Source organism: Campylobacter concisus (assembly GCF_002913045.1).
Classification (GTDB): domain Bacteria; phylum Campylobacterota; class Campylobacteria; order Campylobacterales; family Campylobacteraceae; genus Campylobacter_A; species Campylobacter_A concisus_AP.
Genome location: NZ_PPAF01000026.1, coordinates 1 through 57,671 on the forward strand (window position 1 = coordinate 1; position 57,671 = coordinate 57,671).

A 57,671-nucleotide genomic window follows, 5' to 3' on the forward strand; every position below is an offset into this window, starting at 1 on the left:
GTATTATATTTTGCATGATTAATTATATCGACAATCAAAAAACTATTTTTTTGATAAAAGCTCAGAATTCGCTTTTTACAAACTATTGACATTTGGAATTTATATATTTAATTAATATATTTTTTTCTTAAAAGATAAAATTTCTCATATAAAGTTATATCTTATAAAGATAGTATATAATCACGTAAAAATTTAAATAATACAAAAAATAATAATAAGGAGCAATCTTGGCTAAAGAAGCTGGAGTAGTAAAATTTATTAGTGGCAAGGCGGTCGCTATCGATCAAAATGGAAATGAGAGAGAGCTAAAAGTAGGTGACATCCTTTATATGGGAGAGAGCATCAAGACAAGTGATGCCGCTGATAAAATAACAATCGTTTCAAATAATGGAAAAGAGATTACAATTGTAGGCAATGATACACTTGCTTTAAATCAAAGTACTATAGGCGCGGAAGGTTTGGCAGATGTTAGTGATTTGCAAAATACTATTTTAAATGGTGGAGATCTAACAAAATTTGAAGAGACTGCTGCTGGTGGAAATACTGCTGCTGGTGGTGGAGATGGCGTTAGCCTAAGTGACGCTAAATTTGCTGAGGGTGGTCACTACTCAAACATTAATGCAACATATAGAAATTTAAGTGATACAAACAGAGCTTTTGCATCATACGATAGCCCAATAAGCGGATACAATGGTGGAGATGATACTATAATCCCAAGCAATCCTCTTGTAACTTTTATAAGCGATCTTAATAACGATGGTACTTTAAGCAGGGTTGAGCATGCACGTGATACAAATTTAAATACATCAAAAGTTCTTATTACAATTCCAAATGATGGCACAGTAAGGGCTGGAGATATACTAAATATCACTATAACTAAGCCAGATGGTAATACTGAAAATAAAACAATTCCTATCACTCCAACTATCATAAGCAATGGTTATCAGTTTGATGCACCAATACAGACTGGTAAAATTTCAAAAGTTGATGCAACTATTACAAATTTCCAAGGAAATGTTAGTGGCAGAAGTGAAGATAGCGTAACTTCAAGTGGCTTTAGTGCTCCAGAGGTTAAATTTACAGAGGATAACGGCCCTGATAATAATCTATTAACATATACTGAAAATGCTAAAGATGGCAAATTAAATGAAACTCCAGTCCTTATAACTGTAAAAGATGTGATTGTTGGAGATGTGCTTCACGTGACTTTAACAAAGCCTGATGGCACAACTGAGGTTAAAAATGTATCTATTGATCAAAACATAATAGATAATGGATATAAGATAGGTAATATGCCAGTTGAGCACGGTAAGCCTTCAAAAGTAGAAGCTTACGTAGCAGATAGTACAAACACGATGAGAAGTGCAACTGCAAGCGACTCTACTACTCTTGATGTAAAACCGACTTTGACATTTACAGAAGATCAAGACAACAATGGCTATTTATATGATCCAGAAAATAGTCAAGACAATAACTTTAGAAGCACGACAGTAGAAATAACTTTACCAAAAGATGTAGTTATTGGCGATAAAATCGTTATAACTTATACTGATCCACTAACTAAGCAAGATACAACAAAAGAAATTTCTCTTACACAAGAGATGATTGATAATCAAAAAGTAAATACATCTCTTCCGATATTTCCAGATGTAAGAACATCAGCTAGTGTTCATGTGGTAGATAAAAACAATGTTCGAAAAAGTGAAGAGTCAGATCAAGATAGTGTAATGCCTATTGGCAGAAATTTAGAAATGACATTACCAGAAGAAAAGACTCTTCATGAAATTTCAAGACAAGAAAGTACTGATGACAATGAAGTAAATAAAACCACAGCAAGGATTACTCTGCCAAATAAAATTGATAATGGCGATAAGCTTACGCTAACTATTACTGGACCTGATCCTGATGATCCTGTAAATAATCCTTCTAAAACTTATACAAGAGAATTTACTATACATATGGATAGCAAAGGTGCTGTGACTAGTGTAACAGAAAACGGAACTTCTAATGTTTTAACACCTATAAAAGCAGGTGATAATCAATATATCATCAATGTTTCTGGTATCCAACTAAAGCATGGAGAAGATACGACTATTAAGGCCAAAGTTACAAATTTAAATCCAAATAGACATACATCCATAAATGAGTCAGAAGTATCGGCTAGTTTAGAATATGTAAAAAAACCTGAAGTTATCTTTGGAGAGGCTAATGGCACTAGGAGTATGAGCAGAGAGCAAGCTATGAGTGATCATGATCTTAATAGCACAACAGTCACTATAAAGCTTCCTAAAAATGCAGTAAGTGGAGACAAGCTAACTGTAACTATAAAAGAGCCAAATGAAGCTACTGCTAGAGAAATAAAATACATTATTGGAAAAGATAATAATGGTAAGTTTTATGTAAAAGATAGTGGCGGCAATAAAATAGATACAGAAACAGATGGTAGAAGCTTTAAAATTTCTGGCATTAAAACAGCGACTGGTCTAGAAACTAAAGTAACAGCTGAGATAAAAGATAAAGATGGTATTCAGCATGCAGAAGATACAAGCACAGTTACTATCTCAAATATAAACGATATGGCAGTATATTTCAAAGAGGACGCTGACCGTAACGTATCTTTAACGAGGGCAGAGAGTAAAGATGCAGATGGCGACCTACATAAAACGACAGTAGTAGTAAAAGTGCCAAATAACGTTATAGTTGGTGATATGGTAACTATAAAAATAGATAATGGCACTTCACCTAAAACTTATAAGGTTACAGGTAGAGACCCAAGCGGTAAAATCATGCTAGAAGATACTTCTACTCATATCTCTATAACCGCAAGTGATAAAAATGAGATAGAAATTCCTGGCGTAGAGATCATTGCTGGCAAGACCATCAATGTAACCGCAGAGACCACCGATGCAAGTGGCGGCAAGAAGGCCGAAGCTCAAAATCATAATACTCTTGAAAAGCTTCATGAAGATATGGAGATAACTTTTGAAAAAGATACCGATAATGATGGCATTTTGGGCAGCACAGAGGCAACTGGAGCGACTACTATAGCAACTATCAAGCTTCCTTCAAATTTTGTTTTAGGTGATAAATTAATAGTAGAGTCACATAACGAAGACACACCAAATAATAAAACAACTAAGACATATGAGATAGTAAAAGATAATAACGGCAAATTGATAGCCAAAAATGGCAGTGAAGAGCTTGATATTACCGATGATGCTGATGGCAATAAGGTGGTCAAATATACACTTGGCTTAACAGAAGATCATAAAACTATCATTAATGCCAAGGTTACTGATAATACTGGTGCTGATAAGGTTGAGACAAATAGCGATATTACGCTTGATGCTCAAGGTAGCGGCTCTGGAACAGGCTTTAGGCTATTTATTGATGAGGATAAAGATAGAAACGGAGTTCTAAGTAGAGATGAAGCTATGAAGGATGGAAAATTAAATACCACTTCGGCAACACTTCAAATCCCAACCACTGTAAATAGCGGTGATATTATAAAAGTCAAGGTAAATGGTGGAGCAGAACAAGAATATACTGTTGTTTCAAATGATGGTACAAACGTTACTATAAAAGATGCGGGTGGCAGCATTGTTGCACTTGAGCCAGGAAATAAACTAAAAATTTCTGATGTTCATATAGATAAAGATCATCCAGCAGTGGTTGAATCTACTATAAATGGAGCAACAAAAATAGCTAAAGCTACATTAGAATCAGTAGATACTAAAAATTTAAAGATTGAATTTGTTGAAGATAATGCAAGTAGAGACAATGTAATAGATAGAGATGAAGCTATTTTGGACAATGATATAAAAAAGACAATTATAAGTGTTCAGGTGCCGCATAATGTCACAAATGGCGATAAGGTAGCAGTAACAATAAAAGAACCCCAAGCTAATGGCACAACAGGGTCTAGAACCATAACTTATACAGTGTCAAAAACTGCTAATGGTAAAATTTCATTAACAGATGATAGTGATACTACTCATACTCCACATGAACTAGAAAATAACACTATAAAAATTCCTGGCGTTGCTATGCTTCCGGGTCGTGAAACTAGTGCAGTAGCTACTATAACAAATGGTGCTGAGACTACAACCAGTAGCGAAGCAAAAGCTAAACTTGCACCTTTAAGTGAAGCGGGATTAAGTGTAAGCATAGTTGCTGATAAAAATGATAATGGCATTATCTCAAGAGATGAGTCAGGTAGTAAAATTTCAAAGGTTCATGTTTCTATCCCAGGAAGCGTTATAGCAGGCGATAAGATAGATGTTAAGATAACAAATCCTGACAGCTCTAAAGTAATTAAACATTATGAAGTTGATAGCAAAGATGTCAATGGCAATATAACATTAAAGGACGTGACAGATCCTGCTCATACATTTACTTATCCTAAACAAGTAAACACAAATCATCCTCTTGAACTTGATGCTACTATCGCAGTTGGTAAAGAAACAAAAGCTGAAGTTACTCTAACTGATACATTTGGTGAGAGCAAAACAGTAAGCGATACGGCACATGCTGAGATCGATGCTATAAGAGGCATCATGTTTAATAAAGATATAAAAACCTCAGAAAGTGGCGAAAAATCTACTACGGTCAAAGTTTATCTTAATGAAGATGCTAGAGAAGGGGATACGGTAGAGTTTAAATACACTAATCCAGACAATCATACACCAACCAAGACTGCAACACATACTCTATCAGCTGCAGATATAGCAAAAGGCACATTTGATCAAGAGCTTGATATCAATGCAAGATCAGCCTATGATCTAAATGTTAAAGCCTCACTTAAAACTTCAGATGGCTTAGAGTCTAAATCTTATGAGCCTTATAAACCACTTCATATAGGCGTTGAAAACTATACGGTTAAATTTGACGCAAGCAAAGATATGAAAGGTGGCGAAGGCAACGATACTTTGGTCTTTGATGGCGACAAAGTTAACTTTAACAATATTCGTAATCTTGATTCAAAAGTAGAAAGCTTTGAAAATATTGAGCTTAAAGGCAAAACAGAAATCAAAGAATTGAATGCACAAAATATCCTTGATATCACTGATAATCATGATACGGTACTTAAGATAAAAGGTGGTGATGTTGATGCTAATGGTAATAAAATCACAAAAGTTGATCTAGGCGGCAAATGGAATCCAGAACATTCAAATGATACTAATGGATTTAAAGGCTACTCAAGCATAGATCAAATAAATGGAAAAACTATCCATATCCAAATAGACGACAAAATCCACACCGATCTTTAATCCCCAAAATGAGTGCGTAAATTCGCACTCATTTCAAACTCAACTCACATTATTTTTTAAGTCTTGTTTTACTAATATTTGCTCCTTAAAGGAGAAAATATGAAAAATTTAATAGCCGTTATTATAGTTATCGCTGCACTTGCTTTTGGTGCTTTTAAGTATATAAATTCATTTGTTGCACTTGATGAAAATGTAAATGCAAAGTGGTCGCAGGTGTTAAATCAATATAAAAGAAGGGCTGAGCTTGTGCCAAATTTAGTTGAAACTGTAAAAGGCTACGCAGCTCATGAGCAAAAAATTTTTGAAGATGTGGCAAATGCTAGAAGCAAGAGCATGCAAGTAAGCGTTGATGCAAGTGGTCTTAGCGATGAAGCTAAGATGAAAGAATTTATGACAGCACAAAGCTCATTTGGCTTGGCACTTGGCAGGCTTATGGCAGTTAGTGAGAACTATCCAGAGCTAAAAGCAAATCAAAATTTCTTATCTCTTCAGAGTCAGCTTGAAGGTACGCAAAACCGCATAAGCGTAGCAATGCATGATTATATCGAAGCTGTAAAAGAGTATAACGTAGCCCTTAGAAGCTTTCCAAATAAATTTATAGCAAGTACTTTTTATCCAGAGCTAAAGCCAAAACAAAATCTTGAAATAAGTAACGAAGAGAAGATAAACCCAAAAGTTTCATTTGAGAAATGATGAAGAAAATTTTTGCTCTTTTATTTTTTATATTTTGCTTTTGTTTTGCCATAAATTTTAATGAGCAGATAAATGACGAGGCTCAAATTTTCTCTAAAAATGAGAAAGCTGAGCTTTTAAGCTTGGTGCAAAATTACGAGCAAAATAGCACGACGCAAATTGCTATCGTGACGCTTAAATCACTAGAAAATAAAAGCATAGAAGAGATCTCTCTTGAGATAGCTAGAGGCTACAAGCTGGGACAAAAACAAAGCAGTAATGGAGTGCTTTTAATAATCGCTCCAAACGAGAGGAAAGTACGTATAGAGGTTGGTTATGGACTCGAAGGTATGCTAACTGACGCTATATCAAGCCAGATCATAAATGATGTGATAGTGCCTAAATTTAAGCAAGGCGATATGGGTGGTGGCGTGATAGAGGGCACAAAAGCTATCATAAAAGTAGCTAGTGGTGAAGAATTTGAAAGCGAGAGTGATGAAGAAGAGATACCATTTGGAATAGTTGCCTTTTTTGCTGGCATGATCTCGTGTTTTATCTCTGGCTTTTTAGGTAAATTTTTTATACGAGTTGGCTTTAGTGCGTGTTTTGCAGGGCTGATATCTACGGTATTTGAGCAATTTTTTGGCGTGAAAAATTACTTCATTGTCTTTGCCATTGTGTTTATAATATTTTTTATTATTTTAAAAAATGCCTTTAAAAAAAATACTCAAGGCAAAAATACACACAGTGGCTTTAGGCGTGATAGATCAGACTCAAATAGCAGTGGCAGCGGCCATTCAAGCAGTTCAAGAGGCGGTGGCTTTAGTGGCGGCGGAGGCGGTTTTGGCGGAGGCGGGGCAAGTGGCAGCTGGTAAAATTTCATCGAAGATTAGCTTGTAAAGCTCAAACCCTTTAAAATATATAAAAATTTAGGAGCAAAGATGCTAGCTGTCGAGCTGCTTAAAAGCCATTTTGCTAAATTTGATCTGGTGGCGGTGCTTATTAAATTTTTAGAGCAAAGTCATTTTGATAAAGAAAAATTTGATCTGCTCAAACAAAATAACTTTAAAATTTTAGATAAAAATATAAAACAAGAGATAGTTGGGACTGCTGGTTTTAAAGAGTTTTTTGACGAGAAATTTCAGAGCTTTTTATGCGAGCTTATGCAAAGTAAAGTTTTAATTGTTTCTGGCAAAGAGTATAAATTTAGCGAGCTTGAAATTTATACTTGTTTTGACGCAAATACCTACAAAAGGCAGTGCGAGGTAGGAGAGATTTACTTTCACAACTTTGGTTTTGACATATCTTTTAAAAGCGAGCCATCGCTTTATGGTGGTGTTTTAGTAAGAAGCCTAAAGCTCTTAAACGGGCAAAATTTTATCTTTGGGCCAAGAAAATGTGCCTTACATATCTTAAATAGCAACATTAGTAATTTAAACTTTGATCTAAAAGAGGCTGATTTTAGAAAAGATGAGATTACTTTTACGTCACGTATTAGATCATTTGGCGATGAAAACCAGCAAAAAAATGATTGCCTTAGAGCATTTACTGCTGAGTTTGAAAAAGCCTTAGAGTTTGATGAAAATTATAAAAAGAGATTAAATGCCTATAAAAAGGGGTGAAATTTATCTTTTTATCAGCTTTTGCGGTGAGAAATTTAGCCCAAAAATGCTAGATAAAAAAGATCGCAGAAGGCTAAAAAAATATCCAAATTTAATAAAACAAAACTCATTTAAAATATCTCGCTACTTAAAATTTAAAGCAAAGATGCGAGGTAAAATCTGTCTTTCGCATAAAGAAAATATTGCTGTTTTGGCCATTTCAAAAGAAAAGATCGGAGTCAAAGATTTAAAAAAGAAATTTTAGCTCTAAAATCAATGAAGGATTTTAAGAAATTTATGCTTGATAAAAATACGAGCGTGGCTTACGTGAGCGGCTTTGTAAAAGGGGCGGCAAGTGATGAGGTATTAGAGCACTACAACGCTTTTAGCCTAAATTTTGCTGACTCGCTAAATGAGAGCCTAACTCAGGCAAAAGAGCTTGCACTAAAGCTAAAAATAGCAGCGCTTGTGGTCGCGTTTTTACTGCTGTGGTTTTACTTTAGTGCGCTTGTTTCGGCACTTGTGATGGGCGTCATCATCTTTGGCGTGCTTCTTACTCTCTTTATCTTTGCCATTTTTGGCGTAAATTTAAGCATCTTTGGCGTCTTTGGGCTCATACTTGCAAGTGCTGTGGGGATTGATTATATGATATTTGCACTAAATGATAGCCTTAGCGAAAAGGAGCGAATTTATGGGATATTGTGCGCATTTGTTACGAGTTTTATTTCGTTTTTTACTCTCTCTTTTAGCCAGACCGCGGCTCTTAGCGTCTTTGGACTAAGTGTTAGCCTTTGCGTGCTGATATATGGGCTATGTGCTAGCGTTTTATCTTGTAAAAATATAAAAATTTAGCTTTGTTTTCATGCCCCAAGCGTTTTGGCTAGCTCGGGGCTTTGGTTTTATTTTATAACGGCTAGTTTGCCTGTGCCTGCATTTTTATTTACCTCGTTTTGGACGTTTGAGGCTTGGATAAGTTCAAATTTATATGGAGGCTCAAATGGCGGCTTGGTTAGCTTTTCGCAAACGCTGCCTTTTTTGAAAGGTCTATGTTGCCGCTTTCAAAAATGGTGCCTTTGTTACACTTGTAGCTTATTTTGACGCCATTTGTAAAGTAGTTGTTTTGAGCGTATATTAGCGAGCCAAAGCGTACGCCAATGGCGTATTTTTGGTCATAGAAGCCATCTTTTGAGTCATAAAAGTTGTTATAGACGTGCACCTTTGCATTGCGCGCCATAGGTAAGCGTTGCGCGCAGTTGTCAAAAACGTTATGAGCGACCGTTATAGTCCTTGTTTCGCTGCTGCCGTCAGAGTCTATTGAGCCAATTAACATCGTTTTGTCATGGTTTTCAAAGATGTTGTGCGAGATCGTGATAGCTGCACTATCTCTCGCACAGTTCCGTCGTAAGTCTGCCATTTGGTAAGCTCTCCGCCTGCTAAATGCACATGGATAGGCTCGACCGTGTCCTTAAAATGGCAGTGATCTACCCAGATGTTTTTGCTTGACTCTATGCTGACGCCGTCATATTGCGCATTAAAGCCGTCATTTTTTTGTATATCTGGAAATGGATCAAAAGCATCTTCGATCTTCATATTGCGGATCGCGATATTTTGGACATTTTTTAACAAAAGCGAGCCGCCTTTTATGCCTGAGTTTTCGCCTAAGCCGATTATTGTGGTGTTGCTAGCTACCTGCACTACGATGAGCTTTTTCCACTCGTTGGCTAAATTTTTGCGAAGCGCTGCTAACTTTGGATCTTGCGAACCGTCTAAATTTGCACGGCATGAGGTGCCGTAAGCCTGCATAAATTTGGCATAAGAGCTAAACTCGCCACCGCTAATCTCGCTTACAAATTTATCCAACCCCTCGCTCTTGCTATTTTGCGGGATATTACCTTCGCTAAGGTCTATGAGGCCATCCACATAGATTACGTAACCACCCATTTGAGCGTATTTTACGAGCTCTTGCCTATCTTTTACGACGACTTCTTTGCTCTCTTTGCCGGCGTATCCGCCAAAATTTTGCTCTGCTCCAACGCTAGCGTAACCAAAGGGCGAGTCGCTTGCTTTTATCTCGCCCGCTTGTGTCTCAGCACCAAATGCAAATAACGAAGAAACAGCTAGAAACAATATCTTTTTAAACATCTTTAGCCTCCCAAATTTGGCTTTTTATTTTTGATCTTCTGTTAGAAAATCGCTGCCTAATTTTATTTTGGCTCATTAAATTTAGCGTAAGACTTTTATAAATTTTTAGTAAAGTCAAATTTATGCGAAAAATATCTCGCTTTTTAACCGAAGCAAACATAGATAGGCACTTAGCACGCTTTGCTCTCTTACGTAGTTGCGCTCCCCTTTTAAAAGCAGTCTCTCAACCTCGATGTTGCCGTTTCTATCGCCAGCTGCGACATATACCGTGCCAACTGGTTTGCTAGCTGTGCCACCACCTGGTCCTGCTATACCGCTAATCGCAAGTGCAAAGTCCGCATTTGTCGTGCTTAGCGTGCCTTTTACCATCGCTTTTACGCAAGGCTCGCTCACAGCTCCGTAAGTATCTAAAATTTCATCCTCAACGCCCAGCCACTCGTGCTTTATGTGATTTGCGTAGGTTACTAACGAGCCATCAAAGCTAGCTGAGATGCCGCCATATCTTGCAAATTTAGCCGCCGCAAGCCCAGCCGTGCAAGACTCAGCAAATGAAATTTTAAGCCCCTTTTGCATGAGCTTTTTTGCTACAAATTTGATCACATCTTTTTGCGGGATAAATTTTTGCGAAAATAGCGTTTTTACCCCTTGTAAAAAACTCTCGATCTGACCAAATTTATTGCTTTTTGCCCTTACTAGTATCAAATTTGGCAGGATCTGTGCAAGAGTGATATCGACCTCGTAAGTTTTAGCAAGTGGCAGCATAAGGATCTTCGCGCTATCTGCGTCGATGTCTATTAGATGAAAGTAGCTAAAATCAGGCTCATAGTCGGTGAGAAACTCGCCTAGCTCTTCATTTGGATTAGCTTTTATGAGATTTATCTGGGCGTTATTTAGGCTGGCTAGAAAGCTATTTTTAGAGTAGTCTAAGCTATCTTTAAGCGCAAGTGTCGTGCTATCTTTTAGCTCGAGCGAGCCCCCAGTTAGCGTTGCTACGATCTTTGCGGCAATAGCAAAATTTTCATCCGAGCCAAAAATGCTTACAAAGTCGTAATCTTTTGATAAATTTTCGATGATAAAAGGTAGCTCTTTGCTATTTTTTGGAGCAAAACTGACCACTCCAAGCTCGCCAAAATGATCCTCGTAGCTTTGAAAAATGTAGTTTAGAAATTCTCTATTTATCTCAAGATCTTCGCCTATTATCAAGATACTTTGTCTCATTTTTAAGCTCCTTTTTTGCCTCATTATACTATTTTTCAGTGTGATTTAACCAGCATAGGTGTAAAATTAGCAAATTTTAAAATCAAGGTAAAAAATGGACTACAAAGAGACACTTTTACTCCCAGAGACAAATTTCCCGATGCGCGGAAATCTCCCACAAAATGAACCACAAAGACTAAAATCATGGTACGAAGAGCGCAAGGTTTACGAAAAAATGAAGAAAAACCGCCAAAAAGCGGTTAAAAACTTCAACATCCACGACGGTCCTCCATATGCAAACGGCCACCTTCACATCGGTCACGCGTTAAATAAAATTTTAAAAGACATCATCACAAAAACGCACTATTTTTATGGCGAAAATGTCCGCTATGTGCCAGGCTGGGACTGTCATGGCTTACCTATCGAGCAACAAGTAGAAGTCAAGCTTGGCGATAAGAAAAAAGAGCTTAGCAAGGTCGAGATCAGAGAGCTTTGCAGACAGCACGCAAGAGAATTTATAGATATCCAGCGCGATGAGTTTAAAACTCTTGGCATCATCGGTGACTTTGAAAATCCATACATGACGATGAAATTTGAGTTTGAGGCTGACATCTACAAAGCACTTTGCGAGATCGCTAAAAAGGGCCTTTTGATAGAAAGAAGCAAGCCAGTTTATTGGAGCTGGGCGGCTAGATCGGCGCTAGCTGAAGCTGAGGTCGAGTACGAGGAGAAAGAGGACTACTCTATTTACGTAGCATTTGAGCTTGATAGCGACGCGCTAGAAAAGCTTGGCGTAAAAGAGGCAAGTGCTGTCATCTGGACGACCACACCTTGGACACTTCCAGCAAATCAAGCCATAAGCCTAAAACCAGATGAAATTTATGTGTTAACGGCTGAAAATTTGATCTTTGCAAAGCCACTACTTGAAAGCGTTGTGCAGAGTGGTCTAAGCAAAGGTGAGATCAAAAAAGAGTTTAAATCAAGCCTGCTTGAAAATACTCACGCAATAAATCCGCTAAACGGCAGAAAGTCACGATTTTTACTAGGCGATCACGTCATGATGGACGGGGGTACTGGACTTGTTCATACAGCTCCAGGACACGGCGAGGACGACTATTACGTCTGTTTGAAATATGGCTTTAGTGAAATTTTGATGCCAGTTGATGATAGTGGCTGCTACGATGAGAGCCTAAAGCATCACGGACTATTTAGAAGCGACGTGGTAGACGAGTTTGTCGGTATGCACATCTTTAAAGCAAATGAGAAAATTTTAGAGCTACTTGGCAAAAATTTACTTAGCGTCTCTAAATTTAGACACTCTTATCCATTCTGCTGGAGAACGCATAAGCCTGTTATTTATAGAGCCACAAAGCAGTGGTTCATCGCTATGGACGAGGCAAAACTAGGTGGAAAAACGCTTAGACAAACAGCACGTGAGGAGCTTGAAAAGGTTAAATTTTATCCAAGTGTGGGCATAAAAAGAATAGGCTCAATGATAGAAAATCGCCCAGACTGGTGCATCTCTCGTCAGCGTGACTGGGGCGTGCCGATCGCGTTTTTCAGAGATAAAGCGACAAAAGAAGTTATATTTGATAGTGAAATTTTAGATCACATCGTGGCTATCTTTAAAGAAAAAGGCGCTGATGCGTGGTGGGCGCTAAGCATAGACGAGCTTTTACCAACGGGCTCAAAATACAAGGCCGAAAATTTAGAAAAAGTGATGGATATCCTTGATGTTTGGTTTGATAGCGGCTCGACGTGGCATGCGGTCTTGCAAAGCGACAACTACGACGCTGGCAAATACCCTGCAAGCATGTATCTTGAGGGCTCAGATCAGCACCGCGGCTGGTTTCAAAGCTCGCTTCTAGTAAGCACAGCTATAAATTCTCACGCACCTTACGAGAGCATCCTAACTCACGGCTTTACAGTCGATGCTAAGGGCGAGAAGATGAGCAAGAGTAAGGGCAACGTCATCGCTCCACAAGACGTGGCTAAGACTCACGGCGTAGAAATTTTACGCCTTTGGGTTGGCATGAGTGATTACTCAAGCGATTTAAAAATAAGCGAAGATATATTAAAGCAAATCAGCGAGCAATACCGCAAAATCCGCAATACGATCCGCTTTTTACTAGCAAACGTAAATGATCTTGAGAGCCTAAATACAGAGTTTAACATCCTTGATAAGTGGATCTTAGCGCGTACTAAAAAGGTCTTTGACGAGGCGAGCGCTTGCTTTAGAAATTACGACTTTTCAAAGGGCTTTAACATCCTTTTAAATTTCCTATCAGCCGATCTTAGCGGTGTATATCTTGACGTTTGCAAAGATAGGCTCTACTGCGACGCAAAAGACGCTCCAAGAAGAAGATCAGCTCAAAGCGCGATGGCTATCATCACAAAGGCACTTTTGCCACTCATCGCTCCAACGCTTACTTACACCGTTGATGAGGTGATGGACTACGCTCCAAAGATCATCAAAGGCGACGCAAAAGACGCGTTTGATCTAGTCTATGAACCAATCATTTTTGACCTTAGCTTTGAAGATGAGCTGCTTTTTGCTAGCAGAGAGAAATTTAACGAGATCGTGGACGTTCTTAAAAAGGACAAAAAAATAAAATCAACCCTAGAGCTAAGCCTAGAGACAACTAGCCACAACATCACAAGCTACGACGAGCGCGAAGTGGCCGATCTTTACATGGTAAGCTCGGTTAGAGCTTACGATGATAGCGAGCCACTAGCTGAGTTTGAGCTTGAGGGTGATAAATTTAAGATCATAGCAAGCAACCTTCATAAATGCCCAAGATGCTGGAAATTTAACGCTAGCAAAGAAGATGCGCTATGTCCAAGATGCGAAGAGGTCATAAGTGCTAAGTGAGCCAGTAAGCGCAACTATCATAGTCGCAACGATCGCTATGGTGGTCGTTATTAGCTTGTTTGGCATATTTTTGGTTAATAAATTTAAAGGATAAAAATAGTGGTAACTTTAAAAGAAGCTTTAAAATTTTCAGCTGAAGAGATAAAAAATTTAAGAGCCGAGCTTGAGGAAAAAATCATAAAAGAAAAAGAGCTTGGCGCTTATGTCGAGCAGCTAGTAAATTTAGAGATCGCAAAACTAGGCGAGGGCGTACCTATCGCTATAAAAGACAACATCCAAGTAAAAGGCTGGAATGTAACAAGCGCTTCAAAAATTTTGCAAGGCTACGTCGCACCTTATAATGCAACTGTCGTTGAGAAGCTACTTAGCAAAAATTTAGCTCCATTTGGTCGCACAAATATGGACGAATTTGCGATGGGAAGTACGACTGAAAGCTCATTTTACGGCAAGACTCTAAACCCACTAAATCACGCTCACGTCCCAGGCGGCAGTAGTGGTGGCTCGGCAGCAGCAGTCGCAGCTGGCCTTGCAGTCGCAGCACTTGGTAGCGATACTGGTGGCTCGATCCGCCAACCAGCGGCATTTTGTGGATGCGTAGGTTTTAAGCCAACTTACGGCAGAGTGAGCAGATATGGTCTTGGCGCCTACTCAAGCAGCCTTGATCAAATTGGCCCTATCGCTCAAAACGTAGAAGACGCAGCCATTTTATATGATGCTATCGCTGGACATGACCCAAAAGATAGCACGAGCGCAGATGTGCCATTTGTGAGCATTAGCGACAAGATAGATGGCAATAAAAAGCTAAAAATTTGCGTCATCAAAAACTATGTCGAAAACGCAAGCGAGCAGACAAAAGCAGCTTTAAATTTAGCTGTAGAAAAACTAAAATCACACGGCCATAGCGTAACTTACACAAATTTTGAAGATTCGAAATACGACGTCGCAACCTACTACATCATAGCAACTGCAGAAGCAAGCGCAAATTTAAGCCGCTACGATGGCGTAAGATACGGTAGACGCGCAGATGCTAAAAATTTAAAAGAGCTATATATAAACTCACGCTCAGAAGGCTTTGGTGAAGAGGTAAAAAGAAGAATCTTGCTTGGTACGTTTGTATTAAGTAGCGGATATTACGATGCTTACTACATCAAAGCACAAAAAGCAAGAGCGCATATAAAAGCTCAATACGAGAGAATTTTAGAAGAAAATGACCTGATATTTATGCCAGTAGCTCCAAGTACGGCTTATAAATTTGGAGCTCACAGTGATCCACTTCAAGCTTATCTAAGCGATATTTACACTATCAGCGTAAATTTAGCAGGCCTTCCAGCTATCTCTGTGCCAGTTGGCAAAGATGATCTAAATCTAAATATAAGCGCTCAGCTAATCGCTAAAGCATGGGATGAACAGACCTTGATAAATGGTGCCAAGAGCCTAGAAAATTTAATAAAAGGATAAAAATATGAAGATAGTAAAGAGAGCTTTAACATTTGAGGATGTGCTTCTTGTGCCGCAATACTCTGAAATTTTGCCAAAGCAAGTTGATGTAAAAACCAGGATCAGCAAAAATGTCACGCTAAATATCCCGATCGTCTCTGCTGCGATGGATACGGTGACTGAGCATAGAACTGCTATCATGATGGCAAGGCTCGGTGGTATCGGTGTCATCCACAAAAATATGGACGTAGAAAGCCAAACAAAAGAGGTCAAACGCGTCAAAAAAAGTGAAAGTGGTGTCATCATCGATCCTATCTTTATAAATCCAGAAGCGACTGTGGCCGAAGCTCTAGGTCTTATGGCTGATCTTCATATTTCAGGCGTTCCAGTTATAGATAAGGACCGCAAACTAATAGGAATTTTAACAAACCGCGATTTGAGATTTGAGACAAATATGAGCGTTTTGGTAAAAGACCGCATGACAAAAGCACCGCTCATAACTGCACCAAAAGGTTGCACGCTTGATGATGCGGAAAAAATTTTCTCTCAAAATAGAGTTGAGAAGCTGCCTATCGTCGATAAAGATGGCAGACTTGACGGACTTATCACCATAAAAGATCTAAAAAAACGCAAAGAGTATCCAAACGCAAACAAAGATAGCTACGGCAGACTTCGCGTAGCAGCGGCTATTGGTGTGGGTCAGATAGAGCGCGCTAAAGCGCTAGTTGATGCTGGCGTAGACGTCATCGTCATTGACTCAGCTCACGGTCACTCAAAGGGTATCATTGATACTTTAAAAGAGGTAAAGGCAAATTTTAAAGTCGATGTCGTAGCTGGCAATATCGCAAACCCAGCAGCTGTAAAAGACCTAGCAGAAGCAGGAGCTGATGGCATAAAAGTGGGTATCGGACCTGGATCAATATGTACCACAAGGATCGTTGCGGGCGTTGGCGTGCCACAAATTTCTGCCATTGATGACTGCGCAAGCGAAGCAGCGAAATATGGCATCCCAGTTATCGCAGACGGTGGTTTAAAATACTCAGGCGACGTGGCAAAAGCCCTTGCAGCAGGGGCAGCTTGCGTTATGGCTGGTAGCTTACTTGCAGGTTGCGAAGAGAGCCCAGGCGAGCTTATAACATTCCAAGGTCGCCAGTATAAAGTATATCGCGGCATGGGATCGATCGGTGCTATGACAAAGGGCAGCTCGGACCGCTACTTCCAAGAGGGCACCGCTCAAGACAAGCTTGTGCCTGAAGGTATCGAAGGCCGTGTGCCATTTGCTGGCAGCATAAAAGATGTGATCCATCAGCTAATAGGTGGCCTAAGAAGCGCTATGGGCTATGTCGGTGCAAAAGATATCCCAACTCTTCAAGAAAGAGCTGAATTTGTCGAGATAACAAGCGCTGGATTAAAAGAGAGCCACGTCCACGACGTAGTTATCACTCACGAGGCACCAAACTACAAAGTTAATTAGTGTTAGACCTGCAAACTAGAACTATTAAATTTAACGAGCCACTCTATCTTGAGAGTGGCCGTATGCTATCAAATTTCAAGCTTATTTATGAGACTTACGGCACGCTAAACGCTGATAAAAGCAACGTTATCGTGATCTGTCACGCCCTAACTGGCTCACACCACGCTGCTGGCACATACGCAGGCGATGAGAAAGCTGGCTGGTGGGACGGGCTAATAGGCAGCAAAAAGGCGGTCGATACGGATAAATTTTACGTTATTTGCGTAAATATCTTAGGCTCGTGCTTTGGCTCGACCTCGCCACTAAGCGTTGATCGAAGTAGCGGCAAAGAGTATAGGCTAAATTTCCCAGTCCTTGCCATAAGTGACGTGGTAAAGGCGCAGATGAGGCTATTTAGCGAGCTTGGCATCACAAGGGCAAGAGCCGTGATAGGCGGCAGTCTTGGCGGTATGCAGGCACTTTGCTACGCTATCGAGTTTCCAGAATTTGCGCAGGATATCGTCATGCTTGCAAGTACCTATCAGACCAAGCCATGGGCGATAGCTTTTAACAAAATCGCCATCGAAGCCATTTTAAACGATGAAAATTTCAAAAATGGCGAATACGATGCGGAATTTATAAGAAAAAATGGTCTAAAAGGTATGGCTTACGGCAGGATGGCAGGGCATATCAGCTTTTTAAGTCCTGATAGCATGGATGAGAAATTTGGACGAAACTACGTAGAAACTGACGGTCTTTACGAGCTTTCTGGGCGCTTTCAGGTGGATCGCTACATGGAGTACAACGGCTACAACTTCCCAAAGAGGTTTGATCCGCTAAGCTACCTATATATCGTAAAGATGATGAATATCTTTGACTGTACAAGACACTATGACAACCTAAAAGACGCCCTTGCGCCGATAAAAGCAAACTTGCATCTAATCGCTTTCAAAGGCGATCTACTCTTTCCGCCATGCTGTATGAGAGAGATTTATGACACACTTTGTGAGATGGGGCGAGGAGAGAATACAAATTTCGTAGAGATAGATAGTAACTACGGCCATGACGCATTTTTGGTCGAGATAGAAAAATTTGATGGATATATAAAAAATATATTAAAAGGATAGAAAATGGAGCAAAAAGAGCAAAGCTTTGAAGAAAAATTAGCCCTAGCAGATAAAATTTTAAATGATCTAAATAAAGATGATGTGAGCTTAGAAAATAGCATAAAGCTGCATGAGCAGGGCAAAAAGCTCTTAAATGAAGCAAGAGAAATTTTAGAAAATGCAAAACTTAGCATAAAGCAGGTGGACGATGAGTAGAATTTGCGCCCTTCAGCTACCAACTCAGCCGCTAAGCGAGGCAAGGCTTGATTATTATCTAAAAATTTGTGCGGACGAAAACGCAAGACTTGTTGTGCTTGGTGAGTATGTGCTAAATAGCTTTTTTAAAGAGCTTATTAGCATGCCAAAAAGCCTTATAAAAGAGCAAAGCGAGCGCAAAAAAGAGGCTCTTTTTGCAATGGCAAAAAAGTACGATCTAAATATTGTTGCACCCATTGTAAATCTAAAAGGCAAGGAAATTTTTAAGAGTCTAGCTAAATTTACCCCAACACAAGTCAAGCTATATGATCAGCAAATCCTCATGCCTTACGCTCACTGGAATGAGGCTAAATTCTTTAATAACGCAAGTGATGAGCTAAATTTACCTATCTTTACATATGATAAATTTAAAGTAGGCGTTATGTTTGGCTATGAGGCGCACTTTGACATTTGCTGGGCCTATATGAGCGCTAAAAAGGTTGATATCGTACTCGTGCCAACGGCTTGCACATTTTTCTCTCAGGCGCGCTGGGAGGAGCTTTTAAAGGTTAGGGCCTTTACAAACAACGTCTACGTGCTCCGCGTAAACCGCGTAGGGAGCCATAAAAGTGATGATACGCAGTGGAGCTTTTACGGCGATTCGATGCTTATTAATCCGTTTGGCGAGGTCAAAAATAGACTTGGTAAAAATGAAGAGATGATGATAGATGAGCTTAGCAAAAAGGAGCTTAGCGAGGCTAGAAGCACTTGGGGCTTTATGCATATAGAGGCGAAATTTAAAAGATGAAGTGCTGCGCCTAGGTAGAAAGAGCAAATTTAGCAAAAGTTATCACGATCACGAGAATGAGCACTTTTAAAAGAATTTTGGAGTGAAATTTGAAACGAAATGACGTTGAGAGATATATAAAAGAGAAATTTGACGTTTTAGACGAGCAAATTTTCCCAAAATATCCAAATTTTAGCGCCTTTCGCCATAAGAAAAATGAGAAGTGGTTTGCACTACTTATGCGGTTAAGCGCCAGCAAACTTGGGCTTGAAAGTGATGAAATGATAGAAGTTTTAAATCTAAAATGTAGCCCAGATCTAGCGATGGTACTAGTTGACGAGGAACAAATTTTTAAAGCATATCACATGAACAAAAAGCACTGGATAAGTGTAAATTTAAACTCCAAAATCTCACAAAAAACAGTTTTTGACCTAATAGATGAAAGCTTTGTCTTAAGCAAATAAAAGCCATTTTCAGCCTTAAATTTAGTAGTTTTTGTTAAAATCACGAAAAACTTAAGGATAAAATTTGCAAGAGTTAAACAACGAGATCAAAAAAGTCCATTTCATAGGTATCGGCGGCATCGGTATCTCAGCCATCGCTAGATTTTTACACGAAAAAGGCCACAAGATAAGCGGTAGTGATATCAAGGAGAGCAAAACTACGCTTGAGCTAAAAGATGAAGGTATCGAGGTCATCACGCCACACTGCAAAGAGGCGATAAAAGACCAAGACTTTGTGGTCTATTCAGCTGCGATAAAAGAGGATAATATCGAGCTAGTGGAGGCCAGACGAAAGGGCATAAAGTGCTTTTCAAGAAAAGAAATTTTGCCTTATGTGCTTGAGGATAAGTGCGTCTTTGCAGTAGCTGGCGCACACGGCAAGAGCACGACTTCAGCGATGCTAGCAAGCCTTATCGAGGGCTCAGTCATCATCGGCGCCATCTCAAAACAGTTTGGTTCAAATATGCGCTACGCCAAAAGCGATAACGTCGTATTTGAGGCTGATGAGAGCGATTCTAGCTTTCTAAACTCAAACCCATATTTAGCCATCGTCACCAATGCAGAGCCAGAGCACATGGAGCACTACGACTACGATCTAGCTAAATTTTACGCAGCTTACAAGGGCTTTTTGGAGCGTGCAAAGGTTAGAGTGATAAACGCTGAGGACGAGTTTTTGAGCACGCTTAAGCTTGATGCGATCAGGCTTTATCCAAGCAGTGATATCACAGAGCTAACGATGGTGGTAAGAGACTATCAGCCATACACTAGCTTCAACCTTAAAAATTTAGGCAAATTTGAAGCCTTTGGCATGGGCGAGCACATCGCTATAGACGCATCTTTGGCTATCCTTGCTGCGATGCACGAGACGCCGCTTAAAGACATTAGAGAAAATTTACTAAATTTTAAAGGGATCAAAAAGCGTTTTGACATCCTTAGCGCAAACAAAAATTTCGTCCTAATCGACGACTACGCGCATCATCCAACCGAGATAAAAGCGACGCTAAAATCAGTCTTTGAATACGCCAAAATTTTAGGTATAAACAGCGTCACAGCGATATTTCAGCCACACCGCTACACAAGACTTAGCACAAATTTACCTGGCTTTAAAGAGTGCTTTAAAGGCGTTGATGAGCTTGTCATATTGCCAGTTTATGCAGCTGGGGAAAATCCGATCGAAGTTGATATGAAGAGCGAGTTTAGCGAGTATAACCCGATCTTTACCGATAAGGTCGAAAGGGTTGAAGAGGGCATAGAATTTACAGATGAATTTGGCGTAAAAAACCGCCTGAGTGATGGCATCGTAGTTGGCTTTGGAGCGGGCGATATCAGCGTACAGCTAAGGGGCGGATATTAATGGATCTAAGCACTTTCAAGCTTCAAGATGAAAATGAAATTTTAAAAGAGATAAAAGAAAAAGAGCTTAGTGAAGAAGAAATTTCAAGCCTTATAAATTTAGGTAAAAAAGATATCTTGATCGCGCTTGCAAGGTCGCAAAAGCTAAGTAGCACTCAGATAAAAGAGATGCTGCCAAATGCCACGTATATGGCTGTTTGCTTGCTAGTTGAAAAACAAGATATCAGTGAGGTTAAGGCTGAAATTTTAGAAAAGATCGAGCCTCATTCTGAGCTTTACAAAGAACTCATCGCAAAATATAAGGGCGTAAAATGGTAAGAAATTTGATCCTAATCGCTGGCTTGATCGTACTTTTTGGAGCGATCTGGGCGATAAAAGATGAAAAGATCAGCAAAGGCATAAAAGCGCTCGTTAGCACGGTGCTTGTAGCGATCCTTATTTGCGTCTATTTTTACGAAGAGAATTTATCAAAGAACGAGGATGCCATCTCAAAGCTAGTTAGCGATTTTAAGCAGGGTAAAGTGCTAAAATGTGGCGAATATAACGTGAGCGCTGAGAAATTTAACTACGAATTTGGCACAGCGTCATTTTTAGCTAAAAGAGAATTTAGCGACCTCTCAGGCGTGATAGTGCCGATAAAAAGTTGTGAGCAATGACTGAAGAGATATTTTTAAAGCTTGATTTGGGCGAGTATTTAGAGAAATTTAACTCCTTTTTGGCAAGGCAAAAACCGCTATTTTTACAAGGTGACAGCAAAATCCACTTTGAAAACATTAGCGAGCTTTCAAAGTATGATTTTAAGGCGCCTGATGAGATAAAAGAGCTTGATGACGCGCTTATGAGACTTAGCAAGCAAGCAGTGCTTCACATCAGTGAAATTTACGAGTTTGCAAAGATCATTAAATATTTTTCATATCTAAAAAAGCAAAAATTTGAAGGCAGGCTTGGCGAGTGGATCGCTAAGGTTGAAATCCCTGAAGCGATGAGCCATATGGCAAACAGCTTTGATGAAAACGGCGAGTTTAGCGACAGCGTGGATGAGAGATTTCACGCGATAAAGCAGGCTTTTAGCGAGAAAAAACGCCAGATTGATGCTGAACTTAAAAAGCTCATCTACTCAAAGCACATCACGCCCTATCTAGTCGATACCCAGACGCACTACATCAACGCGCAAGAGGCACTTTTGGTGCGTGGCGGCTTTAATCACGCCCTAAAAGGCACCGTGATCGCTAGAAGCTCAGGCGGATACTTCTACGTCGCACCTGCAAGCACCGAGCGCCTAAAAAAGGAGCAAAGCGAGCTGCTTGATAGAAAAGAGGAGATCATTTTTGAGCACTGCAAGAAATTTAGCCTGCAGATGAGCAAGAGCCTGCTCTTTTTGAAATTTATAAATAACGCTTTTGATCAGTTTGACGCATACCAGGCTCGTGTAAATTTGGCTAGATCACGTGACTATGAGTTTGTTTTGCCAAACAGCTCACACGTTATCAAGCTTGAGAAATTTGCCCACCCAGCGCTTAAAAACCCAAAAAGCGTGAGTGTGGATTTTAGTAAAAAGGTGCTTTTAATAACCGGTGTAAATGCTGGCGGTAAATCGATGCTTTTAAAATCTATCATCTCAGCCACGCTGCTTGCAAAGTATCTGCTGCCTATGCGTATCGACGCAAACCGCTCAACGATCGGCTCTTTTAAAGAATTTGACGCGATCATAGAAGATCCGCAAAGTGTGAAAAACGACATCTCGACCTTTGCTGGCAGGATGGTGCACTTTGCAAGGCTTTTTACTAAAAAGTCAATCATTATCGGCATCGACGAGATCGAGCTTGGCACCGATTTTGAAGAGGCTGCGAGCTTGTATGGCGTCATGATAGAGCGCCTCATCACTCAAGATATCAAAATGATCATCACGACCCACCACAAGCGCCTTGCGATGTTGCTAGCTAAAAACCCCGAGGTTGAGCTAGTAGCGGCACTTTACGACGAGGCGGCCCAAAGGCCTAAATTTGAGTTTTTAAAAGGCACGATCGGCAAGTCTTACGCCTTTGAAACGGCGACAAGATACGGCATATCTCAAAATTTAGTGGCGCAGGCAAAGAAAATTTACGGCGAAGATAAGGAGAATTTAAACGAGATCATCACAAAGACGCTAAATTTACAAACCAAGCTTGATGAGGGGATAAAAGAGGTCACGGCAAAAGAGGAGCGGCTGGAGCGCTTGCTTGAGGAGCAAAAAGAGCTAAAAGAGAGAAATGAGATCAAGCTAAATGCGACTATTTCGCGATTAGAAAAAGAGTATTATGAAGCGATAAATGCGGCAAAAGCTGTTATAAATTTCAAGGACATTAAAGACAAGCAAAGAGCGCTAAACGTGGCAAATGAGAAAAAAGCTGCCATCGTTAAGCCTAAGAAAACTGAACGCGAGAGCCTAAAAGTAGGCGATAGAGTGAAGTATGAAAATATCAAAGGCACGGTTTTAAGCATCTCTAAAAACGATGCGATGATCGAGTCAAATGGCATAAATTTACGCGTGCCGCTCGAGCTTTTAAGAAAAAATGGCAACGAGGTAATCTTACCTAAAAAAGGTGGCGTGAGTTTAAGTGTCGATAAGCCAAAAATGGCCTCGCTCTCGATTGATCTGCACGGCATGAGAGCTGATGAGGCGATAGCAAAACTGGATAAATTTATCTCGGATAGTCTTGTTATGGGATTTGATGAGGTTAGCGTATTTCACGGCATTGGCACTGGCAAGCTCGCCTTTGCAGTTAAAAATTTCTTAAAAGAGCATCCAAGCGTTAAAGAATTTTTTGACGCACCGGCAAATCAAGGCGGATACGGTGCTAAAATAGTCAGACTTTAACTTTTTTCCAAAAGTTAAAATTTATTTTAAGGTTGATATAATCAGTGCAATTACACAAAACAAGGGAAGTAACTTTTGAGTAACAAGGACGAGCAAACGGGTAAAAATCTAAACATCACTAAAACGATTATAGGTTTAGTGTTTGTTTTGGGAAGTATTTTTTTAGTCGAAAACCTGGCAGTTTTTTATTTTAAATTTAATAATGCTTCTGCTGAAAATGGCTTTAATCTTCGAAAGAAAGTTGATTATTTGACATATCAATATGTTGATTATTTCAAAAATGTCAGCAAATATGATGTCGCAAATTTCCAATCTTACATTAACGATAGTGCTATGGGCGATGTTCTTTTATTAAAGGATGATAATAAAAATGGATACAAGGTCGTAGCGTCTTCAGATAAAAGAATAATAAATCAAGAATTTAACGACAAAAGCTGTGGAAATATTTTTGTTCATAATTTCCAAAAAGATTATTTTTGGGCAAAAATTTTGCCAGAAAATGCTGCTCAAGTTTGTATGTTTGTGCCGGTTGGAGAGTATATATTGGGCTTTAAAGGAAAGGTCGATCAACGTATTACTGGTACGCATGATGAGTACTTTTTTGAGTGGCTTTTAAACAATATGGCTTTAACATTCATCTTAAGCCTTGTTGGCGCAATAGTTGCTTTGTCTACTTGTATATGGTACGCGGTTAAATATATAAAAGAAAAAAATAACTATAATGAATTAAAAACAGATGCTAAAAAGCAGATAGAAGAGCTTGGAGAAAAGCTTTATATCGATCCAATGACTGGACTTTTAAATAAAACAGCATTGGTGCGTGATATTAATAGCTATGAAAATCCTAAAGTAGTGCTTATAGATATTGACGATTTTGGCAAGATGAATGACTTTTACGGTAAATTTGCATGTGATCAGATTTTGGTCAAGATGGCTGATTTGATCAGTGAATTTGCCAAAGATGAGAATATGAAGGCTTACTGTATAGAAGCAGATAGGTTTGCTCTGGTAGAAGATAGCGATAGCTTTATCGATAGATATGAAGATATGGTTGAAGATTTGATAGAAATTTTTAAAGGCCGTATGCTAAGTATAGTCGATGAAGATGGTAGAGAGATAGAAGGTATCGAGATACATAGTACAATAGGCTTTGCTCTTGATAGTGACCAAACACTAAGAAAAGCAACAATAGCATTAAAAACAGCAAAAGAGCAAGATAAAGACTATGTTTGTTATTTTAAAGGGCTAAATCAAAAAGAGGAATACGCAACTCAAATAGAACGCTCTAAACTGATACAATACGCCACTATAAATAACAATATTGTTCCTTATTTTCAGCCGATAGTTAATGATCAAAAGGTACCTGTAAAATACGAATGCTTGATAAGACTTTTAGATAGAGGCGATGTTATATCACCAAATGTCTTTTTGGATATCTCAAAGCGCATTAAGCGTTATGCTGATCTTGAGAAACAACTCATTAAAAAGTGTTTTAAGCAGCTTGTAGAGGATAAGAATTTAGTACTTTCTATAAATTTAAGCAGTAGAGATATGATCGATGGTGATGTTAGCTCACTTGTTTTAAATTTATTAAATAAACACAATATTGCTGGTAGAGTGGTGTTTGAGATCGTTGAAGATGAAGAGCTTAAAAATTTAGAGAGAGTTTCAAATTTTATTGAGCGTGTAAAAAGCATGGGCGCAAAGATCGCTATCGATGATTTTGGCTCAGGATATTCAAATTTTTCTTACATCATAAAGATCAAGCCTGACTACGTGAAGATCGATGGCTCTATTATAAAAGATATAGACATAAATAAAGATTCACACTCTATCGCGAGTGCGATTGTAGCATTTGCAAAAGACCTTGGTATAAAAACTATTGCTGAATATGTACATTCAAAAGAGATATTTGAAATCTGTAAAGAGATCGGCGTAGATGAGTTCCAGGGCTTTTATTTTGGTGCACCAGAGCGTGCTGGCTCATAAGGTACTTAGTGGTAATTAGCTTTTTAAAAGAGCTTTTAAGCTTTCGCTCTATCACGCCTAATGATGCTGGAAGCTTAGAATTTATCGCTAAATTTTTGCCTGATTTTGAGGCGAAATTTATAGAAAAAAATGGTACCAAAAATCTCATACTTTCTAAAATTTATGGAGACGGCGAGCATCTAGCTTTTGCAGGGCATGTTGATGTCGTGCCTCCAGGTGAGGGCTGGGATAGCGGGCCATTTACTCCACTAGAAAAAGATCGCTATATCTACGCAAGAGGCGCACAGGATATGAAAAGTGGCGTGGCTGCTTTTGTTTACGCTGCTAAAGATGCGAAATTTGATGGCAAGCTAAGCCTCATCTTAACAAGCGACGAAGAGGGCGATGGCACATATGGCACGCCTTTAGCACTTGAATATTTACGCGAAATAAATGATTTGCCAAAATTTTGCGTAGTGGCTGAGCCAACTTGCGATAAAGAATTTGGCGATAGCATAAAAGTTGGCAGACGTGGCTCAATAAATGGCAAGATCGTGATAAAGGGCGTTCAAGGGCACGTGGCATATCCTGAAAAGTGTGTAAATCCGGTAAATTTGATAGCTCCACTTTTAAATAAAATAGCTGATCACGATATGGACGCTGGGAGCGAGTTTTTTAGTCCAAGCAAGATCGTGGTAACTGATATCAGAGGCGGCATGCAAGTTTGCAACGTCACGCCAAGCGAGCTTAGCATAATGTTTAATGTGAGAAACTCAAATTTAACTGACATAAATGATGTTGAGAGCTATCTTAGAGAGGTCTTAAAAGCGCTTGATTACGAGCTTAGCATAAAACAAAGCTCAAAGAGATTTTTAACAAATAAAGATAGTAAAATCGTAAAAAATTTAATGGCCTCTGTCGCAAAAATTACCGGTGTCACACCGGTTCTAAATACAAAGGGTGGCACGAGCGATGCAAGGCACTTTGCTGAATTTGGTGTAGATGCGATAGAATTTGGTGTCATAAACGACCGCATACACGCCAAAAACGAGCGAGTTAGTGTTGATGAGGTAAATAAACTTTATGAAATTTTTAAAGATTTGATAGAAAAATTTTAATCCATAAATTTCATTATCCTTAAACCAAAAAGCTATTAAGTGCCTAAAAAATATTTTCAAAAGCTATTTTGATTGATATTTTTGTCAAAGAATTTTAAAAATAAGAAATTTTCTTTATTTGGCAATATTGCTATTATCTGTTACAATTCATAAAATAGCCGGGTTTTGGCCATTTCAAGTAAAACCTAATGGAATGCCCTTTTTAACGAGCATAAGGCAGAAGTTATAAATACGTTTGTGGATGAGAAATATATCCAGCACAATCCTGGCTTTAAAGATGGTATGGATATCATTTCTAATTTGTAAAAAAGTAAAATTTCAAATAAATAAAAAAATGCAAGTAAAACGAAAAATATACAAATCTTTTCAATACGAGAAAATGAGACATAGCTTGCGAGCTAGATTGTTCTTTTTGCTCGTAGCAATCGTGATTTTGGCAATCGAAATTTTTATCGCAGTTTTTGTCAAAGGTGGCTTCGTGCGCCATTATTTGGGTGATGTGCTAGTTACGGTGATGCTTTACGCATTTGGACGAGCCGTGTTTAAAATTGCACCAAAAATTTTAGCATTTGAAATATTTGCTTTCTCGCTATTTATAGAAATTCTACAATACTTTAAAGTGCTTGAAATTTTAGATATTCATAATTTAATAATACGCATAGTCTTTGGCGGAACATTTGACGTTAGCGACATCGTATGTTACGCATTGGGCTGCTTACTGGCTTATTTGATTGATGTCATTTGCTTTCTGCAAAAGTATAAAAGTCCAAAGATATAGTGATAAACTACAACTTTATTTTTTTAAGTATAAAGAAGGAGCTAATCATCTTAAAAGCTCCAGCAAAATTTATCTATTTATTTTAGCTCACCCCAGTTTTTAGCGATATTTAGCGATGTTTTAAGTGGCACATTTAGCGTGTAAATTTCCTCCATTGTCTTTTGTGTTGCTCTGCCAAATTCCTGCGCAAACTTATCCTTTACTTCAAAGATCAGCTCATCGTGGATTTGAAGCAACATTTTTGCATTTTCATCTAAATTTGCTCTAACTTTTACCATCGCCATCTTGACAAGATCTGCCGCAGAGCCTTGAAAGACCGTATTTACCGCTTCACGTTCAAACATCGCTATTTGCATAGGTGTAGCACTTTTAAAGTCAAAGTAGCGCCTTCTGCCAAGTAGCGTCTGCACAAATCCGTCGTTTTTAGCTGAAATTTTTATCCCCTCTAAAAACTCTTTGATTGTCTCAAACGCCTTAAAATAGCGCTCTATATACTCTTTCGCCTCGGCTCTTGTGATATTTACTTGATTTGCTAGCTTGCTTGAGCCCATGCCGTAAATGAGGCCAAAATTTATACTTTTTGCCACGGCTCTATTTTGCCCATCGCTACTACCAAATATGCTAATAGCCGTCCTTGCGTGGATATCCTCGTCATTTTTAAACGCCTCAAGAAGCGCAGGATCACGGCTAAAGTGAGCTAGCAGTCTAAGCTCGATCTGGCTGTAGTCAAGCCCCACAAAACTATACCCATTGCGTGCCTCAAAGCACTCTCTGACGTCCTTTGCGAGGCTGCCACGAGCTGGAATGTTTTGTAAATTTGGATTTTTACTTGAAAGCCTACCAGTACTCGTGCCAGTTTGCAAAAAGCTTGTGTAAATTCGTGAGCCCTCATCCTTTTTTGCAAGCGCTAAAAGTGGCTCGCAGTAAGTGCTTTGTAGTTTATATAGCTCGCGGTAAGCTAAAATTTTCTCAATCACTGGGTGGGCGTCTATGAGCTCAGCGAGCACGCTTTCATCGGTGCTATATCCTGTTTTTGTCTTCTTTTTGGTTGGAAGCTTCAAGTGCTCAAAAAGTATGACACCAAGCTGTTTTACTGAGTTTATGTTGAAATTTTCGCCGCTTAGCTCGTAAATTTCACTTGTTAGTGCCTTTAGTTTGGTGTCGTTTTCAAGGATGAGCTTTTGCATTTTGGCTTCATTTATCTTGATGCCGTTTTGCTCCATGTCAAAGAGCGTGAGGATAAAAGGAAACTCGTGCGTATCGGCAAGGGCTAGTAAATTTTTATCAAGCGTGTTTAAAAAAGTTTTATAAAATTTAAGCGTTATCCAAGCATCCTCGCTCGCGTATTTGGCGGCATTTTCTAGCGGTACATCGCCAAAAGTTTGCCCCTTTTTGACCATATCTTCAAATTTTATCGTGTCGTAGTCATAAAGTCTCTTTGCCAGTGCGTCCATGCCGACACTCGAGTTTGGATCGCTAAGCCAAGCAAGGATCATCGTGTCTTTAAAATTTGCTGGAGGATTTAGACCTAGGTTATTTTTAACTATCTCAAAGTCGTACTTCAAATTTTGTCCGATCACGCAACCTTTGTAAATTTGACCTATCGCCCAAGTGGCAAATTTTAGGCTGATTTGCTGTGGCACACCGAGGTAGTTGTGAGCTATCGGCACGTAGTAGGCGTCCTCGTCGTTAAAGCAAAAGCTAAAGCCAACGATCTTTGCGCTCCTGCTATCAACGCCTGTGGTCTCGGTGTCAAAGGCGACGATAGTTTCAGGCGTGATGTCAGTAAGTAGCTTTTCAATATTTGCTTTATCAAGTAGTAAATTTGCTCTAAAGCCAAGCTTAAATTCAGCATTTTCCTCTTTTTGCAAGCTCTTAAGAAGCCTATTTAGATCATACTCTTTTAAAATTTCTGAGATATTTATCAAAGGATTTTGCTCTGGAAATTTCGAGTGCTCAAGATCAAATGAGCTAACTGCATCGTCAAATAGCGTGGCTAGCTTTTTGCTCAAAAATGCTTCGTCTTTTGCAGCAGCAAGCATATTTTTAGTGCGCTCATTTCTAAGAAGGGCTAAATTTTCATAAATTCCATCTAAGCTCCCATACTCAGCCAAAAGCTTCTTGGCCCCAACTGCGCCGATGCCTTTGACACCTGGGATGTTGTCCGAGCTATCGCCTGCGATCGCTAAGAAATCCCTTACTTGAGCCGGATAAACTCCATACTTTTCAAAGCAGCTTGCACTATCATGATCGATCTTGCTTTGTGGGCTGTAGATGCTCACTTTACCGTCTTCTATGAGCTGGTAGAGGTCTTTATCATGGGTGACTATTCGCACAAATATATCTTTGTCTTTACAAAATTTAACCGCACTTGCGATGATGTCATCGGCCTCATAGCCCTCGCGGCTAAGGCTGTAAAGCCCCATTTTTTCTATCATATCTATGCAAACTGGAAGCTGTTCTTTTAGCTGAGCTGGAGGCTCGCTCCTGTTTGCTTTGTAATCACCTAAAATTTCGTGACGTAAGGTCTTGCCTTTGCTATCAAGTGCGAAGATGAGATAGTCACTTTGGTATTCATCTTTAAGGCTTGCTATAAAATTTGCAAAGCCACTTATCATACCGCTTGGCTTACCCTCACGGTTTTTAAGTCCGCTCATGGCGTAGTAGAGCCTAAAAAAGAAACCAAAAGTGTCAATAATCGTAAGTGTTTTCATTTTTATCCTTTGTGTAATTTTATGAAATTTAGGCAAAAAATAGGCTGATTTATAAAAATTTTTGATATTATGGCGGACATTACAAATAAAAAATCACAAAAATAAAAAGCTTAAGGTCATGAAAAAAATAGTTTTTTTACGTATCAATCCAAATGCAGTCGGTGGTGCCGAACGCTATTTAAGAAGGCTTACAAAAGCCCTAAAAGACGTAGGTATAGACACATCTATACGCTCATATTTAGGAGAGGCTAGGATCTCGTCATGGAAAAAGGCTTTGAGATTTAACGCACAGGTAAAACGCCAGAAACAAAGCGATGAGGTATATTTTAGCTTGGAGCGAGTGAGTTGCGCAGATATTTATAGAGCAGGGGACGGAGTGCATAAAATTTATCGTGCCACAAAGCCATTTTGGTGGGTTAATCCTCTAAATTTTGTCTATCCATATCTAGAAAAACGCTGCTTTAAAAATTCTAAAAAGATAATCGCAAACTCAAACTACATAAGAGAGCAAATAATTTCAGCTTACGGTATCGATGAGTCGAAGATTGTCACCATTTACAACGGTATAAATTTGCCACAAAAAGTGGAAAAGGGAGAAGCAAAACTTAGCGTATGCGAAGAATTTGGACTTGATTACAATTTACCAATTGTGCTTTTTGTCGGAAATGGCTTTAAAAGAAAAGGCGCAAAGGACTTTTTGCTTCTTGTCTCAAAACTAAAAACGTCAGTAAATGCGCTAATAGTAGGCAAAGATAAAAATTTAAATTCATATAAGAAGCTAGCAAAAAAGCTAAAGATAAAGGCATTTTTTACAGGTGAGCAAAAAATGACTGCAAAATTTTATGAAGCAAGCGATATTTTTATATTTCCAACACACTATGAGCCATTTTCAAATGTCGTTCTAGAGGCGCTTAGCTTTAAAAATATTGTCTTTACAACGGCTCAAAATGGAGCAGCTGAAATTTTAGAAAATCGTTTTGTTATGCGTGAACCAAATGATGAAAGTATACTGGAGCTAGTGGAGCAGGTGCTTAATGATAATGACATGATGAGAGAGCTGCAAGAGAAGTCATTTTTACTTTCACAAAAATTTAGTATAGAAGAAAATGCAAGCAAAACTCTTGAAATCATAAACGAAGTGCTAAATTTGGAGCAAAAGTGAGAGTGTTTATAGAGCTTCCAACTTGGCTTGGTGATGCCGTGATGGCGAGCGGGGCGATAGAAAATTTAAGTAAAAATGCTAAAAATATTGTATTTTTTGGCTCTTACGTGGCCTGTGAGCTTTATAAATCACATCCAAAGTGCGAAAAAGTAGTCATTGACGATAGTAAAAAGCAAAACTCAAGATATTTAAGTCTTATAAAAACGGCCAGCAAGCTTGGAAAATTTGATATCGCTATTAGCTTTAGAAGCTCATTTGCTAGTAAATTTTTGCTATTTTTTCTAAAAGCAACACAAAAATTTTGCTTTAAAAAGAGTAGCGAGAGTTTGCATCAGGTGCAAAAATATCTAAATTTCATAAAGCAAAGCCTGAATTTAAAAGAAATTTCAAACGAACTAAAAATTTATTATGAAGCCAAAAAAAGTGAGCAAAAGCTCCTCGTGCTAAATCCAGGTGCTAGCTACGGAAGTGCCAAAAGGTGGTATCCGCACTATTTTGCAGAGGTTGCGCTGCACTTTAAAGATGAATTTTATGTAAAGATCACTGGCTCAAAAGCTGAGCTTGAGATATGCAATGAAATCGAGCAAATACTCTTACAAAATGGTATGAAATGTGAAAATTTGGCCGGAAAAACAAGCATAAAAGAGCTTTGCGAGGTCATAGGTTCTATAAAAAATGGCATTTTTTTGACAAACGATAGTGGTCCTATGCATATCGCAGCTGCCTATAAAGTGCCACTTGTGGCTCTTTTTGGACCGACTAAATTTAAAGAGACTAGCCCATGGCAAGATGAGAGTGCAAAGATAGTGCATTTAGATTTAGATTGTATGCCATGCATGAAGCGAGTATGTCCTATAAAAACACATGCCTGTATGAAGGAGCTTACGCCAAAAATGGTTATTGCTGAAATAGAACTATTAAGAAAAAAATTAAATTTTTGAAATTCTAAAAATATTAAATATATACATACAAAATTAAAAATTTTAGTTTTTATTTGATTACATTTTTACCAAACATTTGACATTGGTTATCAATATAGTTATAATCACGCAAAAATTTTTACTAAGTAAGAAGGTATTATGGAGCTAATTAAACATCACATTGATCACGTAATTATTGCAATTTTAGGCATTATGAGTTTTTTTGTACTTTGGTATACGATTGAGCGTATTATTTTTTATTCACGCATTGATATAAAAGGCTACAAAAGTATCGAATCGCTTGAAGAAGCACTAACCAAAAATTTAACCACACTTTACATTATCTACTCAAATGCACCATATATAGGACTTCTTGGTACAGTTGCTGGAATTATGATCACATTTTATGATATGGGTATGGCAGGCGGAATCGATACTAAAAGCATAATGGTCGGTCTCTCTCTTGCGCTAAAAGCAACTGCTTTTGGACTACTTGTGGCGATACCGACTTTGATGATTTACAATGGTTTTGTCAGAAAAGTAGATGTAATGCTAAATAGATACAAGGCTGAAAATGCGTCTAAATAAAAAAGATGGGTTAAATATTGTCCCATTTATTGATATTATGCTTGTTTTACTCGCCATCGTGCTTAGTATTTCGACTTTTATTGCTCAAGGCAAGATAGCTATTGATCTTCCAAGTGCAAACAGTGCCGAGCAAAGTAAAGAAGACGATAAAAAGGTAAGCGTAGTAATTGATAAGGATAATAAATTTTTTATAGATGATGTAGAAATTTCTGAGAACGAACTCAAAGATAAGCTAAATGCGGTTGATATAAAGACATTGATCGAACTAAAAAGCGATAAAAATTCGAAATTTGATAGCTTTGTCAAAGTAATTGATATATTAAAAGAGAAGGGCCACGAAAATTTTGCAATCCAAACAATCTCTGAATAAAATTTCAAATTACAGCGGCTTAGCTGTTTCGCTTGTAGTGCATGGAGCAGCAGTATATTTTTTGCTTTCACATAATTTTGATGAGATAAAAATAGGTGAGCAAAAACCGATAAAAATAGCTCTTAATTCATTTACTCCAGTGCCACAAGTCTCAGCACCTCAAATAGCGGAGCAAATGCTTATACCAGAGCCAACTCCACCAGCTCCACCGCCACCACCAGAGCCACCAAAACCTGAACCTAAAAAGGTGGAGAAACCAAAGCGTGAAATAAAAAAGGTAGAGCCTAAAAAAGAGAAAAAAATAGAGCCCAAGCCTGAACCGGTAATTGCTCAGCCAGTGCAGCCTATTGTACCGCCAGCTAGTGTAAATACAAATTTACCAGCCAATAACAAGTCTATCGCTGCAGCTCCAGTTCAAAATGTAACACCTGAGCTAAATTTATCAAATTCGCAAGGTGATGAAGATTTTACGAAGGTTATAATCGCAGTTAAGAGGCATAAAAGTTACCCAAATAATGCTAGACGTATGAAACATCAAGGAGTTGTAGAAGTTAGGTTTTTACTTAAGCAAGACGGCAGCATAGATGAACTTAAAGTTAGTAAAAGCTCTGGTTTTGAGTCGCTTGATAATGGTGCTTTAGAAAATATTCAAAGAGCAAGTTCTGAGTTTCCAAAGCCTAAACAAGATCGTTATCTGCGCTTTCCTATTTCATATACATTAAAATAAATTACAAGCTTATTTAAGCTTGTAATTTATTATCTGTTTTTTAGAATTTCTTTTATATTTCAAGTCAAAATAGAAAAACATAGCTTATTTTATTTAAAAAAGTGTGTATTTTAAACTTGCTTTAAATATTAAACATGTATAATCTGACTTTCTTTAACGAGTGGTTGGATAGCTCAGTCGGTAGAGCAGCAGACTGAAAATCTGCGTGTCGGCAGTTCGATTCTGCCTCTAACCACCATTACCTTTCTTTAAACATCAATCCTTTTTCTCTTAGTTCTATTAAATTTCACATTTACAAGGCTTTTATGCTATTTTTCTAGGTTATTTATAAAATTTAAATAAATTTTTACTATTAATAAATTTAAAAATATAACAATGCTATTTTTATCTTATATATTCTAAGTCAAATAAAATTTTTAAGATCAAATAAAAATTTCGTAAAAGACAATCTTGTAAAAATTTATCCCAAATAAGCTTTTTTAATCAAAATGTTATATTTGTATCAAATCATCCTTAAAATATAAGTTTAATCTAAATCCATAAGAGATATAATCTTGATTAAATTTATATTAACTTAGGAGGTTTCATGGATTTTCTCATGAATTTAAGTGAAGGCATGCAGTTTGCTATCCAGCTTCTCATCGTCCTTATCTGTTTGTTCTACGGAGCTAAAAAAGGCGGTATCGCACTTGGCATGCTAGGTGGTATCGGTCTTATAGTTCTTGTTTTTGGATTTAACATTGAGCCTGGTAAGCCAGCAATTGATGTTATGCTAACTATCCTTGCTGTTGTTGTAGCAAGTGCTACGCTTCAAGCCAGTGGTGGCCTTGATGTTATGCTTCAAATAGCAGAAACCATACTTAGAAAAAATCCAAAATATGTAAGTATTTTGGCTCCTTTTGTAACATGTACGCTTACTATTTTATGCGGCACTGGACACGTTGTTTATACCGTGCTTCCTATCGTTTATGATATCGCTATCAAAAATGGCATCCGCCCAGAGCGACCAATGGCCGCAAGCTCTATTGCTTCACAAATGGGTATCATCGCTAGCCCAGTTTCAGTTGCTGTTGTAACCCTTACAAGCTTTCTTATTAATGCTAAAACTCACCTAGCTGGCTTTGATGGGTATTTAGATCTTTTAAAGATTACGATTCCATCAACATTTTGCGGTGTTTTAGCGGTAGGAATTTTTAGCTGGTTTAGAGGCAAAGATCTTGATAAAGACGAAGTCTTTCAAGCAAAGCTTCAAGATCCTGAGTTTAAAAAATATGTTTATGGCGATAGTGCGACACTTTTAGGCAAAAAGCTTCCTGGCTATCAATGGGCTGCAATGTGGATATTCTTAGGCTCTATCCTTGTAGTTGCGCTTCTTGGATATTTTAAAGATCTTCGTCCAAGCTGGACTACTTACAAAGATGCAACAGTCGTTCAAGTAATAGCCAACCTCCCAACTGAGCAAAAAGTCTTAAAAACCTTAAAAATAAAAGACGCTAGCATCCAAACAGAGGCGGCTGAGTTAAAAGTAGCAAACGATAAGCTAAATGCTAATCAAAAAGCTCAATCAGTCAAAATCATCGGCAAAGACACAAATCAAACTCTTACTCGCACAGCTGATGGTGCAGTAACATATATAAATGAAAAAGGTGCTAAAGAAGAATTCCAAGGTGCTTACATTAATATAAGCAACAAACAAGCATCTTCAAAGAGCCTAAGTATGGTTCATGTCATCCAAATTTTCATGCTTTTAACTGGCGCTATCATTTTAATCTTTACACCAACAGATGCTAGCAAGATCGGTAAAAACGAGATATTTAGATCAGGTATGATTGCTCTTGTTGCAGTATTTGGTATCTCTTGGATGGCTGAGACTATGTTTGCAGTACACACTCCGATGATGAAAGAGGCGCTAGGAAGCATCGTAAAAGAGCACCCTTGGACTTATGCGGTTATGCTTTTGATTATCTCAAAATTTGTAAATTCTCAAGCTGCAGCTTTGGTTGCATTTGTGCCACTAGCTTTAAATATCGATGTTAATCCTGCTATCATTCTAGCCTTTGCGCCAGCTTGCTACGGATACTACATCCTACCAACATATCCAAGCGACCTTGCGGCTATTCAGTTTGATAGAAGCGGTACGACACATATTGGTAAATTTGTTATCAATCACAGCTTTATCATTCCGGGTCTTATTGGCGTTATATCCTCTTGTATATTTGGCTATATTTTTGCAACTGCTTTTGGATATCTATAATAGATAAATTCTCTTGCTGCTAGTAACTTCTAGCAGCAAGAGTAGAATTTATCAAAGCTTATCTTTAAATTTTTGTTTATTGCTCATATAAACGAAGCTTAGCACCTCGGCTACGGCTCTAAAAAGATGTGCTGGTATCGTATCATCGACTTCACAAATTTTATAAAGCTCTCTTGCGAGTGGCGGGTTTTCATAAATTTGCACACCATTTTCAACGGCTATTTTTTTGATTTGCAGTGCTAAAAAATCAACACCTTTTGCAAGTATTATCGGCGCCTCGTCGCGACTTTTATCATATCTTATCGCCACGGCGTAGTGAGTAGGGTTTGTGATGACTACGTCAGCTTGTGGAATATTTTGCATCATTCGACGCTTGGCCGCTCGCATTTGTGCTTGACGAATTCTGCCCTTAACTTGTGGATCTCCTTCCATTTGCTTATACTCATCTTTTATCTCTTGCTTGCTCATACGAAGATCTTTAAAGTATTGAAAACGCACGATAAGAAGGTCGATAAGTCCGATCACGAAAAGTATAAAAAGCATGACACTAACAAGAATGATGAGCTTTTCTTTTAGCCAAGCAAGCTGATCAAACATAGAAAAAAAGAGCGTGTGCGGTAGCTCCTTTATAAACTGCAAGAAAAAATAAAATCCAACACCAAAGACGATGCTAACTTTTAGCACGATTTTAATACTGTCTATCACTTTTTTCATCGAGAATAAATTTTTTAGCCCTTTTAGCGGATTTATCTTGCCAAAATTTGGCATTATGGGTTTTGTGGTAAAGATAAATCCAAACTGCATTACATTTGCGATGACACCAGCGATCGCCACACAGATACAAACTGGAAGTATCATAAGAAGCGACCTTGCAAAGGTATTTACGACGATCATTTTTACAGTTGGCAAGGTAAGTGGCTGACCGATAAATTTTGAGTAATAGATATAAAGTGAGATGATCTGTTCTTTCATAAAATTTAGCATTGCAAGTAGTACGCCAATAGCGATGACAAGGGTCACGAACCCAGCCAGGTCCTGACTTTTGGGAACGTTGCCGTCTTTTTTGGCATCTTCTATCTTTTTGGGGGTCGCTTCTTCGGTTTTTTCCTGATCTTCGCCTGCCATCTTTATCCCATACTTGCTTAAATTTGGGGCGATTATAGCCAAAATGCGGTTAAAATAATCCGCTAAAGCCACCTTTCGCACGTGGAAAATTAGGCGTTTTTGGCTAAAATTAGCAAAAATAAGGGGCGAACAAAATGTCATTTTTAGAAGGCTTATTTAACATTTTCAAAACCAAAAAACTACCAAAAAGCGATGAAGAGCTACTTTTAGACGAGTATGCAAGCATTTACGACCAAATAAAAGAGAAAAATTTAAACGAATACGACTTTTTATGTGAGCTCATACGATTACTCTCTTTTTTAAGAGCTAGATGCTACGACATTTACCTTGAAAAGTGCCTAGCTGATGGCGATGCCGAGAGGCTAAATGATCTCATTTTTCAATACGCTAAGCTAAATTTACTCCCAGGATGCAGCGGTGGATATGACCAGTGCGAGAGGCTCATACCGGCATTTTTTGCTATCGCTTGCGGTGACACGCAGAGTATGGCAAGGATCTTTCCAAAAGGCCTACCACCTAGCAAAAACGGCTATAAATTTCTATATGTTACGCACGATTTGCTCACGGCGATGCTTTGGCAAGATGAAAATTTACTCACCCCTGCTCTTGAAAAAGCACGCGCTTTTGCAGAGTCCAAAAAGCCAGCAAACGAAAGAGAGGCGGTTAAATTTGTGCTTGCCTTGCATGAAAAAGATGTGGCCGCTATGAGTGAGCATTTGCAGAAATTTTGCTCTACATTTGGCAGGACAGATGCGCCTAAATTTGAAAAAAGGCTTTATATTTTCGCACACGGACTTCACGCTTTGGTGCACTACTTTTTGCCACTTGAGCTCTTTAAAGAGATAAAGCTACCAAAAAATGAAAATTTCAGTAAATTTTACGCTAAAAGGCTCTTTCAAAATGAAATTCCCAAGCCAAAACTTTATTTTACTTTTCTACCTGAGTTTGAACTGATAAATGTGATCTTAAGTGCGCCAGTAGCTAAAACTCTGATATATCAGCCTTATTTGCCAAATGATAAGACATTTTTTATGGATCACGATGCGATGATTAAAAATTTAGCCGACGAGATCATAAAATCAGGGGCATTAAAGTAGAATTTATAAACTTTTAGCTAATATTTACACCTTACAACCAACAAAGCTCCATAAATCTTTTGCAAAAAAAAGTGCTTTTTGGTCTTACCAAATTTTAGAAAGGTAGAGTATGTCAAAATACGCTATATTTAAGCATGGTGGCAAGCAATATCGTGTTAGCGAGGGCGAGTACCTTAAGCTAGATCACTTTAGTGCTGAAGCTAAATCAACCGTTGAGATTACAGAAGTTTTGGCTGTAAATGACGGCGAAGTAAAGGTAGGTGCGCCATTTGTGAAGGGTGCAAAAGTTGTTCTTGAGGTCGTTAATGAAGGCAAAGACAAAAAAGTAGTTATCTACAAAAAACGCAGACGTAAAGACTCAAAACTAAAACGCGGCTTTAGAAGACAATTTACACGTGTAAAAGTCGTAAGTATCGCAGCTTAAGGAGATAAGATATGGCACACAAAAAAGGTCAAGGTTCAACCCAAAATAACCGTGATAGTATCGGACGCCGATTAGGTGTTAAAAAATTTGGTGGTGAGTTCGTTCGTGCTGGAAATATAATCATCCGCCAAAGAGGAACAGCGACTCACGCTGGAAATAACGTAGGTCTTGGCAAAGATCACACTATTTTCGCATTAGTCGATGGCTTTGTAAAATTTGAAAGACTTGATAAAAACAGAAAAAAAGTATCTGTTTATCCAGCTGCATAACCCCAGGGGCAATCGCCCCTTTTTCTTTTAAATCCACTCAAAAATTTAATTTATCTTTTCTAATTCTTTGATTATTTTTCTAGCTCTATTTTTCCAAGTATTTTCGCTCATATTCTCATAAGCATTTTTTGAAATTTTATTTAGCTCATCATTACTTAACGTCTTTATATAGTTAAATTTTTCTTCTAGACTTTTTTTATCTCCTGCTTCGTACAAAAAACCATTTTTGCCATCTTTTACTATCTCGGCAACTGGTGGAAAATTTGGAGCTAAGACAACGTTTGAGTTTGCCATATACTCAAAAAGCTTTAGCGGAGTGCTATAAAGAGAATAAGCACTTTTTACACTAGGTATTATCAAAATTGTATTGTTTTTAATGAGACTTTTTACAACTTCTTTTTGAGGTAACATCCCTTTAAAACATACCAGACATTCGATCTTTCTTTCTTTAAGAGTATTTTTTAAATTTATAAAACTATTTCCACTATTCTTACCATACAGCTCGAGTTTTATCCTGGTTTTTAAAGCAAAATCCAGCATCAGATCAAGACCTTTCCATAACAAGAATGAGCCATAATAGTTTATACTTGAAAAATCAAAATCTTTTTTCTTAAAAATATAATCTTGTTTGCAACCATTATAGACAACTGCCGAATTTGTTATTTGTAAGTCAAAAAATTTTCTAAGTTCATTTAATGTGCTGATATTGTGCGAAAAGATAAAATCAGCATCTTTTAGTATCTCTTTTTCCATATTATAAAGTGCTTTGTTACCCAAGGTAAAACACTCATGCACTTCAAATACAACCTTTTGATTGGATATTTTATTTTCTAGTAGAAATTTAGCTATCTTTAAATGCCTTGTGTAAAATATCGCATCTTTATTTGAGTCGTTATTTATTATTTTTTTTAGAAAAAAATTAAAAATTTTATTACTTTTTAAAAATAGAATCCTTTTTCTTACAAACAATATGTCATTAGCTTTTAACTTTAAAGAAAATTTCTCATTTACCTCATTTAAATTTAAAGGAGACTGCGGTACAACCAGTTTAGCATCGCACATATTACTAAGCTCAAAAAATGTATTTAGAATTGCTATCTCTCTTGCATTGCCTTGCGGAATTTGTTCTGGATATATGTAAAATAGTTTCATAAATCACTCCTTGTCTTTGCATAAAACACTATAAAAAGACCAAGCATTACATAAAGATGAGTAAAGTATATTGTCTCAAATAGTCCCCTAAATATATAAGTGCAAAGTATGCTTCCAAATATTGCTATATAAAATTTATTATTTAACAAATATCTTTTAAAAGATTCGAAAAGCATATAAAACACAAGTGTAACAAAAAGAGCAGTACCTACTACACCATAATGATAATACTGACCAATAAATACTGGTTCGTCATGATGTGGATACTTGACTCCATCAGCACCTACACCAGTTGGACCAAGGTCATCATTGTTAACATTTTTATCATTTAAAAATTTAGTATATTGCTTACCGCCAAAACCTATGCCTATATAAGCCCTATCAGAGCTAAAAAGAAGTGGCAATCTTTTTGTTAAAATATCTCCTCTACCAGAAGTATAAAATCCTTGTGTAACTTTTAACTGCAAAAGCGTGGAGTTATAGTAGACGCAAGCAGAGGCAGCAAGTAAAAATAGGCAAAATATCATAGATTTTTTATTTATAAGATTAATTTTTTCATTTTTAAATATTAGAGCTAATATCACTACTAAACTTAGAACGATTGCAAGCCATGAGCCTCTTGCCCCTGTAAGCAAAATAAAAATTAAGCCAATGATGATATTAAAAATAGTAATAAAAAATTTATAAAAATTACTTTTTATATAAAATAGTGATATCAAAGAAAAAATGAATAAATTATCAAAGAAACTTGAATAAAATCTATCGATAGGTTGAATCAATTGATTTTTTGTATTTCTTAAATTTAAAAGCGTTCCTTCTTCTATTCCTTTTACAAAAAAATGCAAATTATCTAAGCTTAAAGCTATAACCATGGCAAAAAACAACCATTTTGAATTTTTATAACTACCATCATGCCAAAGGAGAATAATAAAAATAAATACAAAAGCTCGTTTAAATTCACTAAATGCTGAAAGAAATGCATTCTGGGTAGTGTCATAAGGAAAAATTGATATTCCAAAAACATATAAATTTAGTAAAATAAAAAGCAGCAATATAGTTTTATTGTTTTTTATATTATTTTTTATATTTTCTAATGTATTTTTAGTATTAATAATAAAAAGAATCATAGTTAAAAATAGAGCCAAATATATACCTAAATTCTTCACAGCAGTAATATGTTCGTTATATTGACCTATCAAAAAAAGAGATAAGAAAAATAAGATAGCTCTTTTTAAAAATATTATTAATTTTGGCTTATTTTGAATTATCATTTAAAACTTCTTCATAAATTTTTTGTACATCATTAGCAATTTTACCCCAGGAAAAATTCTCTTCACACATTTTTCTAGCATTTGTAATAATTTTTATTTTGTCAGAATCCTTTAAATTTAAAATATACTTTTTTACATTTCTGGCGAAATTTTCAAACTCAAAAAGCTTACAATTCTCACTATCCACCATATACTCCTTGCTGCCGCCACCTGCTCTTGCTATAACAAAACTTTCGCAGCTCATAGCCTCTATGCCAACCATGCAAAACGACTCTTTGTCATTTAAAGGGATGATTGTAAAATCAAAGTCATTATATGCGGCGTGAACTTTATCTGGTGAGATATTGTCAAGAAATTCTATATTGTTTAGATTGTATTCTTTTATCTTTTTAACAAGACTTTTATAGTATTCATAATTATCTTTTCTTTTAATTATTTCACCTATTATTTTAAAATTGTACTCAGATAAATTTTTAAATTCTCTTGCTAGTTCAATCATATATTCAACTTTTTTTTGACTAACTATTCTTCCCACAAAACCAATAATAATTTTTTTATCTTTTTTAAAATTTATTTTTTTAAATTTATCTATATCTACACCATTTTTTATAACTTTATAAATTTTTGCATTTGGTAGACCTTCAAAATTCTTCATAAGAAAATCACTACAAGTTATAACGGCATCAAGCTTATCAAAATTTTTATTTTTAAAATCATAAAAATTATGCAGGTGAAGGATCACTTTTATATCTTTATTTCAAGTTTTTATCTTTTTTGCTAACTTCTCTACACTATTATGATAGTTTTGAAAATGCACAATATCAGGATTTATTTTTTTTATCTCATTGAAAACCCTATCATTATAAGAGTAGACGTCCCAGCCTAATATTTTTTGAAAAATTCTTTTATAAATTTTTGAAAGGCGAATTCTATGATGATAAACACCATCCCTATATTCTTTTAAAGGTAAAAACTCATCATCTAAGCAAATAGTGTGAGGTTCATAAAACCAAAGCCTCTTTGCTACTTCATTTGTCCAAGTCTGAACAGCAGCACCCTTGAGCGGAGGTATGGCATAAAAATTACTTACATAAGCTACTTTTTTCATAACTCAACCAGTTCCTGTGCAAATTTTGACCAATCGTACATGCCTTTTATGCTCTCTCTTGGTCTTAAATTTTCTATATTTTTTAGCGTTAAATTTATCTTTTCTATCATGTCGCTTTCATCAGAAATTTTAAATTTATACCCATTTACTCCATCTTTTATTATTTCTTTCATGCCACCATTTATGCTAACTACACAAGGTTTATTAGCAGACAATGCTTCAATTACAGTTATGCCAAAAGCCTCATGGCCGACACTCGGCTGCAGATAGATATCGCAGGCGTTATAATACTGATTTAACTCATCATGCCCGATAGCGCCGACAAAAATAACCTTTTGGCTTACATTAAGTTCGGTTGCTAGCTCTCTTAGACTTTGTAAATTTTCACCATCGCCAACAAGCATAAATTTGGCGTTTTCTATCTTGTTTATATTTTTCACCATCATACCAAAGCCTTTCCAACCAACTACTCTGCCAACGCTTCCTATCAAAATTTCATCACTCTTTACGCCAAATTTATCTCTTATTTTTTCTTTTAGTGATGCATCTGGATAAAACTTCTCTTTATCTACACCGTTATAAACTACTTTTATCTCTCTGCTATATCTTTTTCGTAAGATGTCAGCATTTGCGTCACTCACACTAATGATTTTGTCAATAAATTTAACAAAAAAGCGATCAAAAAAATAAAAATCCTCTCCACCACTTACAAATATAGTCTTTAAATTTTTATCATGTTTTTTAAGTAAGTATGCTACAAAAAAATCAAATGGTTTATGAATAACTAAAACATCAAATTTTTGAGATTTCAAAAATTTTCTAGCATTAAAATAAAAACTAACTCTCTCAACAAATTTCCTAAATCTATTGCCTAGTTTTAAAACCTTCTCTCTTGGATAAAAGTCAAACATTTTTAGATCAATATTGCTTTCTTTTAAAAAAGCTGGTACAAATTTGCCTTGTCCAGTACAAATAGTGACTTTATGGTCTTGCATAAGCTCTTTACCCACAGAATAATAAAAAGTCTCAACACCACCTATTTTTAATGCAGTTGTTACATTGTAAAGCAGAATTTGCAAAATTTTATTCCTTGAATTAGTTTTGGGCTAATTCTATCATAAAAGCAGCTTTTACCTTAATGAGATTTAATAAAAAACAAATTTTAATTATTTAAAAGATATAATCCAGCCCAAATTTAAAAATAAAAAAATAGATAAATTTAAGGTAAAAAATGTTTATAGATAGTGCAAGATTGACTTTAAGTTCGGGGCATGGTGGAGCTGGAGCTGTGAGTTTTCGCCGTGAAAAACACATCATTTTAGGCGGTCCTGATGGCGGAGACGGCGGAGACGGCGGAGACGTTTATTTTATTTGTGACAACAACACCCACACTTTAGCAAATTATAAGGGTAAAAGAGCCATGAAAGCTGGCAATGGTGAAGCTGGCATGGGCAAGCGAATGACTGGTAAAAAAGGCGAAAACTTAGAACTAATAGTCCCTCCTGGCACAGCTGTTTATGATGCACAGACAAATGAACTACTCTGTGACATAGTTAGCGAGGGGCAAAAGACACTATTTTTAAAAGGCGGTAAAGGTGGACTCGGAAATTTTCACTTTAAAAGCTCTATTAACCAAGCTCCAGAATACGCACAAAAAGGTATGCCAGAAGAGAGCATAGAGGTCAGGCTCGAGCTAAAGCTCATTGCTGATGTTGGTTTAGTGGGCTTTCCAAATGTTGGTAAATCAACGCTTATTTCAACAGTATCAAACGCCAAACCACAGATCGCAAACTACGAATTTACAACGCTTACGCCAAAGCTTGGCCTTGTTGAGGTCGATGAGTTTAGTGGCTTTGTCATGGCTGACATTCCTGGTATTATCGAGGGGGCGAGCGATGGACGCGGTTTGGGCGTTAAATTTCTAAAACATATCGAGCGAAATAAAATTTTACTTTTCATGATAGACGGAGCAAACTATAGAGGTATGAGCGAGCAGTTTAGTGTGCTAAAAGAAGAAGTCGCTAAATTTTCAAGCGTACTTGCTAGCAGGGACTATGCTATCGCTATCACCAGAGTCGATGCGGCGGAAAATTTAGATGAAAATATAAAAGAATTTATGAAATTTTTAAAGCTAAAGCCAGAGCAAAACGGTAAATTTATCTACAAACAAGATTTACTCAGCTTTGATCATTCAAAACCATATTTCATTTTGCCGATCTCATCAGCGACAAACGAGAATATCGACGAGCTTAAATTCGCACTACTTGAGCTGCTAAAAAAGGAACTTTGAGTTGCGACTTTTTAGTGCTTTGGGCATAGAAATTTGAGAGTATAAAATGAAGAAAATTTTTTACATTATGCTATTTTGCTTTAGCGCATATAGCTGTGATCCAGCGGATCCGGCGTATATGTTTTTGGATTACAATGACATAGATCGTGACGGTATGCTAAATTTAGATGAGTGGACGTCCTGCAAAGTGCCATCAGCGCTAAAAATAGCACCAGATCTATGCACTAGTGAGGAATTTAAGAGGCTGGATCTTGATCGTAGTGGCAAAGTTAGCATTAATGAGCTAGGAAGTTTGATATTTCAAAAGATTGACTGGCAAGAAGATCCATGCGCCTCTTGGCTGACTGGCAGTAAAAACGTAGATCAAAATAAAAGTCGTTGAAATTTAAAGGAAAGTGATGAATGTAGTTTTTATGGGGACGCCTGATTATGCCGTTAGGATACTTAGGCACCTAAAAGAAGCTGGCTTTAATATAAAAGCAGTCTTTACCCAGCCTGATAAGCCAGTTGGCAGAAAGCAAATTTTAACCCCAAGTGAGGTGAAAATTTACGCACAAAATGAGCTAGCAGGCGTGCCAGTCCTTACACCAAATACGCTAAAAGATGAGGCGGTAGTTAACGAGCTAAAGGCATTTGAGCCTAAATTTATTGTAGTAGCAGCTTATGGTAAAATTTTGCCCCAAAGCGTTTTGGACGTGGCAACTTGCATAAATTTACACGCCTCGATCTTGCCAAAATATAGAGGTGCTAGCCCTATACAAAGCGTGATCTTAGCAGGTGAGAAGCAAACTGGCGTCACAGCTATGCTAATGGACGCTGGGCTTGACACTGGCGATATGCTGGACTTCATCTGCACTCCTTGCGAGAGTAAGATGTCAAGCGAGCTTTTTAGCGAGCTAGGCGAGCTTGGCGGCGAGCTAATCGTAAAAGTGCTTAAAAATTTTGAAAATTTAAAGCCGCAAAAACAAGACGACGCGCAGGCCTCGCACTGCAAAAAGATAAGCAAGAGTGATGGACTTTTTAGCTTTGACGAAGAGGCTGGGCAAATTTATAATAAATTTCGTGCGCTCACACCTTGGCCAGGGATTTATCTAGCAAGTGGACTAAAAATTTTATCACTTGAACTAAGCGACAAAAGTGGCAAAAGCGGAGAAATTTTAAGCGTAGAGAAGGACCACGTCGTGGTTGCTTGCAAGGGTGGGGCGGTCAAAATTTACGAGCTTCAAGAGCCAAGCAAAAAGCCAACAAACGCAAAAGCATATATAAATGGTAAGCGCCTTAGCGTTGGCGATGAATTAAAATAAATTTAAAGGAGCGGTTATGAAAAATGCACTAAGTATAGCAGGGGTTGATCCAAGCGGTGGAGCCGGAGTTTTAGCTGATATAAAGGTCTTTATAGCGCACGGCGTATATGCGATGGGAGCGATCACAGCGGTCACTGCTCAAAATACAAAGGGCATCTTTGGCATGCAGTTAGTTGAGCCAAAGCTCATCGAGGACCAGATCAAAGCGATATGTGATGATATAAGAGTTGATGTGATAAAAATAGGCGTTGTTCCAAGCGTTGAGATCATCAAAAGCGTCGCAAAAACGCTAAGAGAGATCAAAAATTTACCGCCAGTCGTGCTTGACCCTGTTATGAGCTGTAAAAATGGTGACATCTGGCTAGAGGGCGCTGCAAAAGACGCGATCGTGGAGGAGCTTTTTCCGCTTGCGAGCGTGATCACGCCAAATATCTTTGAAGCGCGCGAAATTTTAAAGCGTGAGCTAAAAGGCGAGAGCGAGCTAAAAGAGGCTTGTAAGAATCTATTAAAATTTGGCGAAAAAAGCGTCTATCTAAAATGTGGCGAACTTAATGGTAAGTCGCTTGATATATTTTATGATGGCAGTGAATATGAAATTTTTAGCGATGAGCGTATAAAAACGACTGCAACACACGGCTCAGGCTGCTCGCTATCAAGTGCGATCGCTTCAAATTTAGCAAATGGACAAAGCTTAAAAGAGAGCGTAAAAAATGCGCATGATTATATCTTTAACGCTATCAAAAACGCGGTCATCATCGGCGGCGGACAAAATCCGGTAAATCACTTCTATAAATTTAAGGTGTGATTTGAAAGTAGAGTTTTTTCAAAGTCTGCCTTCGACACAGGAATTTTTGATAGACGCCCTAAAAAACGGCGAGATAAAAGCTCCGTATATGGTTGTGGCGTATAATCAAACCAAAGGCATCGGCAGCCGCGGTAACAGCTGGGAGGGGCTTGGCGGAAATTTGTTTATGTCATTTTGCATAAGCGAAGATGAGCTACCAAGCGACATACCACCACCTTCGATCTCGATATATTTTTCTATGCTGATGCGTGAGGTCTTGAGCGAACTTGGCTCAAAGTGCTGGCTAAAATGGCCAAATGATTTTTACGTAGATGAGTACAAAATAGGCGGCACTTTGACAAATAAAGTGGATGAAATTTACATTTGCGGCATGGGGATAAATTTAACGAGTGCGCCCGAAAAAGCGGGTATTTTAGACATCAAAACTAGCGTAGATGAGCTAGTTTGGGGCTTTGTTAGCATGCTTGATAAAAAGATTTTATGGAAGCCAATTTTTAGCAAATTTAGGATAGACTTTTGCAAGTCAAAAAGTTTTATTACGCATATTGCAAATAGAGCTGTTTCGCTTCAGGATGCTGAAATTTGCGATGATGGAGCAATCTTACTAAATGGGGAAAAGGTATATTCTTTAAGATGAGCGAGATAATAACAATAGCTAATCAAAAAGGCGGCGTTGGCAAGACCACAACAGCCGTAAATTTAGCCGCGTCACTGGCGGTTGCTGAAAAAAAAGTATTATTAATAGATATCGATCCACAGGCAAACGCGACAACTGGACTTGGTTTTAGTAGAAGCGACTATGAGTTTAACATCTATCACGTCTTAACAGATAGAAAAAAGCTCTCGCAAATCGTGTTAAAAACTGAGATCCCAACACTTTTTTTGGCCCCGTCAAATATAGGACTTGTCGGTATCGAGCAAGAATTTAACGACCAAAATAAGGACTATAAACTAATCCTTAAAAACAAAATTTCAGAAGTTGTAAACGATTATGATTTTATCATCATCGATAGTCCTCCAGCACTTGGAAGCATTACGATAAATGCTCTTAGTGCAAGCGATAGTGTGATCATCCCTATCCAGTGTGAATTTTACGCACTTGAGGGTTTGGCACAGATCCTAAATACAGTTAAGATCATCAAAAAAACGATAAATCCAAAGCTTAACATAAAGGGTTTTTTGCCAACTATGTTTAGTTCGCAAAATAATCTCTCAAAAGAGACAATTGCAAATTTAAAACAGCATTTTGAAAACAAGCTCTTTAAAAGTAAAGACAGCAAGGATGAATTTGTGGTCGTTCCAAGAAATGTGAAACTTGCTGAAAGCCCAAGTTTTGGTAAGCCAGTGATACTTTATGATATAAAATCGCCTGGCTCGATCGCGTATCAAAATTTAGCATATTGTATTTTAAACTAAAAAATAAGGAAAAAAATGGCTAAAAAAGGTGGATTAGGGCGAGGACTTAGCGCGATACTTGAAGATGTAGAGCAAGCCTACAGCAAAGAGATTGCAAATTTAAATGACTCTGAGATAGTCGAAGAGATAAATATAGATGAAATTTTACCAAACCCATACCAGCCAAGAACTCATTTTGACGAGGAAGCTTTAAAAGAGCTAAGTGCCAGTATTAAAAGGCACGGACTGATCCAGCCAATAATCGTCATCAAAAAAGATGATGGCTATATGTTAATAGCTGGCGAGCGCAGATACCGCGCTACAAAGATGCTTGGAGCAAGCAAGATAAAGGCAATCATCGCTGATATCAAGTCTCAAAATTTAAGAGAGCTTGCGCTTATCGAAAATATCCAACGTGAAAATTTAAATCCAATCGAACTTGCAAAGTCGTATAAAGAGCTCATAAATGAGTATAAGATCACACAAGATGGCTTGGCAAATATCATTCATAAAAGTAGAACTCAAATAACAAATACGATGAGGCTTTTACTTCTTAGCGACTACACACAAAAACTTTTACAAGAAGATAAGCTAACGCAAGGTCACGCTAAAGTTATAGTTGGACTTAGTACTGAAGAAGAAAAGATGGTTGTTGATACGATTATTGGTCAAAAGCTAAGCGTTAGAGACACAGAAATTTTAGTAAAAAAGATAAAAAATAAGGAAGAGATAAAAGACAAAAAGCCAAAAATTTCTGAGGAAATGAGTAAAAAATTATCAAATTTACAAGAAATTTTTAAAAATTTAAAGATAAAGACAAAAGTAAAATCTAGCAATCTAGTTTTAGAATTTAATAATATTTCACAGGTAGAAGAATTTATTGCTAGGCTAAAATAGAATTACAAATTTATTTTTATTTTTAGTAATTTATTGTAGAATCAGACTTTAATTTGAATATTAAATAAAACTTAATGATAAAATAAGGAGAGTGGATGTTAGAAATAGATGTGCCATTGATGCTTTTAACGGCTGTCGTTTTCTTGGTATTGATCGCTATTTTGAATTCCTTGCTTTATAAGCCAATGCTCAAATTCATAGATGACAGAAATGCCTCTATAAAAAATGATGAAGAGAGTACTAGCAAAAATGCAAGTGATCTAAGCGTTCATGAAAAAGAGATTGAAGAGATTATATTAAATGCAAGGACTGAGGCCAATAAAATAAGGCAAGAAGCCTTAAATTTGGCAAAAGAAGAGTCTTTAAAAGAAGTAAATGCTGTAAAAACTAGTTTAGAGGCTGATTACAATGAATTTTTAAATGCTCTAAGCTCCCAGAAAGATAACCTAAAGGCAGATCTATCAGCTAAACTACCTGAACTTAGAGCGGCTTTAAATGCCAAGCTCTCTAAAATTTAAAGGAATTTTATGAAGATAAAAATTTTATTTTTTCTAGCACTTCCATTTCTAGCTTATGCTAGTGGGCATGGCGGAACAAATTACGATATAGTAGAGAGAACGCTAAACTTCTTACTTTTCTTTGCTATTTTGGTATATTTTGCAGCTAAACCACTAAAAGCTCTTTATCAAAGTAGAATTGACAGGATCGCAAACAAGCTTGAAAGTATACAAGAAAAACTCCGTGATTCTAAGGCCAAAAAAGATGATGCTCTAAAACGTGTTGAGGAATCTAAACAAAATGCAAATTCCCTAATCGAAACTGCTAAAAAAGAGGCTTTAAATTTAGCTGCTAAGGTTAAAAGTGATGCTCAAAATGATATAACAAATCTTCAAAAGAGCTACAAAGAGCAAAAAGAATTTGAAGAGCGCAAGATGACAAAAAGCGTTGTAAATGAAATTTTGAGCGATATTTTCTCAAGCGATAGCCTAAAAGTCGATCAAAAAGAGCTTGTAAATATAATACTTAAAAAGGTTAGCTAATGAATGAAGTAGTAGCTAAAAAATACGTAAAAGCGATCTTAAGCGACGTAAAATCAAATGAACTTAATGTATTTGTTGAAAATTTATCAGAGCTGGCAGCAGCTTTTGCTAGCGATAAATTTAAAAGCATTATAAGTTTGCCGACATTAAAAGCTTCACAAAAGGTTGATTTTGTACTATCTTTGGTTAAAAGTCAAGATGTCAAATTTGCAAATTTTATTAAGCTTCTTGGCGTAAATAAAAGACTGGAACTTATCCCAGCGATCTTAAATGAGATGAAGATAGAGCAATCTTTGCTTGAAAATACATATCGTGGCGAGGTTATTGGAAATTTTGACCTAAGCGCTGAGCAGCTGAAAGCTTTGGAAGAGAATTTTTCTAAGAAATTTGACTCTAAGATCAAGCTTAATGGCTCAAAGAGCGAATACAACGGTGTAAAAGTTGAGTTAGATGATTTGGGTGTCGAGGTAAATTTCTCTATCGACAGACTAAAAAGTCAAATGAGTGAATATATATTAAAAGCAATTTAAAAAGGAGTGAAAGCGTGAGTGCAAAAATTAAAGCTGACGAAATTAGCACGATAATCAAAGAGCGTATTGAAAATTTTGATTTAAGTGTTGATGTAGAAGAGACCGGTAAAGTCATCTCAGTCGCTGATGGCGTTGCTAACGTTTATGGTTTGAAAAACGTTATGGCTGGTGAGATGGTTGAGTTTGAAAGCGGCGAAAAGGGTATGGCTCTTAACCTTGAAGAGAGCAGTGTTGGTATAGTTATCCTTGGAAAAACTAGCGGTATCACAGAAGGAAGCTCTGTAAAAAGACTTAAAAAACTTCTACGCGTTCCAGTTGGTGACGCATTGATTGGTCGTGTTGTAAATTCACTAGGTGAGCCAATCGACGCTAAAGGCCCAATTGAAGCTACTGAATCTCGCTTTGTTGAAGAAAAAGCAAAAGGTATCATGGCAAGAAAAAGTGTTCATGAGCCACTTCAAACAGGCATCAAAGCGATCGACGCACTTGTGCCAATCGGTAGAGGTCAAAGAGAACTAATCATCGGCGACCGCCAAACTGGTAAAACAACAGTTGCTATCGATACTATCATCAACCAAAAAGGTCAAGATGTTATTTGTATCTATGTAGCTATCGGTCAAAAACAATCAACCGTTGCTCAAGTCGTTAAAAAACTTGAAGAGTACGGTGCTATGGACTATACGATAGTTGTAAACGCTGGTGCTAGTGATGCAGCTGCTCTTCAATACCTTGCTCCTTATGCTGGTGTAACAATGGGTGAATACTTTAGAGATAACTCTCGCCACGCATTAATCATCTATGATGACTTATCAAAACACGCGGTTGCTTACCGTGAGATGTCTTTGATCTTAAGAAGACCACCAGGTCGTGAAGCTTACCCAGGTGACGTTTTCTACCTTCACTCAAGACTTCTAGAAAGAGCAAGTAAGCTAAATGACGCACTAGGTGCGGGATCTTTAACAGCTCTACCTATTATTGAGACTCAAGCGGGCGACGTTTCAGCTTATATTCCAACAAACGTTATTTCTATTACAGATGGTCAAATTTTCCTTGAGAGCGACTTATTTAACTCAGGTATCCGTCCAGCGATCAACGTTGGTCTTTCTGTATCTCGTGTTGGTGGTGCGGCTCAAATAAAAGCTATTAAACAAGTTTCTGGTACACTAAGACTAGACCTTGCTCAGTATCGCGAGCTACAAGCGTTTGCTCAATTTGCAAGCGACCTTGATGAGAGCTCCAGAAAACAACTAGAGCGTGGTCAGAAGATGGTTGAAGTACTAAAACAACCTCCATATTCTCCACTTCCAGTTGAGAATCAAGTAGTTATAATATTTGCTGGCGCTAAGGGTTATTTAGATGATGTTGCAACTGCAAATGTAACAAAATTTGAGGCTGAGCTATATCCATATATTGAGGCAAAATACCCTGAAATTTTTGAGCAAATCAGAACTAAAAAGGTTCTTGATAAAGAAGTAGAAGAAATTTTACATAAAGCGTTGAAAGACTTTAAAGCGACTTTTGCCGCTAACTAGGGCTGAGATATGTCAAATTTAAAAGATATAAAACGAAAGATTAAGAGCGTCCAGAACACTCAAAAGACGACGCGTGCGATGAAGCTTGTCTCAACAGCAAAGCTTCGCAAAGCCGAAGAGGCTGCTCGCTACTCTAGAGTTTACGCTCTTAAGATCAATGAGGTTTTATCAGAGATAGCTTATAAGATCAATCAATATGCTTCAGTTATGACTGAGAGTAAATTTTTTAACACAACAAAGAGTGTAGAAAAGGTTGATATTATATTTGTTACCGCTGATAAAGGGCTTTGCGGTGGCTTTAATGTCCAGACCATAAAGACAGTTAGGCGCATGATCGATGAGCTAAAAGCTAAAAAGATCAAAGTCAGACTAAGAGCTGTTGGTAAAAAAGGTATAGAATTTTTCAATTTTCAAGGCGTTGAGCTACTTGAAACTTACGTCGGAGCTAGCTCTTCTCCTACATATGAAAAAGCTCAAAAGATCATAAAAGACGCCATTGATGACTTTACAAATGGCATAACTGATAAAGTCGTGCTAGTACACAATGGTTATAAAAATATGATTTCTCAAGAGATTAGAGTAAATGATATTGTGCCTATTGAGCCGTCTAAGATAGTTGCTGTTGAGACAAATTCTTTGATGGAATTTGAGCCAGAAGATAACTATACTAAGATTATGGATGAATTGCTCAATAAATATTTTGAGTATAGTATGTATTATGCCTTAGTTGACTCTTTGGCGGCTGAGCACAGCGCTAGAATGCAAGCTATGGATAATGCAACAAACAATGCTAAACAACGCGTTAAACAGTTAAATCTTGCTTACAATAAAGCAAGACAAGAGTCTATTACCACTGAGCTTATCGAGATCATCAGTGGTGTTGAATCAATGAAATAAAAGGAGTATGAATGAAGGGTGTTATTAGTCAAGTTATGGGCCCTGTGGTCGATGTTGACTTTAATGACTACTTGCCGAAGATCAATGAAGCTATCGAAGTTTTCTTTGAGGTTGAGGGCAAGAAACATAAACTAATATTAGAAGTTGCTGCTCACCTAGGTGATAATAGAGTTAGAACGATCGCTATGGATATGAGTGAGGGTCTGACTCGTGGCTTAGAAGCTAAAGCGCTTGGTGCACCTATTAGTGTGCCAGTTGGCGAAAAAGTTTTGGGTAGAATTTTTAACGTAGTTGGCGATTTGATCGACGAGGGCGAGGATATAAATTTTGATAAGCACTGGTCTATCCACCGCGATCCTCCTCCATTTGAAGAGCAAAGCACAAAAAGTGAAATTTTTGAAACTGGTATCAAGGTAGTTGACCTTCTAGCTCCTTATGCAAAGGGTGGTAAAGTAGGTCTATTTGGTGGTGCTGGCGTTGGTAAAACGGTTATTATTATGGAGCTTATCCACAATGTTGCGTTTAAACACAGCGGCTATTCTGTATTTGCGGGTGTTGGTGAGAGAACTCGTGAAGGTAACGACCTTTATCATGAAATGAAAGAAAGTAACGTTTTGGATAAAGTTGCCTTATGCTATGGACAAATGAACGAGCCACCAGGAGCAAGAAACCGTATCGCGCTAACTGGTCTTACAATGGCTGAGTACTTCCGCGACGAGATGGGACTTGATGTTTTAATGTTTATTGATAACATCTTCCGTTTCTCTCAGTCAGGTGCAGAGATGTCAGCTCTACTTGGACGTATTCCATCAGCTGTTGGTTATCAGCCAACTCTTGCAAGCGAGATGGGTAAATTCCAAGAGAGAATCACATCAACTAAAAAAGGTTCGATCACCTCTGTTCAGGCTGTTTACGTTCCAGCTGACGACCTTACAGACCCAGCTCCTGCAACTGTTTTTGCTCACCTTGATGCTACGACAGTTCTTAACAGATCAATTGCAGAAAAAGGTATCTATCCGGCTGTTGATCCGCTTGATTCTACTTCAAGAATGCTCGATCCTCAAATTTTAGGAGCAGATCACTATAAGGTAGCTCGCGGCGTTCAAGCTGTTCTCCAAAAATATAAAGATCTTCAAGATATCATCGCTATCCTTGGTATGGACGAGCTTAGCGAAGAAGATAAGTTAACAGTTGATAGAGCAAGAAAGATCGAGAGATTTTTATCTCAGCCATTCTTTGTTGCTGAAGTATTTACGGGTAGCCCTGGTAAATATGTAAGTCTTGACGAAAATATAGCTGGCTTTAAGGGAATTTTAGAGGGTAAATATGATCACTTACCAGAAGCAGCATTTTATATGGTTGGAAATATAGATGAGGCTTTAGCTAAAGCTGAGAAACTTAAGGCTTAAATTTAAAAAGGAAGCGTAATGGATAAATTACATTTAGAGATCGTAACTCCTCAAGGTCAGATATTTAATGATGACGTGAGCAGTGTAGTGCTTCCAGGTAGCGAGGGTGAGTTTGGTGTTTTGCCAAACCACGCCGCATTAATATCTCTTTTAAAAGCAGGTATTATAGATATAGAACATAAAAATAAAAAACATGATGTTGTTGCGATTAACTGGGGATATGCAAAGATTGACGAAGGTAAGGTAGTAATACTTGCTGACGGTGCGGTTTACGTCTCTGGTGATAGCGAAAGCGAGATTGCAAATTCATTGGAAGCTGCTAGAAATTTGATAGAGAGCATGAGTAGTGATACAAATGCTTTTGCAGCAACTATATCTAAAATGGAAAATGTAGTGAGAACTAGATAAGTGGGCGGTATAGATTTATTTTTAAATTACATTCAAAGAAGTAGTTTTATTACAATTATTGTTTTAACTTGGCTGTCAATATATTTTATAGTTAGTTTCACAATTCTTTTTTCAAGAATGGCTGGTATTGGAGCTTGGCAAAAACGTGAGCAAAATGCACTTGAAGCACTGCTTATGGGTGCTAAAAATATTCCAAATGATTCGTCTTTGAGAAAATGTGCAAATGGAAGAATCTCAAGAGAAAAGCTAAATGTATGTATAAGCATAGCCGAGAAAAATGCTACAAGTGGACTAACGTGGCTAAGTGTAATAGCATCTACTTCGCCTTTTATCGGTCTTTTTGGAACCGTTGTTTCTATTTTAGAGACATTTTCACAGCTTGGAAATGGTGGAGGTTCATCACTTGGTATTATTGCTCCAGCTATTTCAGAGGCACTTGTTGCAACTGGTTGCGGAATTTTTGTTGCCATCCCAGCATATACATTTAATTTACTCATAAAAAGAAAAGCTTATGAATTAATGAGTGTTATTGAGCGTCAGGCTGATGTTATGATAGCACTTAAAAAAGATGATGAGATACTATAAATGGCCGTTAAATTTACCGATGAGACACCAGAGCTAAATATAACTCCTCTTGTTGATATTATGCTTGTTTTACTAGCCATTTTAATGGTTACTATGCCAACTATAACATATCAAGAGGATATTACTCTTCCAGATGGTTCAAAGGCGAAAACTTCAACATCTAAGCAAAAAGACCTTATAGTATCTATAAATTCGCAAGGACAAGTTAGAATTGATCAGAGTACTATGAGCCTTGCTGAGTTTCCTGATAATATTGCATTAATGAGTACAAAATACGATAAAACCTCGCCTATCTATATAAAAGCTGACAAAAATTTAAAATACGATGATGTTATGTTTGTATTAAAGACTTTGAAAGGTGCTGGTTTTAATAAAGTAGCTTTAGAGACAAACGGTTAAAATGTCAAATAAAGTTAAATTTCCAACGCTTAGTTCGTTTCTTGTAGCGTCTTGTATTTACGTTATTATTATACTTATTTTGTTTATAAAGCTTACTTTTTTTGCAGAACCTCCTAAAAAATATACTGATGATAAAGATGCTATTATGGATGTGGTTATGGTTGATAGAGAAGTTGATCAAACCATTAAAGCTCCAAAACAAGCAGATGAAGTAGTTAAAGAGACAAAGCCTGAACCTAAAAAGGAATCTGAAGAAGATAAGCAAGAGACTACAAATAAGCCTGTTGTACCAGATGAACCATTGCCTACGCCAAGCTTACCAACTCCTCCAAAAGAGGAACCAAAACCTGAGCCTAAAAAACCAGAACCAAAGCCTGAAATCCCAAAACCAAGTGAAGAGTCTAAAGAAGATGTTAAACCAGAGCCAAAACCTGAGCCTAAGCCTACACCAAAGCCAGTTGAAAAGCCAAAACCCAAAGAGCCAAATATAAAAGATCTCTTTAGTGACATAGACCCTACAAAACTTAAAAAAGATGATGGTATAAAAAAGGTTGAAAATAAAGTGCAAAGCCGTAAAAAGAGCGAGGCCTCTAGCTCAAAGGCTGCAAAAGAGGCTAGTGATATTATAAAAAGCCTAAAGATAGATCAAAATCCAACCGCTCCAAAATCACAATCTACCGGTACTTACGATCCACTAATGGGTGCGATAACAAAACAAATTCAAAGAAGATGGCAAAGCTATAAGGCTGATTCTGCAAATTTGGCTAAAGTTAAAGTTATGATAGATCAAAGTGGAAATTTTAGCTATGAAATTTTAGAGCTATCATACAATGAAGAATTTAATGCAAAAGTAAAAGAGTGTCTTGAAAAGCTTACGACGGAGAAATTTCCTTTCAATCCAGACAAGAGCACTACTTTTAATTTAAATTTAGAAGATAAAATAAACTAAAATTTATAAAATTATGGAGTAGAGATGAAGAAAATTTTTCTTTTTTTATGCGTTGCTTTAGGGCTTTATGCTGCTGATGCGACGATATCTGTTGTAAATCAAGGTATTGCCTTGCCAAAGATAGCTTTGCAAGATGCAACAACTGCTGTTAGCGATATGGCTTTTAAAGATAAATTCTTTAAAATCATGCTAGGAGATCTAAAGGTTAGTTCCGATTTTGAAGTAATCGAAGATCATGTGCCTTCTACCTATGAAGGAGATGCAACCACTAATACAATGAGTGATAAAGGCGTCGAGCTTATCTTTAGATATGCTCTTGAAGGCTCTATGGGCTCGCCTCTTACTTTAAGAGTAAAACTGATAAACGCTAAGACAGCAACTACAAAATATGAGAAGGTTTATACAATGCCAGACGGTGCAAAGTATCCGTTTTTAGCGCATAAAAGTATAGTTGAGCTTACTAATGAACTAAATTTACCACCAGTTGGCTGGATGGAAAAATTTATTATTCTTTCAAAATATACTTCAGCTCGCCAAAGTTCTATCATAGTTGCTGATTATACACTTACATATCAAAAGACCATAGTAAGTGGTGGACTAAATATTTTCCCTAAATGGGCTGGAGCTGATCAAAGTAAATTTTACTATACATCTTATGTAAGCAATAAGCCAACTTTATTTAGATATGATCTAAATTCTGGTACAAAAACAAAGATAATTGATAGCATCGGCATGCTTATA

General features: G+C 37.4%; 57 protein-coding genes and 1 tRNA gene (1 of these 58 running past the window's edge). 48 read left to right on the plus strand and 10 right to left on the minus strand.

From position 1 onward, the window contains the following. The first annotated feature begins 227 nt into the window (after positions 1–227). The 6 genes from CYP43_RS02590 (at position 228) to CYP43_RS02615 (ending at position 8,395) form a co-directional block, all read left to right on the plus strand. Positions 228–5,270, plus strand: coding sequence for a retention module-containing protein (locus CYP43_RS02590; RefSeq protein WP_103582390.1), 5,043 nt, complete (start codon positions 228–230; stop codon positions 5,268–5,270). A gap of 99 nt (positions 5,271–5,369) precedes the next feature. Next, positions 5,370–5,963: a LemA family protein gene (locus CYP43_RS02595; RefSeq protein WP_084041690.1), complete on the plus strand. Its 594-nt coding sequence runs from the start codon at positions 5,370–5,372 to the stop codon at positions 5,961–5,963. Next, complete coding sequence (locus CYP43_RS02600) at positions 5,963–6,817, plus strand: TPM domain-containing protein (RefSeq protein ID WP_180998631.1); 855 nt, start codon at positions 5,963–5,965, stop codon at positions 6,815–6,817. Before CYP43_RS02595 ends, CYP43_RS02600 begins: the two co-directional genes overlap by 1 nt. Positions 6,818–6,883: 66 nt before the next feature. Then, positions 6,884–7,564, plus strand: coding sequence for an ABC transporter substrate-binding protein (locus tag CYP43_RS02605; protein ID WP_103582392.1), 681 nt, complete (start codon positions 6,884–6,886; stop codon positions 7,562–7,564). After that, entirely contained in the window at positions 7,545–7,808 is a 264-nt protein-coding gene (locus tag CYP43_RS02610) for a hypothetical protein (protein WP_103582393.1), read from the plus strand. The genes CYP43_RS02605 and CYP43_RS02610 overlap by 20 nt, the downstream gene beginning before the upstream one ends. An 11-nt stretch (positions 7,809–7,819) precedes the next feature. Continuing rightward, a complete protein-coding gene (locus CYP43_RS02615; RefSeq protein WP_180998632.1) occupies positions 7,820–8,395 on the plus strand; it encodes a hypothetical protein in 576 nt (191 codons plus the stop codon). A gap of 157 nt (positions 8,396–8,552) precedes the next feature. On the opposite strand, the gene CYP43_RS09640 is transcribed toward CYP43_RS02615, so the two are convergent. The 3 genes from CYP43_RS09640 to CYP43_RS02625 all read right to left on the minus strand — a co-directional run bounded on the left by CYP43_RS09640 (position 8,553) and on the right by CYP43_RS02625 (position 10,903). Beyond that, positions 8,553–8,873: a hypothetical protein gene (locus CYP43_RS09640; protein ID WP_054196189.1), complete on the minus strand. Its 321-nt coding sequence runs from the start codon at positions 8,871–8,873 to the stop codon at positions 8,553–8,555. Continuing rightward, the gene (locus tag CYP43_RS02620; protein ID WP_258032143.1) at positions 8,867–9,685 is read right to left on the minus strand and encodes a hypothetical protein; all 819 of its coding nucleotides are present in this window, start codon (positions 9,683–9,685) and stop codon (positions 8,867–8,869) included. The genes CYP43_RS09640 and CYP43_RS02620 overlap by 7 nt, the downstream gene beginning before the upstream one ends. Before the next feature lie 120 nt (positions 9,686–9,805). Continuing rightward, positions 9,806–10,903: a CinA family protein gene (locus CYP43_RS02625; protein ID WP_103582394.1), complete on the minus strand. Its 1,098-nt coding sequence runs from the start codon at positions 10,901–10,903 to the stop codon at positions 9,806–9,808. Between the two features lie 94 nt (positions 10,904–10,997). Between CYP43_RS02625 and ileS the strand changes: the two genes are divergently transcribed. The 14 genes from ileS (at position 10,998) to CYP43_RS02695 (ending at position 27,309) form a co-directional block, all read left to right on the plus strand. Next, positions 10,998–13,754 carry an isoleucine--tRNA ligase gene (ileS, locus tag CYP43_RS02630; RefSeq protein WP_103582395.1) on the plus strand — a complete coding sequence of 919 codons (2,757 nt, stop codon included), beginning with the start codon at positions 10,998–11,000 and terminating at the stop codon, positions 13,752–13,754. A gap of 99 nt (positions 13,755–13,853) precedes the next feature. Further along, positions 13,854–15,212 (plus strand): Asp-tRNA(Asn)/Glu-tRNA(Gln) amidotransferase subunit GatA, encoded by a 1,359-nt coding sequence (gene gatA / locus CYP43_RS02635; protein ID WP_103582396.1) that lies wholly within the window; start codon positions 13,854–13,856, stop codon positions 15,210–15,212. A gap of 4 nt (positions 15,213–15,216) precedes the next feature. Beyond that, positions 15,217–16,665 (plus strand): IMP dehydrogenase, encoded by a 1,449-nt coding sequence (gene guaB, locus CYP43_RS02640; protein ID WP_103582397.1) that lies wholly within the window; start codon positions 15,217–15,219, stop codon positions 16,663–16,665. Beyond that, positions 16,665–17,771 carry a homoserine O-acetyltransferase MetX gene (metX, locus tag CYP43_RS02645; protein ID WP_103582398.1) on the plus strand — a complete coding sequence of 369 codons (1,107 nt, stop codon included), beginning with the start codon at positions 16,665–16,667 and terminating at the stop codon, positions 17,769–17,771. The genes guaB and metX overlap by 1 nt, the downstream gene beginning before the upstream one ends. 3 nt (positions 17,772–17,774) lie before the next feature. Continuing rightward, positions 17,775–17,966 carry an exodeoxyribonuclease VII small subunit gene (gene xseB / locus CYP43_RS02650; protein WP_004317712.1) on the plus strand — a complete coding sequence of 64 codons (192 nt, stop codon included), beginning with the start codon at positions 17,775–17,777 and terminating at the stop codon, positions 17,964–17,966. Further along, a complete protein-coding gene (locus tag CYP43_RS02655; RefSeq protein WP_103582399.1) occupies positions 17,959–18,753 on the plus strand; it encodes a carbon-nitrogen hydrolase family protein in 795 nt (264 codons plus the stop codon). Before xseB ends, CYP43_RS02655 begins: the two co-directional genes overlap by 8 nt. Before the next feature lie 89 nt (positions 18,754–18,842). Beyond that, on the plus strand, positions 18,843–19,196 hold the full coding sequence (locus CYP43_RS02660) for an MmcQ/YjbR family DNA-binding protein (RefSeq protein WP_103582400.1): 354 nt from the start codon (positions 18,843–18,845) through the stop codon (positions 19,194–19,196). 85 nt (positions 19,197–19,281) lie between these two features. Next, the gene (gene murC / locus CYP43_RS02665) at positions 19,282–20,589 is read left to right on the plus strand and encodes a UDP-N-acetylmuramate--L-alanine ligase (RefSeq protein WP_084041740.1); all 1,308 of its coding nucleotides are present in this window, start codon (positions 19,282–19,284) and stop codon (positions 20,587–20,589) included. Continuing rightward, positions 20,589–20,906: a hypothetical protein gene (locus CYP43_RS02670; protein WP_054196197.1), complete on the plus strand. Its 318-nt coding sequence runs from the start codon at positions 20,589–20,591 to the stop codon at positions 20,904–20,906. The genes murC and CYP43_RS02670 overlap by 1 nt, the downstream gene beginning before the upstream one ends. Beyond that, entirely contained in the window at positions 20,900–21,244 is a 345-nt protein-coding gene (locus CYP43_RS02675) for a hypothetical protein (protein WP_054196198.1), read from the plus strand. Before CYP43_RS02670 ends, CYP43_RS02675 begins: the two co-directional genes overlap by 7 nt. Further along, on the plus strand, positions 21,241–23,445 hold the full coding sequence (locus CYP43_RS02680) for an endonuclease MutS2 (RefSeq protein ID WP_103582401.1): 2,205 nt from the start codon (positions 21,241–21,243) through the stop codon (positions 23,443–23,445). The genes CYP43_RS02675 and CYP43_RS02680 overlap by 4 nt, the downstream gene beginning before the upstream one ends. Positions 23,446–23,520: 75 nt before the next feature. Beyond that, a complete protein-coding gene (locus CYP43_RS02685) occupies positions 23,521–25,434 on the plus strand; it encodes an EAL domain-containing protein (RefSeq protein WP_103582402.1) in 1,914 nt (637 codons plus the stop codon). An 8-nt stretch (positions 25,435–25,442) separates the two neighbouring features. Further along, positions 25,443–26,531, plus strand: a complete 1,089-nt coding sequence (dapE, locus tag CYP43_RS02690) for a succinyl-diaminopimelate desuccinylase (protein ID WP_103582403.1) — start codon at positions 25,443–25,445, stop codon at positions 26,529–26,531. Between the two features lie 379 nt (positions 26,532–26,910). Further along, positions 26,911–27,309 carry a DUF2809 domain-containing protein gene (locus tag CYP43_RS02695; RefSeq protein ID WP_258032145.1) on the plus strand — a complete coding sequence of 133 codons (399 nt, stop codon included), beginning with the start codon at positions 26,911–26,913 and terminating at the stop codon, positions 27,307–27,309. 77 nt (positions 27,310–27,386) lie between these two features. On the opposite strand, the gene polA is transcribed toward CYP43_RS02695, so the two are convergent. Further along, a complete protein-coding gene (gene polA / locus CYP43_RS02700) occupies positions 27,387–30,023 on the minus strand; it encodes a DNA polymerase I (protein WP_103582404.1) in 2,637 nt (878 codons plus the stop codon). A 118-nt stretch (positions 30,024–30,141) separates the two neighbouring features. On the opposite strand from polA, the gene CYP43_RS02705 reads away from it, so the two are divergent. The 7 genes from CYP43_RS02705 (at position 30,142) to CYP43_RS02735 (ending at position 36,044) form a co-directional block, all read left to right on the plus strand. After that, positions 30,142–31,185: a glycosyltransferase family 4 protein gene (locus tag CYP43_RS02705; RefSeq protein ID WP_103582405.1), complete on the plus strand. Its 1,044-nt coding sequence runs from the start codon at positions 30,142–30,144 to the stop codon at positions 31,183–31,185. Continuing rightward, entirely contained in the window at positions 31,182–32,126 is a 945-nt protein-coding gene (gene waaF / locus CYP43_RS02710) for a lipopolysaccharide heptosyltransferase II (RefSeq protein ID WP_103582406.1), read from the plus strand. The genes CYP43_RS02705 and waaF overlap by 4 nt, the downstream gene beginning before the upstream one ends. A gap of 138 nt (positions 32,127–32,264) precedes the next feature. After that, positions 32,265–32,693, plus strand: a complete 429-nt coding sequence (gene exbB / locus CYP43_RS02715; RefSeq protein WP_103582407.1) for a TonB-system energizer ExbB — start codon at positions 32,265–32,267, stop codon at positions 32,691–32,693. Beyond that, entirely contained in the window at positions 32,680–33,063 is a 384-nt protein-coding gene (gene exbD, locus CYP43_RS02720) for a TonB system transport protein ExbD (RefSeq protein WP_072593836.1), read from the plus strand. Before exbB ends, exbD begins: the two co-directional genes overlap by 14 nt. Next, positions 33,038–33,790, plus strand: coding sequence for an energy transducer TonB (locus CYP43_RS02725; RefSeq protein ID WP_103582408.1), 753 nt, complete (start codon positions 33,038–33,040; stop codon positions 33,788–33,790). Before exbD ends, CYP43_RS02725 begins: the two co-directional genes overlap by 26 nt. Before the next feature lie 162 nt (positions 33,791–33,952). After that, positions 33,953–34,028, plus strand: a tRNA-Phe gene (locus tag CYP43_RS02730). Positions 34,029–34,376: 348 nt separating this feature from the next. Continuing rightward, positions 34,377–36,044: an anaerobic C4-dicarboxylate transporter gene (locus CYP43_RS02735; protein ID WP_103582409.1), complete on the plus strand. Its 1,668-nt coding sequence runs from the start codon at positions 34,377–34,379 to the stop codon at positions 36,042–36,044. Positions 36,045–36,095: 51 nt separating this feature from the next. On the opposite strand, the gene flhB is transcribed toward CYP43_RS02735, so the two are convergent. Further along, on the minus strand, positions 36,096–37,169 hold the full coding sequence (gene flhB, locus CYP43_RS02740) for a flagellar biosynthesis protein FlhB (RefSeq protein WP_035167257.1): 1,074 nt from the start codon (positions 37,167–37,169) through the stop codon (positions 36,096–36,098). Between the two features lie 134 nt (positions 37,170–37,303). Between flhB and CYP43_RS02745 the strand changes: the two genes are divergently transcribed. The 3 genes from CYP43_RS02745 to rpmA all read left to right on the plus strand — a co-directional run bounded on the left by CYP43_RS02745 (position 37,304) and on the right by rpmA (position 38,959). After that, on the plus strand, positions 37,304–38,266 hold the full coding sequence (locus CYP43_RS02745; protein WP_103582410.1) for a hypothetical protein: 963 nt from the start codon (positions 37,304–37,306) through the stop codon (positions 38,264–38,266). Between the two features lie 109 nt (positions 38,267–38,375). Further along, the gene (gene rplU / locus CYP43_RS02750) at positions 38,376–38,690 is read left to right on the plus strand and encodes a 50S ribosomal protein L21 (RefSeq protein WP_021090648.1); all 315 of its coding nucleotides are present in this window, start codon (positions 38,376–38,378) and stop codon (positions 38,688–38,690) included. Between the two features lie 11 nt (positions 38,691–38,701). Then, positions 38,702–38,959, plus strand: coding sequence for a 50S ribosomal protein L27 (rpmA, locus tag CYP43_RS02755; protein WP_002942569.1), 258 nt, complete (start codon positions 38,702–38,704; stop codon positions 38,957–38,959). A 45-nt stretch (positions 38,960–39,004) separates the two neighbouring features. Here rpmA and CYP43_RS02760 read toward each other — a convergent pair whose 3' ends face one another. From CYP43_RS02760 to CYP43_RS02780, 5 genes are all read right to left on the minus strand, one after another. After that, the gene (locus CYP43_RS02760) at positions 39,005–40,111 is read right to left on the minus strand and encodes a glycosyltransferase (protein WP_103582411.1); all 1,107 of its coding nucleotides are present in this window, start codon (positions 40,109–40,111) and stop codon (positions 39,005–39,007) included. Beyond that, the gene (locus tag CYP43_RS02765; RefSeq protein ID WP_103582412.1) at positions 40,108–41,382 is read right to left on the minus strand and encodes a hypothetical protein; all 1,275 of its coding nucleotides are present in this window, start codon (positions 41,380–41,382) and stop codon (positions 40,108–40,110) included. Before CYP43_RS02765 ends, CYP43_RS02760 begins: the two co-directional genes overlap by 4 nt. After that, a complete protein-coding gene (locus tag CYP43_RS02770; protein ID WP_141089835.1) occupies positions 41,366–42,037 on the minus strand; it encodes a glycosyltransferase family 4 protein in 672 nt (223 codons plus the stop codon). Before CYP43_RS02770 ends, CYP43_RS02765 begins: the two co-directional genes overlap by 17 nt. A 102-nt stretch (positions 42,038–42,139) precedes the next feature. After that, positions 42,140–42,490, minus strand: coding sequence for a hypothetical protein (locus CYP43_RS02775; protein ID WP_103582414.1), 351 nt, complete (start codon positions 42,488–42,490; stop codon positions 42,140–42,142). Further along, positions 42,487–43,569, minus strand: coding sequence for a glycosyltransferase family 4 protein (locus CYP43_RS02780; RefSeq protein ID WP_103582415.1), 1,083 nt, complete (start codon positions 43,567–43,569; stop codon positions 42,487–42,489). The genes CYP43_RS02775 and CYP43_RS02780 overlap by 4 nt, the downstream gene beginning before the upstream one ends. Before the next feature lie 152 nt (positions 43,570–43,721). Here CYP43_RS02780 and obgE point away from each other — a divergent pair, with 152 nt between their 5' ends. The 18 genes from obgE to tolB all read left to right on the plus strand — a co-directional run. After that, positions 43,722–44,780 carry a GTPase ObgE gene (gene obgE, locus CYP43_RS02785; RefSeq protein ID WP_103582416.1) on the plus strand — a complete coding sequence of 353 codons (1,059 nt, stop codon included), beginning with the start codon at positions 43,722–43,724 and terminating at the stop codon, positions 44,778–44,780. 46 nt (positions 44,781–44,826) lie between these two features. After that, positions 44,827–45,162, plus strand: coding sequence for a GDP-mannose dehydrogenase (locus CYP43_RS02790; protein ID WP_103582417.1), 336 nt, complete (start codon positions 44,827–44,829; stop codon positions 45,160–45,162). A gap of 16 nt (positions 45,163–45,178) precedes the next feature. Next, positions 45,179–46,084 (plus strand): methionyl-tRNA formyltransferase, encoded by a 906-nt coding sequence (fmt, locus tag CYP43_RS02795; RefSeq protein WP_103582418.1) that lies wholly within the window; start codon positions 45,179–45,181, stop codon positions 46,082–46,084. A 16-nt stretch (positions 46,085–46,100) separates the two neighbouring features. Further along, positions 46,101–46,889 (plus strand): bifunctional hydroxymethylpyrimidine kinase/phosphomethylpyrimidine kinase, encoded by a 789-nt coding sequence (gene thiD, locus CYP43_RS02800; RefSeq protein WP_103582419.1) that lies wholly within the window; start codon positions 46,101–46,103, stop codon positions 46,887–46,889. Position 46,890: 1 nt separating this feature from the next. After that, positions 46,891–47,526 (plus strand): biotin--[acetyl-CoA-carboxylase] ligase, encoded by a 636-nt coding sequence (locus CYP43_RS02805; protein WP_103582420.1) that lies wholly within the window; start codon positions 46,891–46,893, stop codon positions 47,524–47,526. Beyond that, positions 47,523–48,305 carry a ParA family protein gene (locus CYP43_RS02810; RefSeq protein ID WP_103580395.1) on the plus strand — a complete coding sequence of 261 codons (783 nt, stop codon included), beginning with the start codon at positions 47,523–47,525 and terminating at the stop codon, positions 48,303–48,305. Before CYP43_RS02805 ends, CYP43_RS02810 begins: the two co-directional genes overlap by 4 nt. 15 nt (positions 48,306–48,320) lie before the next feature. Continuing rightward, a complete protein-coding gene (locus CYP43_RS02815) occupies positions 48,321–49,181 on the plus strand; it encodes a ParB/RepB/Spo0J family partition protein (RefSeq protein WP_103582421.1) in 861 nt (286 codons plus the stop codon). A 95-nt stretch (positions 49,182–49,276) separates the two neighbouring features. After that, positions 49,277–49,699 (plus strand): FoF1 ATP synthase subunit B', encoded by a 423-nt coding sequence (locus CYP43_RS02820; RefSeq protein WP_021091014.1) that lies wholly within the window; start codon positions 49,277–49,279, stop codon positions 49,697–49,699. Between the two features lie 9 nt (positions 49,700–49,708). Beyond that, a complete protein-coding gene (locus tag CYP43_RS02825; RefSeq protein ID WP_103582422.1) occupies positions 49,709–50,221 on the plus strand; it encodes a F0F1 ATP synthase subunit B in 513 nt (170 codons plus the stop codon). After that, the gene (locus tag CYP43_RS02830; RefSeq protein ID WP_103582423.1) at positions 50,221–50,751 is read left to right on the plus strand and encodes a F0F1 ATP synthase subunit delta; all 531 of its coding nucleotides are present in this window, start codon (positions 50,221–50,223) and stop codon (positions 50,749–50,751) included. Before CYP43_RS02825 ends, CYP43_RS02830 begins: the two co-directional genes overlap by 1 nt. Positions 50,752–50,765: 14 nt before the next feature. After that, positions 50,766–52,283, plus strand: a complete 1,518-nt coding sequence (gene atpA, locus CYP43_RS02835; protein ID WP_009294343.1) for a F0F1 ATP synthase subunit alpha — start codon at positions 50,766–50,768, stop codon at positions 52,281–52,283. Between the two features lie 9 nt (positions 52,284–52,292). Then, complete coding sequence (gene atpG, locus CYP43_RS02840) at positions 52,293–53,180, plus strand: ATP synthase F1 subunit gamma (protein WP_103582424.1); 888 nt, start codon at positions 52,293–52,295, stop codon at positions 53,178–53,180. 11 nt (positions 53,181–53,191) lie between these two features. Next, positions 53,192–54,589, plus strand: coding sequence for a F0F1 ATP synthase subunit beta (atpD, locus tag CYP43_RS02845; protein ID WP_103582425.1), 1,398 nt, complete (start codon positions 53,192–53,194; stop codon positions 54,587–54,589). 18 nt (positions 54,590–54,607) lie between these two features. After that, positions 54,608–54,997: an ATP synthase F1 subunit epsilon gene (gene atpC, locus CYP43_RS02850; protein WP_103582426.1), complete on the plus strand. Its 390-nt coding sequence runs from the start codon at positions 54,608–54,610 to the stop codon at positions 54,995–54,997. Then, a complete protein-coding gene (locus CYP43_RS02855) occupies positions 54,998–55,582 on the plus strand; it encodes a MotA/TolQ/ExbB proton channel family protein (RefSeq protein ID WP_051288435.1) in 585 nt (194 codons plus the stop codon). It begins immediately after the preceding gene. Beyond that, the gene (locus CYP43_RS02860; RefSeq protein ID WP_072593819.1) at positions 55,583–55,981 is read left to right on the plus strand and encodes a biopolymer transporter ExbD; all 399 of its coding nucleotides are present in this window, start codon (positions 55,583–55,585) and stop codon (positions 55,979–55,981) included. A gap of 1 nt (position 55,982) precedes the next feature. Further along, a complete protein-coding gene (locus CYP43_RS02865; protein ID WP_103582427.1) occupies positions 55,983–56,930 on the plus strand; it encodes a TonB C-terminal domain-containing protein in 948 nt (315 codons plus the stop codon). A 24-nt stretch (positions 56,931–56,954) separates the two neighbouring features. Further along, a protein-coding gene (gene tolB, locus CYP43_RS02870; RefSeq protein ID WP_103582428.1) for a Tol-Pal system protein TolB crosses the window boundary here: on the plus strand, positions 56,955–57,671 show its 5' portion. The gene runs 540 nt beyond the window's last position; 717 of the gene's 1,257 nt are visible here — the first part of the coding sequence; the start codon lies at positions 56,955–56,957; its stop codon lies off the right edge, out of view.

Excerpts from the sequence above, each read along its gene's own strand:
- CYP43_RS02595 (WP_084041690.1), top strand. The coding sequence starts at position 5,370 with ATGAAAAATTTAATAGCCGTTATTATAGTTATCGCTGCACTTGCTTTT.
- CYP43_RS02600 (WP_180998631.1), top strand. The coding sequence starts at position 5,963 with ATGAAGAAAATTTTTGCTCTTTTATTTTTTATATTTTGCTTTTGTTTT.
- CYP43_RS02605 (WP_103582392.1), top strand. The coding sequence starts at position 6,884 with ATGCTAGCTGTCGAGCTGCTTAAAAGCCATTTTGCTAAATTTGATCTG.
- CYP43_RS02610 (WP_103582393.1), top strand. The coding sequence starts at position 7,545 with ATGCCTATAAAAAGGGGTGAAATTTATCTTTTTATCAGCTTTTGCGGT.
- CYP43_RS02615 (WP_180998632.1), top strand. The coding sequence starts at position 7,820 with ATGAAGGATTTTAAGAAATTTATGCTTGATAAAAATACGAGCGTGGCT.
- CYP43_RS09640 (WP_054196189.1), bottom strand. The coding sequence starts at position 8,873 with ATGTTAATTGGCTCAATAGACTCTGACGGCAGCAGCGAAACAAGGACT.
- CYP43_RS02620 (WP_258032143.1), bottom strand. The coding sequence starts at position 9,685 with ATGTTTAAAAAGATATTGTTTCTAGCTGTTTCTTCGTTATTTGCATTT.
- CYP43_RS02625 (WP_103582394.1), bottom strand. The coding sequence starts at position 10,903 with ATGAGACAAAGTATCTTGATAATAGGCGAAGATCTTGAGATAAATAGA.
- ileS (WP_103582395.1), top strand. The coding sequence starts at position 10,998 with ATGGACTACAAAGAGACACTTTTACTCCCAGAGACAAATTTCCCGATG.
- guaB (WP_103582397.1), top strand. The coding sequence starts at position 15,217 with ATGAAGATAGTAAAGAGAGCTTTAACATTTGAGGATGTGCTTCTTGTG.
- xseB (WP_004317712.1), top strand. The coding sequence starts at position 17,775 with ATGGAGCAAAAAGAGCAAAGCTTTGAAGAAAAATTAGCCCTAGCAGAT.
- CYP43_RS02655 (WP_103582399.1), top strand. The coding sequence starts at position 17,959 with ATGAGTAGAATTTGCGCCCTTCAGCTACCAACTCAGCCGCTAAGCGAG.
- CYP43_RS02670 (WP_054196197.1), top strand. The coding sequence starts at position 20,589 with ATGGATCTAAGCACTTTCAAGCTTCAAGATGAAAATGAAATTTTAAAA.
- CYP43_RS02675 (WP_054196198.1), top strand. The coding sequence starts at position 20,900 with ATGGTAAGAAATTTGATCCTAATCGCTGGCTTGATCGTACTTTTTGGA.
- CYP43_RS02680 (WP_103582401.1), top strand. The coding sequence starts at position 21,241 with ATGACTGAAGAGATATTTTTAAAGCTTGATTTGGGCGAGTATTTAGAG.
- CYP43_RS02695 (WP_258032145.1), top strand. The coding sequence starts at position 26,911 with ATGAGACATAGCTTGCGAGCTAGATTGTTCTTTTTGCTCGTAGCAATC.
- polA (WP_103582404.1), bottom strand. The coding sequence starts at position 30,023 with ATGAAAACACTTACGATTATTGACACTTTTGGTTTCTTTTTTAGGCTC.
- CYP43_RS02705 (WP_103582405.1), top strand. The coding sequence starts at position 30,142 with ATGAAAAAAATAGTTTTTTTACGTATCAATCCAAATGCAGTCGGTGGT.
- exbB (WP_103582407.1), top strand. The coding sequence starts at position 32,265 with ATGGAGCTAATTAAACATCACATTGATCACGTAATTATTGCAATTTTA.
- exbD (WP_072593836.1), top strand. The coding sequence starts at position 32,680 with ATGCGTCTAAATAAAAAAGATGGGTTAAATATTGTCCCATTTATTGAT.
- CYP43_RS02735 (WP_103582409.1), top strand. The coding sequence starts at position 34,377 with ATGGATTTTCTCATGAATTTAAGTGAAGGCATGCAGTTTGCTATCCAG.
- flhB (WP_035167257.1), bottom strand. The coding sequence starts at position 37,169 with ATGGCAGGCGAAGATCAGGAAAAAACCGAAGAAGCGACCCCCAAAAAG.
- CYP43_RS02745 (WP_103582410.1), top strand. The coding sequence starts at position 37,304 with ATGTCATTTTTAGAAGGCTTATTTAACATTTTCAAAACCAAAAAACTA.
- rplU (WP_021090648.1), top strand. The coding sequence starts at position 38,376 with ATGTCAAAATACGCTATATTTAAGCATGGTGGCAAGCAATATCGTGTT.
- rpmA (WP_002942569.1), top strand. The coding sequence starts at position 38,702 with ATGGCACACAAAAAAGGTCAAGGTTCAACCCAAAATAACCGTGATAGT.
- CYP43_RS02760 (WP_103582411.1), bottom strand. The coding sequence starts at position 40,111 with ATGAAACTATTTTACATATATCCAGAACAAATTCCGCAAGGCAATGCA.
- CYP43_RS02765 (WP_103582412.1), bottom strand. The coding sequence starts at position 41,382 with ATGATAATTCAAAATAAGCCAAAATTAATAATATTTTTAAAAAGAGCT.
- CYP43_RS02770 (WP_141089835.1), bottom strand. The coding sequence starts at position 42,037 with ATGAAGAATTTTGAAGGTCTACCAAATGCAAAAATTTATAAAGTTATA.
- CYP43_RS02775 (WP_103582414.1), bottom strand. The coding sequence starts at position 42,490 with ATGAAAAAAGTAGCTTATGTAAGTAATTTTTATGCCATACCTCCGCTC.
- obgE (WP_103582416.1), top strand. The coding sequence starts at position 43,722 with ATGTTTATAGATAGTGCAAGATTGACTTTAAGTTCGGGGCATGGTGGA.
- CYP43_RS02790 (WP_103582417.1), top strand. The coding sequence starts at position 44,827 with ATGAAGAAAATTTTTTACATTATGCTATTTTGCTTTAGCGCATATAGC.
- fmt (WP_103582418.1), top strand. The coding sequence starts at position 45,179 with ATGAATGTAGTTTTTATGGGGACGCCTGATTATGCCGTTAGGATACTT.
- thiD (WP_103582419.1), top strand. The coding sequence starts at position 46,101 with ATGAAAAATGCACTAAGTATAGCAGGGGTTGATCCAAGCGGTGGAGCC.
- CYP43_RS02810 (WP_103580395.1), top strand. The coding sequence starts at position 47,523 with ATGAGCGAGATAATAACAATAGCTAATCAAAAAGGCGGCGTTGGCAAG.
- CYP43_RS02815 (WP_103582421.1), top strand. The coding sequence starts at position 48,321 with ATGGCTAAAAAAGGTGGATTAGGGCGAGGACTTAGCGCGATACTTGAA.
- CYP43_RS02820 (WP_021091014.1), top strand. The coding sequence starts at position 49,277 with ATGTTAGAAATAGATGTGCCATTGATGCTTTTAACGGCTGTCGTTTTC.
- CYP43_RS02825 (WP_103582422.1), top strand. The coding sequence starts at position 49,709 with ATGAAGATAAAAATTTTATTTTTTCTAGCACTTCCATTTCTAGCTTAT.
- CYP43_RS02830 (WP_103582423.1), top strand. The coding sequence starts at position 50,221 with ATGAATGAAGTAGTAGCTAAAAAATACGTAAAAGCGATCTTAAGCGAC.
- atpG (WP_103582424.1), top strand. The coding sequence starts at position 52,293 with ATGTCAAATTTAAAAGATATAAAACGAAAGATTAAGAGCGTCCAGAAC.
- atpD (WP_103582425.1), top strand. The coding sequence starts at position 53,192 with ATGAAGGGTGTTATTAGTCAAGTTATGGGCCCTGTGGTCGATGTTGAC.
- atpC (WP_103582426.1), top strand. The coding sequence starts at position 54,608 with ATGGATAAATTACATTTAGAGATCGTAACTCCTCAAGGTCAGATATTT.
- CYP43_RS02860 (WP_072593819.1), top strand. The coding sequence starts at position 55,583 with ATGGCCGTTAAATTTACCGATGAGACACCAGAGCTAAATATAACTCCT.
- CYP43_RS02865 (WP_103582427.1), top strand. The coding sequence starts at position 55,983 with ATGTCAAATAAAGTTAAATTTCCAACGCTTAGTTCGTTTCTTGTAGCG.